The sequence below is a fragment of the Kiloniella sp. EL199 genome, assembly GCF_900313065.1.
In the GTDB taxonomy this organism is placed as follows: domain Bacteria; phylum Pseudomonadota; class Alphaproteobacteria; order Kiloniellales; family Kiloniellaceae; genus Kiloniella.
This window is the reverse complement of the sequence record NZ_OMPU01000006.1, coordinates 1-56,097: the sequence shown is the minus strand read 5'-3', so window position 1 is coordinate 56,097 and position 56,097 is coordinate 1. Positions and strand designations below refer to the sequence as shown.

Genomic DNA, 56,097 nt, shown 5'->3' with positions numbered 1-56,097 from the left:
AATCAAAATTCTCTGGTAAGTTTAGTTCTTTCGAAAGGTCACATACCTTAAAATTCTCTTGGGGAATTGCCAGTTTGTTCTGTGGAACCCAGGGTCCATCAACACCAAATACTCTTTGAACACCAAGTTTGGCAAACTCTTTAAGCCAAAATCCCCTACCGCAGCCAACATCAACGACGGAAGAAGGTTTCAGGATGTTATAGAGCAATGGAACAATGACATTAGCGGAAGGAATTTGTGTTCCTTCAAGATCATCATAAAATTCATTATTGTATTCACCTGACATGAATAAATCTCCAGCCGCCCGAGAATAAAAGGTGAGAATTCATGGCCTAAAGTGCCTTGTACTGCAAGATCTAAATACACAACACAGATATAATATCTATTTACTGTGTGACCACAGCCTTGCTCACTCGCCCCCTATATTTAATCGACAGCTTCAGCCGGATACAAAGATTTGAATGTTAATTCGACAGCTTTTCTGGCACGTTGCTCCCAATCATCACGCCTTGTCCATTGATCTTGAATTGTAATCCCAGGCTTTCTTTTATCCCCGTGGACAATCCTGTTCCTGAGCTTGTTCATCCAGGATAGCTCTTTCGGGTCAAGCCACGATAGTTGCGTACCATGCTCTTTGATTTGGGCTTGAATAATAGAGGCGCAGAGGATAATCGTCGCTGCCCAGGCACCAACACAGAAAGTAGCCTGTAAATCGATCATCAACGCACAGGCTTGCTCACTTGGGGCTTGTGAACCTGATTGACTGTATTCAGATTCCAGATCTTCAAACCAAAACCGACGGTCTGACCAAATCACATCCCTGGGAAGATCAAGTTGATCCATGTTTCATTCCTATAGACACCACGCACCAAACTATTCTATGCCACAGTACCTTATCATTAATAAACTGGAACCTGCACAACAATAAAAAGGACCGTATGAAACGGCCCTTTCCTGATCAAAAATCGAGAAAACGTTTTACTCGAATTCAATAATCACTTGATCCACGACAAGACTTTCGCCAGCCGAGGCAGAAATTTTACTGACCACAAGATCTTTTTCTGCACGAAGAATATTTTCCATCTTCATCGCCTCGATGACAGCAAGTTCTTCTCCAGCCTTCACATTCTGCCCTTCTTCAACAGCGACAGAGACCAGAAGTCCCGGCATTGGTGACAAGAGGAATTTGGACATATCAGGCGGAAGTTTTTCTGGCATGAGTTCATTATAAACTGCCAGACGAGTTTCAATAACCAACGCTTCAACAGTCAAGCCCGACAAGGTTAATTTGAGCGCTGGTCCTCTGCGATCAATCTGAATAACAGTCTCTTTGCCATTCACTTCCCCCACAAAGACAGGCTCATGCGCAAGCCAATCACCCCGGATCAAGGTTTCAAAACCATCACCAGAGACAAGGTATCCATCATCCTGTAAATCAATCAGAACAGGATGCGCTTTGCGATCAACAAATACCGTAAGCTCAACTGGAATATCTACGCCAGCAATACCATTCAAATGTGCGGCTAGCGCCGTTTGCTCTGTAAGATTGGTTTGTAAAACTGCCGCGACAGAAACCAGAGTTTTAATCTGATCATCAGTTGCTTCAAGGCCCAAGAAACCATCGGGAAATTCTTCTGCAATGTAATTTGTCGTCAAACGCCCTTCAACAAAGCGATCCTGGGACATAACAGCAGACAGGAAGCCCATATTATGATTGATACCGCGAATATAGTATGAATCCAGTGCTGTACGCATAGACTCAATAGCTGATAGCCTGTCTGGACCATAAGTACACAGCTTGGCGATCATCGGATCATAGAACATAGAAATCTCTGATCCTTCTTCAACACCTGTATCCACACGGATCACGGGGCGGCCATTGTACTCTTCATCTGATTCCGGTGCCTCATAACGTACGAGACGCCCAATCGAAGGCAAGAAATTCCTTAAGGGATCTTCGGCATATACACGGGATTCAAGCGCCCAACCTTCAAGTTTGACTTCTTCCTGTTTCAATCCGAGCTTCTCGCCCGCGGCAACCCGGATCATCCATTCAACAATATCAATACCAGTGATCAGTTCAGTAACAGGATGCTCGACCTGAATACGCGTATTCATCTCGAGGAAGTAAAAATTCTTGTCTTTATCGACGATGAATTCAACCGTCCCCGCAGAGTGATAATTCACTGCGTGACCAAGAGCGACAGCTTCTGCGCCCATTGCTGCACGTGTTGCTTCATCCAGAAAAGGTGAAGGAGCTTCTTCAATCACCTTTTGATGACGGCGTTGAATGGAACATTCTCGCTCACCAAGGTGAATGATGTTACCGTGTTTATCACCGATCACCTGAATTTCAATGTGACGTGGTTCTTCAATGAATTTTTCAATGAAAATTCTATCATCACCAAAACTGGAACGCGCTTCATTCTGTGCAGAACGATAGCCTTCGCGTGCTTCTTCATCGTTATAGGCAACACGCATCCCCTTACCACCGCCACCGGCAGAGGCTTTGATCATAACGGGATAACCGATATCGCTGGAAATCTTGACCGCTTCTTCTGCGTCTTCGATCAAATCCATGTGCCCGGGAACGGTGCTCACATTTGACTGTTTAGCTAGGTGCTTGGACTCAATCTTGTCCCCCATAGCACCGATTGCATTGGTAGGTGGGCCGATAAAGACAATATCAACCTCGTCCAATGCTTTCACAAATGATGCATTTTCTGAAAGAAATCCAAAACCGGGATGAACAGCTTGCGCACCCGTTTCTTTACAGGCAGCAATAATTTTCTCAATAACGAGATAACTCTCGGCGGATGCTGCCGGACCAATGTGAACAGCTTCATCTGCCATTTCAACATGGAGTGACGCCGCATCAGCATCGGAATAGACAGCAACCGTCTTAATTCCCATTTTTTGGGCTGTACGGATGACGCGGCAAGCAATTTCGCCACGGTTTGCAATAAGTATTTTTTCAAACAAGGCCACGATTTTAAGCCCCCTGATTTATGATGACACGATAAAGTCGAGATCTGTTTTTCATTGGAAACAGCTCCATCATTTGCCCCATCATTTACAGCGGCAAATTGCTGTGTTTTTTCCAAGGATTCTGCTGCTGCTTGTTTTTAAGCATTCGCAGGGCTTTTGAAACGCGACGTCTTGTGCCGTGTGGCATAATCACATCGTCAATAAAACCACGAGAGGCGGCAACAAAGGGGTTCGCAAATTTTTCACGATACTCTTCTGTCCGCTCTTCGATTTTCTCTACATCACCAATATCCTGACGGAAGATAATCTCAACCGCGCCTTTCGGTCCCATCACAGCAATTTCAGAAGTCGGCCATGCATAGTTTAAATCACCTCGCAGATGCTTGGATGACATCACATCATAAGCGCCACCATAAGCTTTACGCGTAATAACCGTTACCTTTGGTACGGTTGCTTCAGCATAGGCATAAAGAAGCTTTGCGCCGTGCTTGATAATACCGTTGTATTCCTGTGACGTACCGGGCAAGAAACCGGGAACATCGACCAAGGTTACAAGCGGAATATTAAAACAATCACAGAAGCGAACAAAGCGCGCAGCCTTGATCGAAGATGCAATATCAAGACATCCAGCAAGAACCATGGGCTGGTTCGCAACAACACCGACGGTCTCACCGTCAACACGCGCCAAACCAACCAGAATATTTCCGGCATAGTCAGATTGAATTTCAAAGAATTCGCCATCATCAACAATTTTGCTAATCAGCTCCTGCATATCATAGGGCTTATTAGGGTTATCGGGAATCAATGTATCCAGCGAAGACTCATCACGATCAGCGGGATCTGCTGATGGCTTCGAAGGTGCTTTTTCTCTGTTGGAAGATGGCAGGAAGCTCATAAAACGGCGAAGCTCTAGCAAGGCTTCAACATCATTTTCAAATGCGAGATCTGCAACACCTGATTTACTGCTATGAGTGATTGCACCACCCAGCTCTTCTGCGGTGACTTCTTCATGGGTCACTGTTTTGACAACATCAGGTCCGGTCACGAACATATAAGAGCTGTCTTTCACCATAAAGATGAAATCAGTCAGAGCCGGAGAATAAACCGCACCACCCGCGCAAGGCCCCATAATCATGGAAATTTGGGGAATAACACCGGAAGCCATTGCATTGCGTTGGAAAATTTCCGCATAACCGGCAAGAGAATCAACCCCTTCCTGAATGCGGGCGCCGCCTGAATCATTAAGACCTATAACCGGGGCACCGACCTCCATGGCTTTATCCATGATTTTTATGATTTTTTGCGCATGGGAAGCGGAAAGAGATCCACCAAAAACAGTAAAGTCCTGGCTATAAACAAAAACCAGCCGTCCGTTGATTGTACCACTTCCAGTGACAACACCGTCACCAGGAACACTCTGTTGTTCCATACCAAAATCGATACAACGATGTTCTACAAACATGTCCCATTCTTCAAAGGAATCTTCGTCGAGTAACACGTCAATACGTTCACGCGCTGTAAGTTTACCCTTACCATGCTGCGCATCAACCCGACGGTCTCCTCCACCGCTTCTGGCAGCCTGTCGCTTTGCTTCCAGTTTTTGTATGATATCCTGCACGTGTTCCCCCACGTTGTTATGTCATCAATTCCGAGGCGCAGTTTTGCACTGCGATATTTAACAGGACGTCATTGATAGCACGTAGGGTCAAGCGATACTAGTACTCTGTAACTCGTCAGTCATGAATTAGACTTAAAAATTTCATTGCAGTGCGAAATTCAGTTAAAATATTTACATGGCGCTGTTCAGCTTCTTCATCGGCACCCCAGCGTTCGATCTGGAATTTCTCGTGTAAAAGCACAGCTTCCATAGCTTTTTCAACATCAATATGTTTTCTCAGTAATGCCAACCCAACGATTAAAGAACCGCCCGTTCTGACGATGGTTGATAAGGCTGCCAACTCCATATTGGGAAAACTGCACACAGCTTTTTTAAGTGCAGATACGGCGCTTTCTGGTTGATCCACACTTAGTAAACCACTGGTCGTTGCCAAAGGCGCATCAAAGGTCAATGCGGCCCAGTCCAGAAGTGGTTGCCATATTTCTTTCTGTAAGTCCTGAAGTTCCGACATGCTGTCATCCCAGTAGCACAATAAATCGTGCCCCGCATACTCACCGATACCTTCTTCAGCCTGCAGTCTTTCTTTTCCAACCCAATCAATCGCCGTACAGGCGAGTGTCATCATTGGCATTGATGCCGCATCGATTTCCTTTTCCTGAGCTTGCCATTCTGCGGCAACAGCTTCGGCCAACTGTAAAGTTGGAAATAACAACGGAAGCTGTTCTGGCGTTTTAACAACACGCCCATCAAGAAGAACAACAAAGCCATCATCCGCAGCTTCGGCTGTTGCCTGTTTATAAAATCGTTTCAAAGCAAGTGTAGAAGACATCAGTTCAGTCTATTCATTAGTTAAGATTAAACAGCTGGAGTTAGGGTTAAACAGCTGATTTTTACAATCTCTATCGTACCAGATTCGTAAATCGTTCGGGAAGTTCTTCGCAGGAATTAACAACTATATGAGCACCGGCCTCAAACAAGTCCTGAGTTTCATGATACCCCCAGGAAACGCCCACGGCAGAAACACCTGCTGCACGTGCCATCTCGACATCATATGTCGTATCACCAATCATTACGGTATCTTCCGGATCAACCCCATTTTCTGCCATTGCCTGATACAGAATTTCAGGATGCGGCTTACTTGGTCCATCATCAGCAGTTTTCAAAGTCACAAAATGATCATTGAAGCCATGATGATCGAGACTCTTTTTCAGGCCTCTCAAATTTTTACCTGTCGCAATAGCCAACAGTGTTTCAGGTTGATCCAAACGTTGCAACATTTCCCGAACACCAGCAAAAACAGGTTCTTCAAAACAAGGTTTTTGTCGAGCTTGAACAAATGCTTCCCGATAAGAGTCAGAAACCTTACAAGCCAGCTCCCAGTCATCATCCTTGGGAAGCATCTCGGCTACAGCATATTCCAATTTTAAACCAACGATCCGGCGAACATCTTCCAGGGTTGGCTCAGGAAGCCCGTTTACCATAAAAGCTTCAATCATGTTTTTATGAATATTGAACTGGCTATCAACAAGCGTGCCATCAAAATCAAAAATAATCAGTTTAAAAGGCTGCCTTGGCACCTACTACCTCACTTGAAATCAACTCAGGGTTAATGCGATAGGGATTAATATTCTTTGGATTTATAGAAATCCCTCAATTCACGTGGCGGACAATGAGCAAGATCTCCGGAATAACCTTCAAGCAGATCAACGGCGTCATCTCCGTGTCCCTGCTTAAACCCTAAAGCTTTCCATGCTTCAACCATATGAGGGGAAAGGCCTGCTTTTATCCGGAGTGTCGTTCCATCTTCGGGATGAGGAACAGCAATCTCCCGGGCATGTAACATCATATCTTTTGAAATTTTATTTCCAAGTGGATAAGCATCTTTTCCACCGTATTTACCATCCCCAAGGATTGGAGCTTCAAGTGCACCACAATGAGCACGAAGCTGGTGTGTACGCCCAGTCAAAGGCATCAAAGCAACCCACGCTGCTTTACGCCCTACCTTATCTATCATGCTATACAGTGTCAGAGATTCTTTTCCGGTATCATAATCGATCACCATCTTTTCGCCCTGTGCACCAGCCTGTTTTTCCAACGGCAGATATATCCAACCCTTCTTTTGTGGCGGTACAGCAGCAACGAGCGCCCAATAGACCTTCTTAGTTGTTTTACCTTTAAAAGCTTTGGTCAAAATACGGGCTGCATTTGCATTTCGGGCAAGTAACAGGACACCACTTGTATCTTTATCCAAACGGTGCACCAAACGCGGCTTTTCCTGCTTGTCATAACAAAGAGCCTCGAGCATGCCATCCAGATGCTTGCTTTGCCCTGTCCCTCCCTGTACAGGCAAGCCAGCGGGTTTATTCAACGCAATCACAGAATCATCTCTGTAAATCACCATATCCCTGACATATTGAATTTCTTCCGGGCTCATTGTTGGTTCATTTCTGCGAGGTCGATCTTCTGCAGAACGATCCGGAACCGGAGGTACTCGAATTTCCTGTCCTGGCTCTAATCGGGATGAGGCTTTTGCACGTTTGCCATCGACACGGATTTGGCCTTTACGCAACATTTTCTCGACCTGAATATAACTAAAAGCCGGGTAATGTTTTTTAAACCAGCGATCAAGACGTACGCCGCCATCATCTGTTCCGACTTTAACCATGGTAACGGCACTCATACGATAAAAGACCTCATTAGATAATATCCAGCAACAAAGGCTGCTATAGAGAGAAAAACAGATAAAAACAAGTACAAGGCAGCCAATCCAACAGCATCGCGCTGGAAAAGAACAACCACATCCATTGAAAAGGTAGAAAAAGTTGTAAATGCACCCAACAAGCCAACAGTCAGAAAAGCTCTTAATTCCTGGGATACAAGATCACCAACACCAATCAAGGGAACAAGTATGCCCATGGCAAACGAGCCAACAATATTCACGCTCAAAGTTCCAACGGGGATCATTGTTCCCACCATAGAACCCATCGTTATAATGACCAGATATCGCCCTATTGCCCCGATAGCACCACCAAGAGCAACCGCTGCCAGCATCTTCATTACATACCTGCCAGAATGATCAAACAAGAATGACCCAAGCCAGAATGATCTCCTCGGCAAGAATCTTTACAAAAGGCGCTTACGCTATCCAACAGCACCAATGTATTCTGTTCTAACTAACAAATATGCCGCAGCTTGGCAAAATAAGAGAAATGACTTTTCTATTCGCGTAACAGCCTAAGCTGCCTTTTCGCTTTCGCCATTTTCACGAGGGTCGCGCAACCAGGACAACAGTTCGTCTGTTTCCATCATATATACGCCCATACGACCGAGTTCGCGAAGACCTTGCTCAGTCGCATTACACAAAGCATCCGGCACAACAATAACCCGGAAATCACGTGCGCTTGCTTCGTAAACTGTTGCCCGTGTTGCCGTAGTGAATGAGAAACCACATAGAACCAGCGTGTTCACACCACGGGCTTTAAGTTCATCTTCCAACGGCGTATCGTGAAATGCGCCCCATCTCGGGCGATAGAAAATTGATTCGTCCGCCCCAATTTCCTGAAACTTGCCATCAAAAAGAAGATCGGGATTAATACGAACTTCTTTGCCTTCAGGCTGGATTTCATCAACCAGTTCCGCACCAAGGCTACCCGGCATAAAGATACGTAAGCCTTCTTCCACTGCTGTACGACGACAGAGGTCGACATTTGACCCGTCAGTTTTATAAAGACGGATCGAATGATAAACAGGGGCTAAGCGGTCACGAAAGCCTTGAACCAGTTTTTCCATTGCAGGAATGGCTCGGGAAAGGCCAGCTGCTCGAATAGGAGAACTTGGGAGGATATAATCCCGCTGCGCAGATAAGGAAATGAGTGCCACATGATCTTTTTGCGGACGAATATAATCTGGCATTGCTGGCTTTACCCTCTTGGAACGTGGTCCGTGTCTTTAAGCACGAGAACTTGTTTTAGGATTTCTGCTTACAAATAACACCAAAATGTCGCACCTTTGCAATCACCAGATATACATGGCAGGCACGCAGTTTTTGCATTCCTTGGTTAGTTCTCAGGTTTTCTGCCGCTCTTGGCGCAACTTGTCCCAATAGAGGAGGCGTTTTTTCACTTCCCGCTCAAAGCCTCTTTCCACGGGTTGGTAGAAATTATGGCGCGGCATATTATCCGGAAAGTAGTTTTGCCCGGAAAAACCATCCTGCGCATCATGGTCATAAGCGTAATTTTTCCCGTAACCAAGATCTTTCATCATTTTGGTCGGCGCATTTAGAATATGCATCGGCGGAGAAAGAGATCCGGTTTCCTTTGCAGATCGAACGCTGCTTTTATAAGCAGTATAAGCGGCATTGGATTTAGGGGCTGTACCTAAATAGATTACGGCTTGAGCCAGAGCCAACTCCCCCTCTGGCGATCCCAGACGCTCGAAAGATTGCCACGCATGCAGCGCTTGTGACATTGCATTGGGATCTGCCAACCCAATATCTTCGACAGCAAATCTTAAAAGTCTTCTTGCGATATAATTGGGGTCTTCACCGCCTGCTAACATCCTTGCCAGCCAATAAAGCGCGGCATCACAGTCAGAACCACGCAACGATTTATGCAAGGCTGATATTAAATTATAATGCCCTTCCTGCCCTTTATCATAAATCGGGGCACGCTTTTGAATAACAGTTGCCAGATCTGCGGTATCCAAAGCATCCCCCGGCGGCAAGGTAAATAGCTCTTCCGCCATATTCAGTAGATAGCGTCCGTCGCCATCAGCCATGGCAATAACCGATTGACGGGCTTCATCTGACAGGGGCAACTCAAACCCCATTTCCTGTTCAGCTCTCACCAAAAGATCATCCATCCCCTTTTCATCAAGACGTTTGAGGACCATGACTTGAGAACGGGATAAAAGCGCCGCATTCAATTCAAAAGAAGGATTTTCAGTTGTCGCACCAACCAAAACAATTGTGCCATCTTCCATATAGGGAAGAAAGCTGTCCTGTTGCGCCCTGTTAAAACGATGAATTTCGTCTATGAAAAGCAAGGTGCCCTGCCCCATTGCCTTTCTTTCACGTGCTTTCTCAAAGATCTTGCGCAAATCCGCAACACCGGAAAAAATGGCTGATAGAAGCTCGAAATGAAGATCTGTTACATTTGCCAACAGTCTTGCAATTGTGGTTTTTCCACACCCCGGCGTTCCCCATAAAATCATCGATGCCAGACGTTGTGCCCGAACCATGCGCCCGATGGGACCATTCTCACCAACAAGATGATCCTGACCGACGACCTGATCCAGTGCTTGCGGACGTAGACGATCGGCCAAAGGTCTTGCTGTTGGATCTTCGAATAAGTCGACCACTTAATATATCCCTTGTGGTATGATCTTCATTCCTAAAACATTCGTAATTAATACTAGCGCTTTAATTCGAGCGTTCGTTTCCGACCTTCTCTGCTGATAACCAACGTCCAGCTTTTTGTTTTTTTATTCAGAGCCTTTTCAACATCGGAAACTCTATTGATTTGAACACCATTTACATTAAGCAAAATATCCCGTGGCTGGAGACTTATTCTGTGTGCAGGGCTTCGCCGTGCAACACTTTTTACGATAACGCCTTCCCACAAGCTCCCCAGATGCAACTCTTCAGCTACAGCAGGAGAAAGGTTGGTAATAATTGAGCCAGCCAAGGGATTAGAGCCGCGAATTTCCTGTTCGTTTCTTTTTGGCGTCTCAGGAGCAGGGCTTGCCAGATAGGTAACAGTTTCAGCTTTACGCCCTCGCCATAGCTCTAATTCCGCCTTTTCTCCAACAGGGATTGTCGCAATACGAAACCGCAAGGATTCTACGTTGATCACTTCTTTCCCCGCAACAGACAAGATCACGTCACCGCCACGAATACCTGCCTTGTCAGCTGGTCCCCCCGGATAGACGTTACTCACGACAACACCACCGGGACGATTCAAGCCAAAACCCAAAGCCAGATCAGCATTCAAGTCCTGTCCGGTAATACCAGGCCAGGCACGAACCAACTCTCTCCCTTCTTCAGCAGAACGCACAACAGTACGCACCATATTGGCCGGGATGGCAAAACCTATACCAATCGATCCTCCATTCCTTGAAGAAGAAAAAATCGCCGTGTTAATGCCCAAAAGCTTACCATCCAATGTAACCAACGCCCCTCCGGAGTTCCCGGGGTTAATAGCTGCATCTGTCTGAATAAAGAACTGGAAGTCCGCAACACCAACCTGAGTTCTCGCTAATGCAGAAACAATTCCGCTGGTAACTGTCTGTCCAACACCAAAAGGATTACCGATGGCAAGAACAAGATCACCAACATCAATTGTGTCAGAATCCATTAACTCAAGAGTAGGCAATTTTTCGCCTTTGGTATCAATTTTCAAGATCGCCAGATCCGTATCTTTATCACTCAATACCAATTCAGCTGAAAATTCTCGGCGATCCGCGAGAACAACCTGAATTTCAGTCGCGGAATCGATGACATGATGATTGGTCACAATCAACCCATTTTCACGAACGATAACACCGGAACCCAAGGATTTCCCCATCCGCTTTCTTTCACGCCCCGGAAGATTGTTGCCAAAAAAACGTCTGAAGAAAGGATCATTGAAAAGGGATGGAACCGCTCGTTCCTTGACCAATGTTTTGGTGAAGATATTCACCACTGCAGGGGACGTCTGCTTCACAACCGGGGAAAAGCTCAGATTTATCTGTGCCTGATTTGTCGGGACTGTTTGCCCATAGGCAGAAGAAACAGACAGATTACTCTGAACCAAAAATAGCGCCATGACTGACAAGAAAATTGGCAATAAATTTGTGTGCAGAATACGCATCGGTATTTTGTTCCCTATGAAATTAAACAGTTCGCAGTTTGTTCCCTTGAGATCTAACACAGTTATCGCCGTGTAAAAATATCTCATTGTGAAAATCTTGACGCTTTGATCCACCGCAAAACAAAAGGCAGCCCATTGGACTGCCTTTTGATAATACTTCGATGTGAAGAAAAAGAGACTTACTCTTCGCCTTCATCCTCGTCACCAACTACAGGGCCAGAATCCTGGCCTTTGGCATCAACGTCACGATCAACGAATTCAATGAAAGCCATTGGCGCCATATCACCATGACGGAAGCCTGCTTTAAGAACGCGAGTGTAACCACCCTGACGGTCTTTGTAACGCTCGGCAAGTACGTCAAAAAGTTTAGCAGTAAGTTTTGTATCACGAAGAACAGCTAGAGCCTGACGACGAGCGTGCAGGTCACCGCGCTTACCAAGTGTAACCAATTTCTCAACGATTGGACGAAGGTCTTTGGCTTTTGGAAGCGTTGTTTTGATCTGTTCGTGTTTGATCAACGCATGCGCCATGTTTGCAAACATAGCCTTACGATGGCTGGAAGTACGATTAAGTTTACGACCACTCATTCCGTGACGCATATCTGTTCTCCAAATATCTAGTGTCTCGCGCACGAGACGGATTAAAATTCCTAACGCCGCCTGATTATAAAATCAGATGAAATCGTCAGGTTTCGGGATGCATTCCCCATTAGTAACTCAGAACCTTCTTAGAAAGGTTCGTCGAGACGCTTAGCCAACTCTTCGATGTTCTCAGGTGGCCATTCGGCAATTTCCATACCGAGGTGGAGGCCCATGCCAGAAAGAACTTCTTTGATCTCGTTAAGAGATTTACGACCGAAGTTAGGTGTACGCAGCATTTCAGCTTCGGTTTTCTGAACCAGATCACCGATGTAAACGATGTTATCGTTTTTGAGGCAGTTAGCTGAACGAACAGAAAGCTCAAGCTCATCAACCTTGCGAAGAAGGTTACGGTTGAACGGTGGTTCGCTTGGACGATCATCAACTTCTTCAACTTTTGGCTCATCGAAGTTAACGAAGAGAGAAAGTTGATCCTGAAGAATGCGTGATGCAACAGCAATCGCATCTTCTGGTGTAATAGAACCATCAGTTTCGATTTCAAGTGTCAGTTTGTCATAGTCAGTTACCTGACCAACACGTGTGTTGTCGACTTTGTAAGACACTTTACGAACTGGTGAGAAGATTGAATCAACCGGCACAAGACCGATTGGTGCATCTTCAACACGGTTCTGAGAAGCTGGAACATAGCCTTTACCAGTATCAACGGTAAGTTCCATGTCCAGATGAGCACCATCATCCAGAGTACAGATCACAAGATCCGGGTTCATCACTTCGATGTCACCAGTTGTTTCGATCTGACCGGCAGTAACAGAACCAGGACCTTCTGCGCGAAGACGCATGCGCTTTGGCTCTTCACCTTCCATACGCAGAGCGATGGTTTTGATGTTAAGAATAACGTCAGTAACGTCTTCACGAACACCAGGAATAGATGAGAACTCGTGCAGTACACCATCGATGTGGATAGATGTAACAGCAGCACCTTGCAAAGATGACAGAAGAACGCGACGCAGCGCGTTACCAAGTGTAAGACCAAAACCACGCTCTAGCGGCTCGGCAACAACTTTAGCAACACGGTTGCTGTCAATGCCTGGCTCAACAACGAGACTTTCAGGCTTAATCAAAGCATTCCAGTTAGTCTGAATCACAGTAAAACCTCTTTTGACGTGCAAGCTATCGATCACGAACGGGACGTAACAATGGTTCTTGCAGTGTCATGTATATGCCAAAAGCCGGAAACAAAATCCGGCTTTAGACGAGTTAGATAGAGGCAGGCTACCCGTTAAACAGCCTGCCCAAAATCCACTTATACGCGACGGCGTTTTGGTGGACGACATCCGTTGTGCGGAATTGGTGTTACATCACGAATACCAGTGATGGTGAAACCAACTGCCTGCAAAGCACGAAGAGCGGACTCACGTCCTGACCCGGGGCCCTTAACGTTAACTTCGAGAGTCTTCATTCCATGATCCTGAGCTTTTTTGCCTGCATCTTCTGCAGCAAGCTGCGCAGCATATGGAGTGGACTTACGAGAACCTTTAAAACCCAGACCACCAGCTGATGCCCAGGAAATAGCATTTCCCTGTACGTCAGTAATCGTGATGATCGTGTTGTTAAAAGTTGCACTGATGTGAGCGATACCAGAAGAAATATTCTTCCGCTCACGACGCTTAACGCGCCCCTGCTGAGCTTTAGCCATTTTCTACTGCCCTCTTATTTCTTCTTACCAGCGATAGCAACAGCAGGACCTTTACGCGTACGTGCGTTAGTCCGAGTACGCTGCCCGCGAACTGGAAGGCGTTTACGATGACGAAGGCCGCGCAGGCAACCTAGATCCATCAGACGTTTGATGTTCATAGCAACATCACGGCGAAGGTCACCTTCAACTGTGAAGTTGTTATCAATAGTTTCACGAATGCGAAGTACTTCATCTTCTGTCAATTCGTTAACACGGCGTTCAGCCGGAATGCCAACTTCTTCACAGATTTTCTTGGAAATCGCAGGACCAATACCATGGATATAGGTCAATGCGATCAGTACCCGCTTTTGCGTCGGGATGTTGACGCCAGCAATACGAGCCACTACGCTCTCCTCACAAACACAGATCGGGCTCCAACTATTTGGAAACCCTTGGTTAAATTAATCCGCGACATTCTCCAGAGGTGAAATGAGAGACGTCGTGTAGTTCTGTTTTCAGGCCGAAACCCGAAATTGTATTGGGTGGTAGATAAAGTCACCCGAAATACCTTTTGTTGAAAATCAGCAAAAAAGCTTAGATTCCCAACAAAAATGTCCATTCGGCGGCGGATTATATGCCAATCCGCCCGCCTGTCAATGGGTAAGTCTTACTTGAGGAAACTAGCGATCTGACTCGCCACTTCCTCAATAGATTGCATACCGTCCACTTTATGCAAATTGCCTTTCTTTTCATAGTAAGGCAGCACAGGGGCTGTTTGCTCGTGATAAACGGCAAGACGCTTTTTAAGCGTTTCTGCATTATCGTCCGCGCGACGTTCTGATTCAGGTGTTTCGCTTGCGCGCTGTTCGATACGGCTGAAAAGAATCTGTTCATCAACAACAATCTCGATCGTGCTGTCGAGCTTCAGACCTTTTTCTTGCAACATTGCATCTAGACCTTCGGCCTGAGCAACTGTCCGTGGGAAACCATCAAGAATGAAACCGTTCTTGCAATCAGCTTCATCAATACGGTCAGAGATAATCCCTATGATCAAATCATCAGCAACCAACTGACCGGCATCCATAACAGATTTGGCTTGTTTACCAAGCTCTGTCCCGGCAGCAACGGCTGCCCTTAGCATGTCCCCTGTTGAGAGCTGCACAATGTTGTGCTGTTCAACCAGAATTGCTGCCTGTGTGCCCTTACCCGCGCCCGGAGGGCCAAACAATACTATGTTCATCCACGCCTACCCTTTAATTTTGATTTTTTAATTAGGCCTTCATACTGATGAGCCACCAGATGAGAATGGATCTGTCCGACCGTATCCATTGTTACGGAAACGACAATCAAAAGACTTGTCCCGCCAAAATAGAATGGAACAGCATATTGAGAGATCAAAATCTCGGGTAGCAAACATACAGCCACAAGATATGCAGCCCCAGCAATTGTCAACCGATTGATGATATAGTCAAGATGTGCAGCTGTGTTTTTTCCGGGACGAATACCTGGAACAAACCCCCCGTTTTTCTTCAGATTGTCAGCCGTATCTTCTGTATTGAAGACAATCGTCTTATAGAAGAAGGCAAAGAAAGCGATCAGCGTACTGAAAAGAAGCATGTATCCTACAGTGCCACGACCAAGGTTTGCAGTTACCCATGTCAGCCACTCGGAACTACCGGCAGAGAACTGAGCTGCGGTAATTGGCATTAGTAGCAAAGAAGATGCAAAGATTGGCGGGATCACACCAGATACATTCAGCTTGATTGGCAGGTGAGAAGAATCGCCACCGAACATTTTATTACCAACCTGACGTTTTGGATACTGGACAATCACTTTACGATGCGCACGCTCAAAACAAACGATACCAGCAATAACAAGTGGAACCATCAAGATGATCAAAGCAACAAAGCCGTTGCTCTGACTTAGCTGGAACGTTTGTGCCAAAGCTGATGGCAGGCCTGCTACGATACCAGAGAAGATAATCAAAGAAATACCATTACCAATGCCGCGTTGTGTAATTTGTTCACCCAGCCACATCAGGAATATTGTACCGCCGGTCAGGGTAATCACTGTCGTTAGCTCAAAGAAAATCCCCGGATTAATAACAGCGGCCCCAAAATCCTGAGCACCCTGTAATCCACGGGCAATACCATAGGCCTGAACAGCGGCTAAAAACACTGTCCCGTAGCGTGTGTATTGATTGATTTTTTTACGACCGGCTTCCCCCTCTTTTTTGAGGGCTTCAATCTGTGGAGAGATCGCGGTCATCAACTGCATAATAATAGATGCAGAAATGTACGGCATAATATTCAAGGCGAAAATTGTCATTCGCTCAAGAGCACCGCCGGCAAAAATATTCATCATTCCAAGCACACCGCCCATCTGAGCATTAAAAGCTTGCTGGAATACCATAGGATCAATTCCGGGAAGGGGAATATAAGTTCCCAGACGATACACAATAAGCGCACCCAGAGTGAACCAGATACGCTTTTTCAAATCTGTGGCTTTAGAAAACGCACTAAGATTAATATTAGCGGCTAATTGTTCAGCAGCAGATGCCATATGCCTGTTCCCAGTAATGTAAAATTGACTAAAGAATACTAAAGGCAGAACCCCCATCAAAAGAAAGGGATTTCTGCCTTTACAAAATTACTTGCTCGCAGGAACGGTGACGGAACCACCTGATTTCTCTACGGCTGCAATAGCAGCGGCGGAAGCGCCAGCAACAGTGATTTCCACTTTTGCTTTCAATTCGCCGTTCGCCAACAGGCGAATGCCGTCACGAGCATTGGTAATGATACCAGAAGTAACAAGAACTTCTTGATTGATTGGCTTTTTAGCATCGATTTTCTTGGCGTCAATCGCTGCCTGAAGACGACCAATGTTCAAAGGAACATAGTTCTTCCGGAAGATGTTGTTAAATCCACGTTTCGGCAGACGACGATGCAATGGCATCTGGCCGCCTTCGAAGCCTTTAATGCTTACGCCGGAACGAGACTTTTGACCCTTGTGTCCGCCACCGGCATTCTTGCCGTAGCCGGAACCGGTACCACGACCGACGCGTTTGCGATCTTTCGTAGCACCCGGGTTATCGGAAAGCTGATTTAGCTTCATCGTAATGGTCCCAGTTTCTCCTTCTTGTCAAGAATAGTGAGAGGCCCTTAGGCCTCTACCACCTTAACAAGATGACTAACCTTGTTGATCATGCCACGTACGGAAGGAGTATCTTCCAGTGTACGGCGGCGGTTCATTTTATTGAGGCCCAGACCAACAAGTGTTGCGCGCTGATCTTTAGTCCGTCCGATTGGACTTCCTACCTGTACCACAGTAATCGTTTTTTTAGCTGCCATGGTATTTATCCTTGAGCTTCTGTGCCTGTAGCACGGTTGCCTAGAATATCAGAAACCTTCTTGCCGCGACGCTGAGCAACCATACGAGGACTACGCGAACGCGTCAGGCCGTCAATAGCAGCTTTAATCAGGTTATGCGGGTTCGAAGTACCTGTGGATTTAGAAACCACATCCTGAACACCAAGAGCTTCAAAAACGGCACGGAGAGGACCACCGGCAATAATACCGGTACCCACTGGCGCACTGCGCATTACAACATGGCCTGCACCGTAATGACCTTTGATGTCATGATGCAAAGTACGGCCCTCACGCAGAGGAACACGAACCATGTTCTGTTTTGCAGCTTCCGTAGCCTTACGAATTGCTTCAGGAACTTCACGGGCTTTACCAGTGCCATGACCTACGCGACCACGACCGTCACCAACGACGACAATAGCAGCGAAGCCAAAACGACGGCCACCTTTGACCACCTTGGCAACACGGTTAATACCAACCAGTTTTTCGATTAGTTCCGGTTCATCGCGGTTGCGATCGTCTCTACGACCGCGATTTTCTTTTTGAGAACGTGCCATAAAACTAGTCCCCTTAGAACTTTAAGCCAGCTTCACGAGCCGCGTCAGCCAAAGCTTTTACACGACCATGATAAATGTATCCACCACGGTCGAAAACGACGTCCGTGATACCGGCGGCGACGGCGCGCTCTGCAACGAGTTTTCCAACTTTAACGGCAGCATCTTTATCTGCACCAGTTTTCAAATCGCTTTTCAGAGCTCCGTCCAGGGTTGACGCAGCGGCAACAGTGACACCCTGCTTGTCATCAATCACTTGAGCATAGATATTTTTGCTCGAACGAAATACTGACAGGCGAGGACGACCATTACCCGTGCGCCGTAGCTGTGTACGAACGCGACTTTTGCGGCGATCGTGCAATGAATTAAGCTTACGCATGGGTTACTTCTTCTTGCCTTCTTTGCGCAGAATGACTTCATCAGAGTACTTAACACCTTTACCTTTGTAAGGCTCTGGTGGGCGGTACCCACGGATGACAGCAGCCACCTGGCCGACTTTCTGCTTGTCGATCCCCGAAACGGCAACAGCCGTTGGCTTTTCACATTTGATAGTAATGCCTTCCGGAATTGGGAAGAGAACATCATGTGAATAGCCAAGCTGCAGGTTCAAAGTACTACCTTGAACAGCCGCGCGATAACCAACACCGTTAATCTCAAGGTTTTTGGTGTAACCTTCGGAAACACCAGTAACCAGATTCTGGACACGACTGCGAGCAGTACCCCACATAGAGCGAGCACGCTTGCTGTCATTAGCTGGAGTGACTATAACTTTACCATCTTCGAGGGTGAAAGTTACATCATCCGTAGCTGCGAAGCTGAGTTCACCCAGCTTCCCTTTTGCAGAGACGACATTGCCGTCAATCTTTAGTTCGACCCCACTTGGTACTTCTACGGGGTTCTTGCCTACACGAGACATATCAAACTCCCTTAGAATACCTGGCAGAGAACCTCACCACCAACATTGGCAGTACGGGCCTCTTGATCGGACATTACACCACTAGGTGTAGAAAGAATGGTGACGCCCAGTCCGTTGTAGTAACGTGGTAGCTCTTTAATTTTAGAGTACACGCGACGACCAGGACGTGACACACGGCTGATTTCAGAAATCGCCGGATCACCATCTGCATATTTCAGTTCGATAGCCAGTTCACTAATACCAGCACGAACGTCAACTTTACTAAAGCCACGAATAAAACCTTCGCGTTTTAGAACTTCTAGTACATTGGCGCGCAGCTTTGAAGCAGGCGCGCGAACGACGCTTTTACCAACCCGTTGTCCGTTACGGATGCGGGTTAGCATATCCCCTAAAGGATCGCTCATCGCCATATCGTCGGTCCTTCCTTACCAGCTCGATTTAACGACACCAGGTGCCTGACCTACAGAGGCCAGATCACGAAGTGCGATACGAGAGAGCTTGAACTTACGATAAAATCCGCGAGGGCGTCCTGTGACGCCACAACGGTTACGTACGCGGATCTTTGCACCGTCACGAGGCAACTGAGCCAATTTGATGCTAGCCTGGAAGACTTCTTCCGGGGAAGCAGAACGGTCTGTTGCAATCGCCTTAAGCGCAGCACGCTTTTCAGCTTGCTTTGCTACCATACGGCGGCGTTTTTCGTTCTTAGCAATGGCACTTTTCTTAGCCATTTTACTATTCCTTTCTGCCCGTTCAGTTAGCGAACGGCATGTCGAACCTGGCAAGGAGAGCTTTCGCTTCCTCATCGGTTTTCGCCGTGGTGCAGATGGTAATATTCATCCCGCGGATTTCGTCTACGCGATCGTATTCGATTTCCGGGAAAACAATCTGCTCCTTGAGACCCATGTTATAGTTACCAAGGCCATCAAATGCATTGCCTTTCACACCGCGAAAATCACGAACACGTGGAAGAGCAATCGTCACAAGACGATCAAGGAATTCATACATGCGATCACCGCGCAGTGTCACCTTACAGCCTAGTGGCATATCTTCACGAACCTTGAAACCCGCAATGGATTTCTTGGCACGAGTGATAACAGGTTTCTGTGCAGCAATTGCTTCTAGTTCAGCTGCTGCATGTTTGACCTTTTTGGTGTCCTGTACGGCTTTACCAACACCGATATTAAGCACGATTTTCTCAAGCTTAGGAATCTGCATTGGGTTAGTGTAGTTAAATTCGCCTTTAAGAGCGTCTCTAACTTCACTGTTGTAATGTGCCTTCAAGCGTGGCTGTGTCATGGTCAACCTCGCCTTATACATCAACTACTTCGCCAGATTTCTTGGCGAAGCGCACTTTGCGATCCCCTTCTGTACGGAAACCAACGCGTGTGGCATCCCCAGATTTAGGGTCAACTAGTGCAATATTAGAAATATGAACGGAAGCTTCTTGCTCGATGATTCCGCCCTGTGATGTCTGGGAAGCAGACTGATGCTTCTTCACGACGTTTACGCCTTGTACAACAACGCGATCCTCGTCGCGAAGTACACGAAGCACTTCGCCTTTCTTACCCTTGTCACGACCGGTTGTAAGAACAACCTGGTCGCCTTTTTTGATCTTAAACTTTTTGCTCATTACAGCACCTCAGGCGCCAATGACACGATTTTCATGAAGCTGCGCGCACGCAGTTCACGGGTAACCGGGCCGAAAATACGAGTACCAATAGGCTCATTTGATTTGTTAATCAAAACAGCCGCATTAGTATCAAAGCGGATCGAGGTGCCGTCTTGACGACGGATTTCTTTTGCCGTGCGTACAATCACGGCACGGTGTACATCACCTTTTTTGACTTTGCCACGTGGAATTGCTTCCTTGACAGAGACTTTGATGACATCACCAACACTGGCGGTTTTACGTTTGGAACCACCAAGCACCTTGATGCACTGTACTCTACGAGCACCGGAGTTGTCAGCTACTTCAAGCTGAGACTGCATCTGGATCATGGCTATATCCTAAATACTATGCTTCGGTAGAAGCGTCACTGACCACTTCCCAAGACTTGGTCTTGGAAATTGGACTGCATTCACGAATCTTGACGACATCTCCCGCTTTTACTGCGTTGGTCTCGTCATGAGCGTGATACTTCTTCGAACGCTTAATGAACTTCTTGTAGATCGGGTGCATAACGCGACGTTCTACAAGAACTGTAATGGTCTTGTCGGTCTTATCGCTAACTACGACACCCTGCAACACACGCCGTGGCATTGTGTAAACTCCTTAAGAAGCTGCCTGCAGAGACTGCAGGACAGTTTTAACTCGTGCAATGTCGCGGCGAACCTGACGACAACGAGCCGTGTTTTCAAGCTGACCGCTGGCTTGTTGGAAGCGGAGGTTAAACTGCTCTTTACGCAACTTTACCATCTCTTCTTTAAGCTCATCAGCCGTTTTAGTACGGAGATCACTTGATTTCATTAGTTCACTCCTTCACCCGGACGAACAATAAATTTCGTCTGAATTGGTAGTTTAGCAGCTGCCAACGAGAAAGCCTCGCGAGCAACGTCCAAAGGAACACCGTCGAGTTCAAAGATGACACGACCAGGTTTAACCCTGGCTGCCCACCATTCGATGTTACCTTTACCTTTACCCTGACGAACTTCTGCTGGTTTAGATGTAACCGGCACGTCTGGGAAGATGCGGATCCATAACTTACCGACACGTTTCATATGACGTGTAACGGTACGACGGGCCGCTTCGATTTGTCGGGCAGATACACGACCAGGGGTTACGGCTTTAAGACCATAGGCACCAAAGTTTAATTGGGTGCCACCCTTAGCATTACCGTGGATCCGGCCTTTATGTGCTTTGCGGAATTTAGTCCGCTTTGGCTGCAACATATTACTATTTCCTCAAGCTAAGCCCGTTACGAACGAGCGGCCTGTGAATCCTGAGATCGCTTATCCATGGCCATTGGGTCATGTTCCATGATCTCGCCCTTGAAGATCCATACCTTCACACCACAGATACCGAAAGTGGTGGATGCACGGGACTCAGCGTAATCAACTTCCGCACGAAGTGTGTGGAGTGGAACACGTCCTTCACGATACCATTCAGTACGAGCAATCTCAGCACCACCCAAGCGGCCAGCACAGTTAATACGAATGCCCTGTGCGCCAAGACGCATAGCTGACTGAACAGATCGTTTCATAGCACGACGGAAAGCCACACGACGTTCTAACTGACTACAGATGTTGTCTGCAACCAATTTCGCATCAATTTCTGGTTTCCGGATTTCTACGATATTCAGATGTACTTCGCTAGAAGTAAGTTTCTGAAGCTCACGACGCAGTTTTTCAATATCGGATCCCTTTTTACCGATCACAACACCCGGACGGGCAGTGTAAATGGTAACACGGGCTTTCTTGGCTGGACGCTCAATGATGATCCGAGAAACACCAGCTTGTTTCAAGCGCTCACGCAGAAACTCACGAATGCCTAGATCTTCGTGAAGCAGATCAGCATAGTCACCATCTGCAAACCAACGAGAATCCCAGGTCCGGATGATACCGACACGTAGGCCGATAGGATTAATCTTCTGACCCATTACGCTGTCTCCTCGCGTTCACGGACAACAACTGTCAATTGGCTCCAAGGCTTGAGCAAACGGCCAACACGACCGCGAGCACGTGCCCGGAAACGCTTCATGACAAAGCTTTTACCGACGAAAGCCTCAGATACAAAGAGACGATCTACATCAAGCTGATGGTTGTTTTCAGCATTAGCAATTGCAGACTGAAGTGCTTTTTTCACTTCAATAGCAATACGGCGCTTGGAGAAAGTCAGTTCTGCCAAAGCAGACTCTGCAGATTTCCCACGAATGCTTGCCGCAACCAGGTTTAGTTTACGCGGCGAAGTGCGAAGGTTAACAGCAATAGCACGAGCTTCGTTGTCAGCTAACGCACGATCACGTTTTGACTTACTCATTTTCTGCCTTTCTTCGCTTTCTTATCCACTGCGTGACCCCAATAGGTACGCGATGGAGCGAATTCACCGAATTTATGGCCAACCATATTCTCAGTTACAAGAACTGGGATGTGCTTACGGCCGTTGTACACACCAAAAGTCAGGCCAACGAACTGTGGCATGATGGTGGAACGACGGGACCATGTCTTAATAATTTCGTTACGACCCGCGCTACGCACGGTCTCAGCCTTCTTTAACAGACAGGCGTCAACAAACGGGCCTTTCCAAACGGAACGAGCCATATGGCCATCCCCTCACTTAGCGTTTCTGATGACGACGACGGATAATCAACCCATCGGTCTTCTTGTTGGAGCGAGTACGAGCACCCTTTGTAGGTTTCCCCCAAGGAGTGACCGGGTGACGACCACCCGAAGTACGACCTTCACCACCACCGTGCGGGTGGTCCACCGGGTTCATAGCAACACCACGGACAGACGGACGCTTGCCAAGCCAACGATTACGGCCAGCTTTACCAAGCTTCTGGTTTGAATTGTCCGGGTTGGACACGGATCCAACCGTCGCCATGCATTCGGCGCGTACCATACGTAACTCGCCAGAGTTCAAGCGAATTTGGGCATATCCTGCATCGCGACCAACCAACTGTACATACGTACCGGCTGAACGAGCAATCTGCCCACCCTTGCCAGCCTTCAGCTCGACATTGTGGACAATCGTACCCACAGGAATCGCGCTAAGTGGCATAGCATTACCAGGTTTAACATCGGTTTTAGCGCCAGAGATGACACTATCACCGACCTGCAGGCGCTGAGGAGCCAAGATATAAGCTTGCTCACCATCTGCATATTCGATTAAGGCGATAAACGCCGTACGGTTCGGATCGTACTCAATGCGTTGTACTGTAGCAGCAACATCAAACTTTGTACGCTTGAAGTCGATGATACGGTAAGAACGCTTATGACCACCGCCACGACGGCGCATGGTGATCCGACCATTATTATTACGTCCACCTGACTTTGTAAGGCCTTCGGTTAATTTCTTAACCGGCTTGCCTTTGTAAAGATCAGAGCGATCGATCAACACCAGGTTTCTTTGACTTGGTGTGACTGGATTAAAAGTTTTCAACGCCATCGGATTAAATTCCCGTCGTCACGTCGATGCTATCCCCGTCAGACAGGGAAATAATAGCCTTCTTAACGTCGGAACGACGACCAGGACGACCTTTGAAACGTTTTGTTTTGCCTTTAACGCGAAGGGTATTAACCGCTTCAACCTTAACGCCAAACAAACCTTCAACTGCCAGACTGATTTCAGGCTTAGAAGCATCAAGCGGAACTTGGAAGGTAACCTGGTTATTTTCTGAACCAAGTGTTGCCTTCTCGGTGATGACCGGACGACGGATGATTTCATACATCCGCTCTTTAGAAATGGTCACCGGCTTGGTGTTACGTGCGCGTGCTCTGCTCATTTTAGACGCGCCTCCAGCGCTTCAACAGCATCCTTGGTCAAAACCAATGTGTCGCGACGCAGAATATCAAATACGTTTGCGCCCTGCTGTGGCAGAACATCAACGCATGGGATATTGCGAGAAGCACGAGCAAAACCTTCGTTCACAGAAGCACCGTCGATAACTAGAGCTGAAGACCAGCCTAGTGCAGACAGCTGCTTAACAAGAGCAGAGGTTTTTGGTTCCTTAACTTCGGCGTTATCAAGAACAACCAACTTACCTTCAGCGGCCTTTGCTGAAAGGGCAGTCTTAAGAGCAAGAAGACGAACTTTCTTTGGAAGATCGTGTGAGTGATCCTGAACGCGAGGTCCATGAACAATACCACCACCACGGAAGATGTTCGCACGAATAGAACCGTGACGAGCGCCGCCACCTTTCTGATTCTTGATCTTACGAGTTGAACCGCGAACTTCGCCGCGTTCCTTAACCTTGTGTGTGCCAGCACGACGCTTGGCTAGCTGATAGTTGACCATACGTGCGAGTAAATCAGCACGAACTGGAAGACCGAACACAGCTTCGTTCAGTTCAACTTCACCAGCTTTTTTATTTTCGAGGGATGTAACCGCGATCTTCATGGTTATTGATCCTTCTCTTCAGCAGCAGGAGCTTCAGCAGCAGCAGCTTTTAGGCCAGCCGGGAAAGGAACACCTTCAGGAAGTGCACGCTTCACAGCATCGCTAATGTAAACCCAACCGCCTTTTGAGCCAGGAATAGCACCCTTAACAAGGATCAAGCCATTGTCACCATCGGTAGCAACGATTTCCAGATTCTGGGTAGTTACACGACGATCACCCATGTGACCAGCCATCTTCTTACCCTTGAACACCTTACCAGGATCCTGACTGTTACCAGTAGAACCGTGACTACGGTGAGAAACGGAAACACCGTGCGAAGCACGTAGACCACCAAAATTATGACGCTTCATCGCACCAGCGAAACCTTTACCGATAGAAGTACCGGTAACGTCTACATACTGACCTGCAACAAAGTGACCCGCATCCAACTCAGCGCCGACATCCAATAGGGCGTCTGCTGATACACGAAATTCTGCTGTATGTTTCTTCGGAGTAACCTTAGCTTTGGCATAATGGCCACGCTCAGCTTTACTCACATTCTTCACCTTGGCTACACCAGAGCCAAGCTGAACCGCATTATAGCCGTCCGTTTCTTGATTACGGACCGCAACAACCTGACAGCTCTCTAGCTTCAAAACAGTTACTGGAACATGATTTCCAGCTTCCGTGAAGACGCGAGACATACCAAGTTTCTGCGCAATAAGACCCGTACGCATTGCTTAGCCTTTCAGTTTAATCTCAACATCAACACCAGCCGCAAGATCAAGCTTCATAAGCGCGTCTACGGTTTGTGGTGTTGGCTCAACGATGTCAATAAGACGCTTGTGAGTTCTGATTTCGAACTGCTCACGACTTTTCTTATCGATGTGAGGACCACGAAGGACTGTGAATTTCTCAATGCGAGTCGGTAGAGGAATAGGACCTTGAACCTGCGCACCTGTGCGCTTGGCAGTCCCTACGATCTCAGATGTAGATTGGTCCAGGACCCTGTGATCGTACGCCTTTAGGCGAATTCTAATATTCTGGCTGGACATTCTCAGCCACCCTTTGATTAACCCGTTCGTACCATTCACGGCATTGGAACGCAGTTAACCCCTTTCAGAGTTAATATAAACAATTTCGTCGCAGAAAGAAGCGACGGTGCGTTCTTTACCAAAACGCACCGTCGCTATCAACAACTATTTTACTTTTTTTATTTTGAGATGCTTGAAACGACACCAGCACCAACGGTACGGCCGCCTTCACGGATCGCAAAACGCAGACCATCGCTCATCGCGATTGGCGCAATAAGCTCAACATCCATAGCAATGTTATCACCTGGCATTACCATCTCTGTACCCTCTGGCAGAGAAACAACACCCGTAACATCTGTGGTACGGAAGTAAAACTGTGGACGATAGTTAGAGAAGAATGGTGTGTGACGACCACCCTCTTCTTTCGTCAGAATATAAGCTTCTGCCTTGAAGTTTGTRTGAGGYGTAATCGAACCTGGCTTCGCAAGAACCTGACCACGCTCAACATCTTCACGACCAACGCCACGTAGAAGTGCACCAACGTTATCACCCGCTTCACCCTGATCGAGAAGCTTGCGGAACATTTCAACACCAGTACAAGTCGTTTTCTGAGTATCACGGATACCAACGATCTCGATCTCTTCACCAACTTTAAGAACACCTGTCTCAACACGACCGGTAACAACTGTACCACGGCCTGAGATAGAGAACACGTCTTCGATTGGCATCAGGAAGTCCTGATCAACCGGACGATCTGGCTGTGGGATGTAATCATCAACAGCTTTCATCAGCTCAAGAATCTTCTCTTTACCGATGTTGTCGTCACGACCTTCCAGAGCAGCAAGAGCTGAACCAGCTACGATCGGAATATCGTCGCCCGGGAAGTCATAAGAAGAAAGAAGCTCACGGATTTCCATCTCAACAAGCTCTAAAAGCTCTTCATCGTCAACCTGGTCAACCTTGTTCATGAAAACAACTAGAGCAGGAACACCAACCTGACGAGCAAGAAGAATGTGCTCACGGGTCTGTGGCATTGGACCATCAGCTGCGTTAACAACCAAAATAGCACCATCCATCTGAGCAGCACCAGTGATCATGTTCTTCACATAGTCAGCGTGACCCGGGCAGTCAACGTGAGCATAGTGACGACCTTCTGTCTCATACTCAACGTGTGCCGTAGAAATGGTGATACCACGTGCACGCTCTTCAGGTGCCTTATCAATATCTTCAAACGCTGTCGCGTCCTGGCCGTTCTGCTCAGCCAATACTTTTGTGATCGCAGCAGTAAGAGTTGTCTTACCATGGTCAACGTGACCAATTGTGCCTACGTTACAGTGCGGTTTCGTCCGCTCAAACTTTTCCTTAGCCATCTCGCCTAATTCCAGTTCTGATGGACGACCACGCGTCCTCAAGCTCAAATACATTAAAAGCCCGCACTTCAAAGCATGCGAGCTTCAGGGATAAATTTTGGAGCGGGTGGGGGGAATCGAACCCCCATAACTAGCTTGGAAGGCTAGGGCTTTACCACTAAGCTACACCCGCATACATCACACAACCTAACTTGAAATACTGAAAATGTGGATGGTGGAGGGAGTTGGATTCGAACCAACGTAGGCAGACGCCAGCGGATTTACAGTCCGCCCCCTTTAGCCACTCGGGCATCCCTCCATGTTATCCACGCAACCTCTAGGGTGAGGCTTCAGCTACCGAGTATTTCGGTGTGCGTTGATGATGCGAAATATGTTCATTTCCAGACGCATGTCAACTGGAAGATCTATAAAAATATCATCATTCCTGTTTTTTTCTTCGCGATGAACTGCCATATAGACGATGAAACTAAAACTCCGGAGCAAACGACTGTCATGGCAAAGCCCAAAAAACTGCGAAAAAAGAACTCTTCACAACGCTCAGGCAAAAGAGAAAATCCCGGAGCAGGAAATTTATGGCTCTATGGAATTCATGCGGTACTTGCAGCACTTGGGAATCCAGATCGTCAGATAAAACGATTCGCAATCACGCCAGATACAAAATCCAAACTGGAATCGGAGCTGACTGAAGTTGAATATGAAACGGAACGAAAACTTGTTCCCGACCATGTCGCAAATAACGATCTGAACGAACTTCTTCCCCCCGGTGCTGTACATCAGGGTATCGCCTGCCTCGCATCAGCTTTGGAAGAGACTTATATAGAAGACATTCTGACCGAAATTAAACTTGCAGAACGTGCTGCTGGTAAAAAAGGCGATGAGGACTGGGAATTTCAGGCAGAAGGCAGAACCGTTCTGTTAATCCTTGACCAGGTTACCGATCCGCAGAACGTCGGGGCAATTTTACGTTCTGCGGCTGCATTTGGTGCCAAGGCCGTCATTACCACCGACAGAAACTCAGCCCAACCAACAGGATCATTAGCCAAAGCCGCTTCCGGGGCACTTGAACACATCCCCTATGTTGGCGTTACAAATCTTGTGCGCGCTTTGGAACAAATCAAGGAAGCTGGCTTTTGGTGTTATGGGCTTGCAAGTGAAGGGGAAAAACTACTGTCAGATGCCCTGCCTGCTAACGGCAAAATCGCTCTTATCATGGGCGCCGAAGGTGTCGGCCTCAGACGCCTCACCCGCGAACACTGCGATATGCTGGTTAACCTGCCAACCTCTGATACTTTTGGGGTTCTTAATGTTTCCAGTGCCGCTGCAGTTGCTCTATATGAAACAGCCCGCAGCAATTAAATCTGAAGAACATTCCCAGTTAGCCTGACGGTGCCGACAATAACGCCGTCAGGTAAGGTTGTTGCGATTTACCTATTTGTTTTTTCGCCTAAGACTGCCTGCCGTAATCAATTTACGTGAACGTTTGTCCAGTTTGCAAAAAACACCTAACTAAGTTAGGATAAACAATAACGAGCGAAAAATCTCGCTACTCAAAACAATAAAAATGCACCATAAATGAAGTGCAGAAAAATATGACCTTCAATAATAGCACCAGCAGAACCAGACAATGCCTCCACCAAAACGTAATAGATACCTCTCCAGTTCTTTAAGCACACGTGACCTGATTGTCGATGTCGCAGAGCAACTCATCGCCCAGCACGGTGTAGAGGGCCTCAAGCTGAAAGACATCACAAAAGAGATCGGCATTCAACTCCCTTCTCTTTACGCACATTTTGCGGGTCGAAGCGCAGTGCTCATTGAAATTGGGAAACGTATACTGGAAGGTATCATCGAAGATTTTGATGAAATCGAAAATCTTCCACCTCGAGAGGCCCTGAGAGAACATACACGCCTGATGGTACGCCGCTACACAACAAACAGAGCACATGTACTTGTCTTGCTCGCAGATCTCGCTGCCCCACAGGGCATTGATGCATTCAATGCTAATGAAGCTATTCTTTACCCCTATTACGAACGCCTCACCGCCGTTCTCGAAAAGGGTCGAGAAGAAGGACTGTTCAATAAAGTTGAAACTGAAGAGTTCATTGCCAATCGACTTGGCATTGTGCTGGTCAATATCGCTTTTGCGTCCCTCAAAACCGGTGTTTTCACAGAAGAACAAGCTGCTCGTCTGGAAGTTAACGCACTCGCACAGATTGACTCGATGCTAACGGACGGTGAAAGTCTGTCAGATAGGTAATGTCCATATATAGCAGTACATTTCTAATCTTAATAATAGATTTCATTCGGAATTCAAGTGTGCTGTGCTTCTTGAGCCAAAACAGGTCTGGGTATATTGGTATCTAAAAGGCTCCCTGCCCATAGACGATCTGAGAGCATTCCATGAACATACCAATTCTGAAAAATTTGTCAGAAGTTGCCGACGATTATGACCTCTTCATCATTGACCTTTGGGGCGTACTACATAATGGCATCATAGCTTATCCAGATGCCATAGAGTGCCTGAATCATTTGCGTAAGCGAAAGAACAGCCAGGTTATCCTCTTATCCAATGCTGCGAGATTGAGCCCTTCTATTGCTGCTCACCTCGCAAAGATTGGTATAGAGGAATATATGTATGACAAATTGTTAACCTCTGGTGATGTCACTGCAAACATAATGTCCAGTAGAGCAAGGGAACAAAACAATCCCATCGAGCCAAGATATTTTCATATTGGCCCTGAACGAGCGCAACCAACCTTGAATGCCTGTGGCGGGCAAGAGGTTGCTCTGAAAGATGCAGAGTTAATTATTTGTACCGGCTTCTTTCAAGAAGAGGCAGAACAAGTTGAAGATTACACAGGGTTATTGAAATCTGCGCTCGCACTCAACCTGCCAATGATCTGTGCAAACCCGGACATGATCATAAATCGTGGCGGCAGAATTATACCTTGTCCGGGGACCATAGCTGCTCTTTATGAAAAGTTGGGCGGAACGGTTGAACGCTTTGGCAAACCCGACCCCGCAATCTACAACTGTGTATTTGCCCAACACACACAAATCTCCAGATCCCGCAGCGTTATGATCGGTGATAGTTTGAGCACAGATATCCGTGGGGCCAGACAGGCGGGTATCGACAGTATATGGATTGGTGGGGGCATTCACGCCAAAGATCTAATGATGAAACCAGATGGCCAGTTAGAACCTGATAAGGTACAGGAAGTTGCAAAACACGCAGGTGAAAGCCCACGGGCCATCATGCCCAAGTTAAATTGGTAACTTTTATCCCTGACAATACCCTCTTCTTTCAACACCGACACAATCATATACGCTGATCATTCACGCAAACTGCCCACTTTAAAATGCCAGAGGTTTAAAATGTTGGTGGCGTGCAGGCTGAAATAATAACGGCTTCCTTTGTCCCCGGATTTCGCCATCGATGCGGAATACGACTGTCAAAGTAGAAAGCATCCCCTGCCTTGAGGATTTTTCTCTGATCACCGACAGTCAGTTCAATCTCTCCACTTACAATAATTCCGGATTCTTCAGATTCATGACGCAAGAGCGTCTCGCCCGTATCTGCGCCGGGTTGAAGCCTCTCGTGTAGAATCTGTAGTGCTCTGTCACTCAGATCACGACCAACCTGCCGGTAAGAGATATTTCCACTCCCGATTTCAGTTAGGTCTTCTGACCGGTAAAAAACCTTTTGCCTTGGTGTCAAATCTTCCGAAAAAAAAGCAGAAACCGATATAGGAATTCCTGCCAGAACCTTTTTCAAAACTCCAACCGAGGGACTGCTCTTATTTTGTTCAATCAGCGAAATAACAGCGTTAGAGACTCCGGCTCTTTTTGCTAACTCGCGTTGCGATAAACCATTCAACTGTCGCAATGCCCTCAGACGCAGACCAAGGTCAAAATCATCATCTTCCATCATTTTCACTTTCATGCTTATTATTATTAACACTATTAACAAAAAAACCACTATATGGGTATAAAAAAGGGGGTGTTGCCTATTTTTTTAATCATGTATGGTTATTTTAATAAGCGATGCCAAAAACGATCACGCGCCGAAAAAACGCAACGACAGAGCATCAAACCGAAACACTGAACCCTAAACACCGAGCATGGGAGGCAGGTATAATGAGTGACCTACCCGAATTCGATAGATCACCAAACAATCTTGATGCGTTCTGGATGCCTTTTACCTGGAACAGAAAATACAAGAAAGAGCCTTTGATGCTAACAAGCGCCAAAGGCATGCATTACACAACAATTGAAGGCAATCAGGTTCTTGATGGCACTGCCGGCCTTTGGTGCTGTAATGCAGGACATGCTTGTGACCGTATTACGACGGCTGTACAGGAAACCATTGCCAAGCTCGACTTTGCACCCACATTTCAACTTGGTCACCCCCTTGCTTTCGAGCTGGCTTCCCGCGTTACAGCAATGCTGGATGGTTATGACCACATGTTCTTCTGCAACTCTGGCTCAGAAGCAGTGGACTCTGCCCTAAAAATAGCCCTCGCCTACCACAGAGCACGTGGTGAAGGACAGCGCACACGCCTTATTGGAAGAGAACGTGGTTATCACGGAACCGGCTTTGGCGGTATTTCTGTCGGCGGGATCGTAAAAAATCGCAATGTTTTTGGTACCTTGCTCGCCGGCGTTGACCATTTATCCCATACACACAATCTCGAAAAACAGGCCTATACAAAGGGTCAACCAGAATGGGGTGCCCATTTGGCCGATGACCTGGAACGTATCTGCGCCCTGCACGACCCCTCAACTATTGCAGCGGTCATCGTTGAACCAATGGCTGGATCGACAGGTGTGCTAATGCCACCAAAAGGCTATCTGGAAAAGCTGCGTGCGATCTGTGACAAGCACGGTATCCTTTTGATCTTTGATGAAGTTATTACCGGTTTTGGCCGTCTCGGAACTCCATTTGCCGTTGATAAATTTGGCGTAAAGCCTGATATGATCACATGCGCCAAAGGCCTGACCAATGGCACAATCCCGATGGGTGGCGTTATTTGTCGCGAGGGTATCTACAAGGCCTTTGAAGAAGCTGCCGATAATGACCCGAGCAGCTCAATCGAACTGTTCCACGGATATACCTATTCCGGTCATCCTGTGGCTGCGGCTGCCGGACTTGCCACTCTTGAAACTTACAAAGAAGAAGGGCTATTCCAACGTGCTCAGGAGCTTGAAGATTATTGGGGCAATGCTGCACACAATCTGAAAGGTACTCGCCACGTTATTGACATTCGCAATCTAGGTCTGATCGGCGCTATCGAATTGGAATCACGCCCCGGTGAAGTCGGTAAACGTGCCTATGAAGCCTTTAGAAAATGTTTTGAAAAAGGCGTCCTCATTCGTGTCACAGGTGACATCATCGCCCTGTCGCCACCACTGATTATCGAAAAAGGGCAGATTGATCAGATATTTGAAACAATCCAGACCGTTCTGAACGATTTGGGCTAAACCGTCTGTAAAAACAGAACGGGTAACCGGTGTGGACCCATCAAAAAGATTGGTCTGCACCCTTTTAAGAACCTGCTGCTAAAATAAACTAAGAGCACAATTAGAAAAATAGCAGTTTGTGCGACATATTAAGGAAAGAGAAAAACATGTTGATTGGTGTTCCAAAGGAAATCAAGAACCACGAGTATCGTGTCGGCTTGGTTCCAAGCTCTGTCAGAGAGCTCGTTCACAACGGTCATCAAGTTATTATTGAAACCAATGCCGGGGGTGGTATTGGCTTTACAGATGCTGATTATGAAGCCGCTGGTGCGTCAATCGTAGCTACCGCTGCAGAAGTTTTCGCCAAAGCTGAAATGGTTGTGAAAGTGAAAGAACCTCAGGAAGTTGAATACAAACAACTTCGTGAAGGGCAATTGCTCTTCACTTATTTGCATCTGGCACCCGATGCACCACAAACACATGGCCTGCTTGAATCAGGCTGTGTTGCTGTCGCATACGAAACTGTTACCGATACAAAAGGCGCCCTCCCTCTATTACGCCCGATGTCAGAAGTAGCAGGTCGCATGTCAGTTCACGTTGGCGCCAATTGCCTGCACAAAGCTGCAAATGGTTCCGGCGTTCTTCTGGGCGGTGTTCCCGGTGTTGCACCGGGTAAAGTCGTTATCATCGGAGGTGGTGTTTCTGGAACGCACGCCGCACGCATGGCAATGGGACTTGAAGCAGAGGTCACAATTCTTGACCGTTCCCTACCGCGTATCGATGAGTTGAACAGTCTCTATGGCAACAAGCTAAAAGTTGTTTATTCCACAGTTGACGCCATTGAAAAATACGTATCCGAAGCTGATCTGGTTATCGGCGCTGTTCTTGTTCCCGGAGCTTCAGCACCTAAACTTGTCAGCCGTGAATTGTTGGGCAAGATGCGCCCGGGTTCTGTTCTGGTCGATATCGCGATTGACCAGGGCGGTTGCTTTGAAACATCACACGCCACAACGCATCAGGATCCAACCTATGAAGTTGACGGCATTATCCACTATTGCGTTGCCAACATGCCAGGCGCTGTTGCCCGCACATCAACTATTGCCCTGAACAACGCCACCCTGCCATTCGCTCTTGCACTGGCAAATAAAGGCTACAAAAAAGCACTTGCAGACGATCCACACCTGATGGAAGGCCTGAACGTTGCCTTTGGTAAAGTTACCTGTGAACCTGTTGCGGAAGCACACGGCCTAGAATATGTAGCAGGCGCAAAAGTACTCGGTCTGTAAAGTAGGCGCTTTTAAGATCGTACATTTGATCCAGAGGAATGATTGAACGAGGTAAGGCGAGATCTTGCTATGAGGCTCGCCTTATTCTTTGGGTAATGCCCAATAAAAAGCCTTCTCAAGTTGACAACCAAGAAGGCTTTTATAAAACAGATGCGGTTATGTCAGCGATTGTTAATCATATTTCGTCAGGATGCCAGAAGCGAGAGATCTCCACTCAGCATATCGCTCAAACCTGTCGCGTCCAGAACGGGAACAGAACACAAATCATTATCCAGCAGATCTCCAGGAGCCAAACGAGCAAGATCCACCTGATCAGATGATACTCTTCGTGCAGCCGTCGACAAATCTACCTTCTCAGAAGAAACCACAGCTTCGAAGTCAGTAACCTTGAAATCAAAATTCCGAGTATCATAATCCATTGCAAGCATCCTTAACTGTCGCACCAATCATTAAAGACAGTATAGAAAACCTTGCGTAAAAGGGGTGTAGCATGCCCGGGGCAAAGCTAAGGCATTCCTGTGACAAAAAAATTCACAAAAAATTAACCATACAGTAAGAATAACAAATATTTCAGTATAACCAATTACATAGATTGTTATCCTCTGAATAGATAAAGGTTAACATCGGGACTTCATTTTTGTTTAAAGCCAGTTAAAACAAAAATGAACCACTGCGCGCGCTCTGTTATAAATCATCACAAAGTTCAGAAAAAAATCAGAGTCCTTAATATCCCGAGACACCGACCTTGCCGAGGGGAAAACAAAGCGTAAAAATAATCCTTTAATATCAAAGATCTATACAAAAAATAAAAAAAATATTTTTTTTGTCATTTTCCTCTTGAGTAATTTAAACGAATCACCTAAATTCCGCCTCGTCGTCACGATAGCTTCCTAACGAAGTCGAAAAAAAGAGTGACTGGCCACAGTGCCTCTATAGCTCAACTGGTAGAGCACCTGATTTGTAATCAGGGGGTTCCGGGTTCAAGTCCTGGTGGAGGCACCACTTCTTTTCAAGCACTTAGTTAAATCATCAATTCGATAATAATGCTCTGGCTAGCAAATGGGCTAGCAATTTAGCCTCTTATACCACATCTCAAAACACATCCTGTATATCATGTATTTTGTGACACCATCTCCTTTACCGCTATTTTTAAGGATTTGAGAGCAATTATTTCTAGACATCCAGAGCCTCTTATTCGAGAGTTCCCTTATCAAGGGGAATTTGGCTTATGAAATTTATAATTAAAACGTTCTTTGTTATCAATTTGTGCATGTCCACCAATATTGCCTTTGCAGATAATACTTTGAAAGAGGGAGCTAATTTCACTGAGTTTGAGAACACCTTTGAAGAAACAATGCAAAAACTCAACTTGGAATATGAAATTACAGGTAAGAAATGCGAAACTGGCCCGATATCCTATTGTAGCTATCATGTGGGCAACGACAGTATTTTAATGACTAAAGGTCAAAAATTCTCAAAACTCACAGCCTCTGTTTCTGTAGTTAACGGAGATAGAAGTAAATTTCTTCTGCTTGCCATCAGCGCAGCATTAATTGTTGACCCTTCCTTGGACACTGACGAAGTGACACAAATCATTAAAGACACTGTCACCCCTGTTCTTACTACGCAAAACAAAAGAGCAGAAGTAACAGCCAATGGATTTAAATATTGGGCGACGAGGCAATACGAAAAGATGTTTTTTTATAATATTATTCGCAATGAATAACGCCACCTCTTCCTTAGGCTGAATAAACCATATAAAACACACAAAATACTATGTATGTTCCATTCTCAAACCTCACAAAATTATTTAACCAATGATCTACAAAAAATTACTCTTAACGTTTTTCAGTCTGCTGTTAGTTGCGTGTGCATCAAATAGCAAAGACACTACATTCACGGCCCAATCCCTGAAAAATACGCCCGAAGAAAACCTAAAAAATAAGGGGCTTGTAGCATTATCCGGAGAAGAAATTACTCATCTAATACTAAACAAAACAGTAACCGGTGAATACGTCAGCACACCATCAATTCCGCTCAACAATTACCGCTCCTACTGGATGGAGTTTTATAATGAGGATGGATATTCGATTTATCGCTATTGCGATACAGCTAATGTTCCCAACCAATGGAGTTGCTCAAAAAAGATAACTGGGCAGTGGAAAATTTTTGATAACAGGTTGTGCCTCAAATACAGAGAATCAAAAAAATTCACGCATTGTTTTCGTGCATATTTTGATAAAGAAAATTACATGGTCGTAGCAACAACAGGGAAATCAGCTGGTTATGTTCGTGGAATAGCGACGCAAGCAACTGAAGGTTTTTCAGAAGCACGCCCCTTTATCAACAACTAGCACATCGCACCACATAGCTCCCAACAACAATCAGCATAAAGAAATGGGTCCCTTATGGCATTACGGGCGCTTAACTGCTTCGTTTATATTGGGTATTAACGCGAAATAGTCAGTACTTTCGTTCTGAACTATCGTGGCTGTTTTTTGCGACAATTCATCTGCGAGTATGAACACCCCTGCAACATCACCGTCGCTTTCCAGTTTAAATTTTTGGATCTTTGCTTCAACGACCAAGGCCTCTATTTGAAATTGGGCGATGCGATGTGTTTCCCACGCCCCCTTCCACCCAAAGAAACCGGACAAGGAAACACAAAGCGCACTTAAGATAGCCAGGATTGTTATGAGTTTCTTCTTTGAAAAGTTGAAGAATGTTAACTTATTATCGTCAAACGTCGCAGAAAAATATGCGATAAAAATAGCACAAACAATTGATAGAACCCCGGTTATCCTAAACAAAATCAACTTGGTGATGCCAAAAAGACTATACCAGTCAATTTGTTTTTGGGCATATTCCTGTGCCACCAAAAAAGCCTGACTTGCTTCCTCCACAACCTAATCTCCCCCTATAAATCGGGTACTTTAAAGGTACGAACAAACGGCGATGATTGTTTAATAGTATGTAAATAGGGGACAACCTCAATAAATTAAAACAGCTAGGTTCCCTCGCATTATACGCACCTTGGTACAGTTATCTACTGTACGTCTTCGTCCTTTAAGCTTTTTTCATACTCTTCCCAGTAATGAGGAACGCTTTTCAGGCGTTCTTTTTTATTCGGGCCCTGGACATGTTTATTCAAATAGGTTTTGAGTTCATTAAAATTTGAAATTTCGGGGACATTAAGGTCAGCGAGGAAGAGATCAATCCATCCCGCAGCGTCTTTTGGTAAAACTGTTTTTTCTTTCAGGAACGTTTTGAAGTCACCCGCACTCATACCGAACTCTCCTAATCTATATTTCAGTGTACCCACATTCGGTTGGTGCCTGTCTCATAAATCATATCGTATGATTAAACGTTTGAAACTCAACTTATTACCCAACTTCAAGGTCCAAATTTTTGACTATCATCTTCCCTCTTCTAACATAACTTCTTTTACATTAGCTTAAAAACCAAACTCTGGGCCTGTTTTTGTGTCAGATCAGCCAAAGATTGTGGCATTTCAAATCCCATAGCCTTGGCTTGAGCAGAAAGAGCAGCAGGGCCAATCTGCCTTAAGTACTCCATAGGGTATTCAAGCATATCTTTAACTTTGGCTTCCTCGAGCTTTTTGGCAACATCAGAACTGCTATCAACCGTCGCAGCCTTCGCAGCATCCATCCAGTTCAGCCCGCCTGTCATGGATTTAACGCTACTTGGCATAAAACGAACGAGATCAGCAGCCTTTTGTCGATCTGTTCGGGGATTATCCAACTGCTGTTGATAAATCAACCTTTGTGCTTCCGGCGATATGGAAATCTGATCCTTATTCTTTGCTGCCTCAGTTTGCGCATCACCTACATTGTTTTTGGCTTTGTTGGCCAAAAGTGCCTGTTCACGCGCCTGCTGAACATATGGATTGTTCGAAGAATTGGCCGCTGTATTGCGATCAAACCAGGAAGAGTTCAGAAGATTGATCATGTTTTCTTTTCCATCATTAGTTTAGAAAACATGAAGCAAGATAGGTGCCAGTTTTTACGACAAGAAACAGGGGATACTTTTCGCCTAATTAGCGAGAAAATAAACACAAATAATCTGCAAAAATTTTCTCTGGGCAAGTTTTACCCGCATTAACAGTCCCAGAGCGGAAGCTTTTGCTCGGTTGATAATTTTATCCCATAGCGTGTAAACGCCCAAACAATGCACTCGTTCATCTCACAACGGGCAGATCGTTCCACCGTGTGGTATAGCGCGGAGAAATCATCTTCTGTCTCATTTTCCAATCATCATTTATACCCGATGCGGCGAACCGAACAGTGTCCCGCCCATGGGAACGATTAAGATCATCCAGAACGCTCATCAGAGCCTTTGACTTTTTCACATCGCCTTTGGCAAAGATATTCTGCTGTACACCTTGAGCATCAACCAGTCCGCCAAGGAAAACCCCGGCCTTCTGGTACAGCAATCCTTCCCGATAAACTTTCTTGAGGCAATGTTCTGCCGCCTTGATCAATAAGGCAGTTTCATCGGTCGCTTCGGCAAAAGTGACACTAAAGGATTTTTTGTAATAGGCCTGATCTTTACCATGCGGGCTGGTACGCAAAGAAATACTCAACTTATTTGCCGCAAGCTGTTGTCTCCGCAGCTTTTCTCCGGCTCGGGTCGCGTGCGCCGCAACAGCCTGTTGAATAAGAGAAAGATTACTCAGATAGCGACCAAACCCACGGGAAACGATAATACTTTTCCGGGGCGGTACCACTTCTTCGACCGCAAGACATGAAATGCCATTAAGTTCATGCACCATACGTTCGAGTACAACATTGAAGCCAGATCGAATACGCTTGGGATCAGCAGAGGCAAGATCAAGCGCGCTATAGATACCCAGCGCCTGTAATTTTGGTGTTAACCGACGTGAAATCCCCCAGACATCGCCGATAGATATCTGTTGAAGCTGCGCCTTATTATCCGGTTTAAATACAAACACACCATCATACTGACTATTCTTCTTGGCAATGCGGTTCGCAACCTTGGCCAGGGTTTTTGTTGTCGAAATCCCGACACAGACTGGCAACCCGGTATACTGACACACCGCTTTACGAATATCGTGACCCAGTTCAGTCAAAGCCTCCAAATTATCAACAGCACCGCCCCCCGCGAAACGCAGAAAGCTCTCATCAATCGAATAAACTTCTATACTTGGCGTAAAACGCTGATAGATCTCGTTGACCCTGTCAGACATATTTCCATTTATGTGGAATAGGAATGTTTCCAGATATTCTTATATACCTTAAGAGGTTGTAGTTTTCTAAGATATTAAGCAAAACTCAAGATATAACTGCCTGCACATAAGAAGTGAAGCTCTCTCTAACTGATCTGTCAGTGGCTTTATCAGGTAGCTCAGAGCTGAACGCTCGCCGGTTTGGATATAGACTTCAGCGGGCATACCAGGAACGAGTTTGGCAGTGTTCAGACGCGCCATTTCTTCTTCGGGGATTTCAATGATGCCTTGATAATAAGGTATGCCACTTTGTGGGTCCTGTAGTCGGTCCGGAGAGACTTTGAGGACATAGCCGTTGAGTTCCGGTGTGACCTTTTGGTTAAAGGCAGGAAACTTAACCACCGCCGGTTGGCCGCTGTAGACTTGATCGACATTCTGCGGATCAACCTGTGCTTCGACGGTCAAGCGTTCATCAAAGGGCACGATCTGCATCAGAGGTTCTGCCGGAGAAACCACGCCACCTACCGTAAAGATACTGGAGCCATGGATAATACCATCAACCGGGGCCTTGATTTCCACCCGTGCCAACTGTTCCTGATAGGCTATTTTCTGTTCTTCCAACTCGGATATGGAGGAATTGGTTTCCTTAAGCTCCGTCAAAGCCCGTTCACGGTAATCCTGTTCGACCTGCAGGATTTGTAACTCGGCCTCCCCGATCTGGTTTTCAACACGGGCAATGTTGGCAAYAAGTTCGGATATTTCTCCATCCAGTCTGGCTGCTTCCCGCTCCAGTGTCAGCAAGCGCGGGAGTGTTGCATGACCTTTTTCATAGAGCTTGCGCAGACCCGTAAGCTCTTGAGAGATGAAGTCTCCCTGTTGCTTCTTGGATTTCCGCAAGCCCTTGAGGCCAGAGATTTCATTGCCGGATTGGGTAATACGTTTCCTCAGCTGACTGACCTGACCTTTACGGGTACTTTCCCGAGCCTGAAAGAGATTGATGTGATCTCGATGGATCTGCCATTCTTCAGCGTCTTTGGGCAGAGCTTCAAACTGAGATGGAATCTCGACTGTCTCTTTACCATCCCGTTCGGCAATCAAACGTTCTCGCTGTGCATAGGCTTCATAGAGACGGTTCTCGGTAATCACAAAGTTGGTCTGTACCATGGTCTCATCCAGACGCACCAGTACATCCCCTGCTTTAACGCTATCGCCATCCTTGGCAAGGATCTCGCCAACCAACCCCCCATCCAGATGCTGAATRGTTTTGGGCTTGCCTTCAACAATAACCACCCCTGTGGCAATCACGGCGCCAGAGATTGAGGCCATCACAGACCAACCGCCGAGCCCAATGACAAGGGTCGCCACAGTCAACACCCCCGTCAGCACATAGCGACTTGATCCCGCCCACAGCTTTTCCGACCAAAGCTCTTGTGTTTCTTCTTGTTGCATTATCTAACCAACCGTTCCCAGAGGTGTTGTTTGTCCAGCTTGTTGTGGGTTTTCTTGAACAGACGACTGTCTGTTTGGGACTTGTTGGGTCACTTCCTTGAGAACCTGTTCTTTCGGGCCAAAGGCTGTTTGCTGACCATCGTTCAGCATCAACAGCATATCAACGGCCACAATGGCAGAGGGACGATGGGCCATTACAATAACGGTCTTGCCTCGGGCGCGTATGCCCTTGATCGCTTCGGTCAAAGAAGCATCGCCTTCGGAATCAAGGTTGGAATTGGGCTCATCCAGAATAACCAATGCTGGGTCGAGATAAAGCGCACGGGCCAGAGCAACACGCTGTTTCTGTCCACCGGACAGTCCGGCACCATCAGTCCCGATTTCAGTTTCATAGCCATTGGCCAGCCGCAGGATCATCTCGTGCACGCCAGCACGTTGCGCAGCTTCGATAACATCGGCATCCTGAGCCTCTGGATTAAAGCGGGCAATATTCTCTTTGATGGTCCCGCTAAAGAGTTCCACTTGTTGTGGCAGATAACCAATATGCTTGCCAAGCGAGGTCCGTTTCCATTGATCCAGTGTTGCCCCGTCCAAGCGCACCGTTCCCTGCATGGGCAACCAGGCACCGATTAAAAGGCGCGCAAGGGTGGATTTACCCGAAGCAGACGTCCCAATGACGCCCAAGCCCTGTCCAGGTTCCAGTGTGAAATTTACGCCTTTAAGTGCGGGCTTTGATCCTCCGGGAGGTGTGACAAAGACCTTCTCTACAGAAAGCTTGCCTTCCGGGTCTGGTAGGTCAGTTTTATCTTTTTCTTTGGGAATGGAATTCAACAAGGCTTTCAGGCGTTGATAGGCCTGTCTGGCAGTAATTACGCCTTTCCATTGCGCCAATGTTTGATCTACGGGCGCAAGCGCACGACCTGTAAGAATAGAAGCTGCAATCATCACGCCTGGGGTAATCAATTGTTCAACAGCCAGAGCTGCACCAACGGCGAGGATGATGGATTGTAAAAACATCCGAAAGGTTTTTGATGTTGCTGTCAGAGTTCCGGCACGGTCACTGGCGGTGATGTTGTTCTTGATGCCTTCCTGATGGCTTTGCTGCCAGCGCTTTTGGACGTTTTCTCCCATACCCATAGCAAGAACAGTTTCTGCATTGCGATGACTTTGATCGGCATAGGACCCTGCTGCAGCCGTATGGGCCGCACCTTTTTTCAAGTGATTGCGGGTTGAGAGTTCATTGGTCAGGGCCAGAACAAAAACAATCAAGGCGCCAACCACAGCAACCAGACCAAGGGTCCAGTGCAAAAGAAAGACAAGCGCGAGATAGAAAGGCACCCACGGCAAATCAAAGAGTGCAACCGGCGCATTGCCAGAGAGAAACTGGCGAACAGTACCAAGATCAGACAGGGGGTTAGCTTTCTGTCCCTCTCTCTTAAGCAGACCCTGTAAAAGCCATATACTAAAGATCCGCTCGGTCAAACAGCTATCCAGCTTGAGGCCAATACGAACCAGAACTTTTGACCTGATAATCTCGAGTAGGCCCATAAAACCAAAGAGCCCGGCGATCAGAACTGTCAGGGCAATGAGCGTGGGAATGGACCGACTTGTCAGAACCCGGTCATAGACTTGCAGCATAAAGAGTGGCCCTGTGAGCATCAGCATGTTAATAACAAAGCTGAACAAGCCTATAGAGATCAGAGCCTTGCGGCAATAGCCCAGGGCTTGTTTGATCTCGTTATCCGAACTATCGGGATTTGACTGCTGCGCCGAAGGCACAGCAGTCCTAGAAGTATTATCTGACATCAGAGGTTACACAAACTGGAAATCATTAGTACGAAGGGATACTTTCTGAACATCTTTCAGGGTAATGGAATTATCATCATCAATATTGATGACAGTGTCATCCCCAACCTGTTCTGACAGTTGACGAACCGCATCAAAGGTCGAGATATTCAAATCAGATCCCAAAAAACCGTCAAAGGTTTCATCAAACATCATCATAAATCCAATGCCACCAAATATCATGCCTGAAATGATGAGATCAGCAAGAGCATCTTTTGTTGAAAGGTAAATCATTAAAGTGATGATAAAAACAAGCAATGTCGTTTTGCAGACGATATTTTGTTGCTTTATTTTACCCGCTTTCATGGAAAATTACTCCTTTAAACATAAGCATTGGTTTTATTTTTTGAGTTCAATGATCATATTTTTGAGATGTTAATTAATTGATAATATATCTCTAGGTTCAAGATCTGTTAATTTTATGAATTCGGATTTATTTCACGGCGTTCTTGAAATATCAGATTTTACCCGACGTATGGGAATAGATGATTCGATGGAAGCCACGCCATGGATTTTGACGAGCCTTTCAATCATCAGTGCTTCAAACTCTTTCAAGCCAGTGATGGCGACACGTAACAAATAGTCTCTGTGCCCGGTCATCAACCAGCAATCCACAACCTCTGGAAACTTCAACATTTCAGTTTCGAAATTTTCTATGGCTGTATCTATTTGCTTGTCCAGCTTGACGGATACAAAAACGGACATTTCATAGCCAAGGGCAACTTCGTCTATTAAAGCGACATAGCCCGTAATGATACCCGTATTTTCAAGATGTTTAAGACGCCTGATAACTGGTGTTACACTTAGGCCCACACGTTGGCTGAGCTCTGCAGCAGTGATCCGTCCATCACTTCTGAGTTCGCGTAAGATTCGAATGTCTATTTCGTCTAGGTTAGGCGAAGCCACTAAAAAATCCTCAAAAATATTAAATTCATCTAATATCTAAATCAAAATGGGTGTAAATAGCAAGATATCGCTTTTTGTTAGATGGTACCGTCTATAGTTGAACAGTGTTTTGTTTCCGTAACATTTAAGAGACTTTTCTATTGTTCCCTGAGACATGGGTTTTGGGAGTTTTGAGTTTGGGAGGAGAGCGTCGTGTCTGATAAAGCGAGCCAAATAAAAATAAACCATCTAAAAACGATTGAACAAAGATTGCTATGGCTCTCGCATTGGATGATCCATAACGCCAACCATCTGCGTCCCAAGGAAGATGGTATTAAAGTCGGTGGGCATCAGGCATCTTCGGCCTCTATGGTGTCTATTATGACCGCGCTTTATTTCTCTGCCCTGAAACCTGAAGACCGTGTGGCTGTAAAGCCTCATGCATCACCTATTTTCCATGCGATGCAATATCTGATGGGGAATCAAACTCTGGAAAAAATGCAAAATTTCAGAGGGTACAAAGGCGTACAATCTTATCCGTCGCGGACAAAAGACATTGATGATGTTGATTTTTCAACGGGATCGGTTGGTTTGGGAGTTGCGATAACATCTTTCGCGTCTTTGGTTCAGGATTACATTCAGGCGAAATCATGGGGCCAAGACCTTCCACTTGGACGCATGGTTGCGCTTGTTGGCGATGCAGAACTAGATGAAGGCAATATTTACGAAACCCTGCAAGAAGGGTGGAAAAATGATCTTCGCAATACCTGGTGGATCATTGATTACAATCGTCAATCCCTTGATGGCATTGTGCGCGAAGGTTTGTTTCAGCGTATAGAGCAGATTTTTGATGCCTTTGGCTGGGATGTTGTTCGGGTGAAGTATGGCTACCTTCAACGTGCTGCCTTTGAAGAACCGGGCGGTGAGAAGTTAAAAGACTGGATTGATAACTGTCCGAACCAGCTTTACTCTGCCCTGACTTATATGGGGGGAACAGTTTGGCGTGAACGCCTGATGGATGCTTTGGGTGATCAGGGTGATGTGACTGCTTTGATTAACAAGCGCAGCGATGATGAACTTGCCAAGTTGATGGAAAATCTGGGTGGCAACTGCGTTCAAACCATGGCAGAGACGTTCGATGCTATTGATCATGATAGGCCTGTTTGTTTCTTGGCCTATACCATCAAGGGATGGGGTACCCCGATTGCCGGTCATAAGGACAATCACGGTGGATTGATGAACAAACCCCAAATGGCCGAGTGGCAAGCTCACATGGGCGTGCCGGAAGGGCAGGAATGGGAGAAGTTCGCTGCTGTTTCAGATGTCGAGAGCCTACAGAAATTTCTTGATAAAACGCCTTTCTTTGTCAAGGGGATGCGCCGTTATTCTGATGCGATTGTTGAGATTCCAAAAATTGAGTTGGCAAGTGATCGCGAAATATCGACCCAGATGGGCTTTGGTAAAGTCCTGGATGATCTTTCCAAGGGGAGTTCAGAGCTTGCGCAGCGTATTGTAACGACATCGCCAGACGTAACGGGAACAACAAACCTTGGTCCTTGGGTAAACCGCCGGAAACTCTTCGCTCGTAGTGAACAGAGCGATACCTTTATCAACGAAAAAATCCCTTCAACAGCGAAATGGGAATTCACACCTGAAGGTCAGCACATTGAGCTTGGTATTGCAGAAATGAATCTTTTCCTGCTTCTTGGTGCCGCCGGTCTGTCACATTCTCTTTATGGTAAGCGTCTATTACCAATTGGAACCGTTTATGATCCCTTTGTTGCCAGAGGTTTAGATGCTCTTAACTATGCATGTTATCAGGATGCGCGCTTCATGATTGTCGGTACGCCATCCGGTATCACATTGGCCCCCGAAGGTGGGGCACATCAATCTATTGGATCTCCTTTGATTGGCATGTCGCAGGATGGTTTGGCTGCCTTTGAACCGGCCTTTGTGGATGAGTTGGCCATCATCATGGAATGGGCTTTTGATTATATGCAACGTGATGGCGAAGGTGAGCCGGATGAGCGAACCTGGCTACGGGATGAAACAGGGGGATCCGTTTATCTTCGTTTGACAACAAACCCGCTGGAACAGCCGGGACAAAGATCAAATGCTGATTTTGAACAGGGCGTTATTGATGGAGCTTACTGGATGCGTAAACCAGGCCCCAACTGTGAACTGGTTATTGTTTATCAAGGTGCCGTTGCAAATGAAGCCATTGATGCCGCTGGTAAGTTATCACAACATAATCGTGACGTTGGTGTTCTTGCGGTGACGTCTGCTGATCGATTGAACGCGGGATGGACTGCAGCTCAACGGGATCGTAGTCGAGGTAATCGTCAGGCGACAAGCTATGTTGAGCAATTATTTTCTCGTTTGCCGAAGCACTGTGTTGTTCTGACCGTCATTGATGCTCATCCGGCGACCTTGTTGTGGCTTGGTGCTGTTGGGGGACATCGAACAATTCCCCTTGGTGTTGAGCATTTTGGCCAAACCGGAACTATTGGCGATCTTTATCGTCACTTTGGTCTGGATTCAGAATCAATTGCCAAATCTGCAAATAACGCTTTGCAAACACCTTATGAAATAGCATCGTAGAGAGGTACTTGCTCAGTTTTTGATAAGAAATTTCACTTCTTCTGTCATTTGAGCCGATGAGTGCTTCTGTTTGTCGGCTCAAATGGTTTCGCGATTTGTAATTGGCAGACTTGGATTTGCGTTTCCTTCGAGAAGAAAGTGCAGCCTGGAAAATAAATTTCAGGGTAATGATTGGGGCATTTAGGTGACAGAAAAACAAGTAATGCTTCTAATATCTGGACGTGTTCAAGGCGTCTGGTATCGTGGGTGGACTGTTGATAGGGCAAAAGGTTTAGGGCTTGTCGGGTGGGTTCGAAATTTGCCAGCCGGGCAGGTAGAAGCTGTGGTCAAAGGGGATACCGAGAAGGTCGATATCTTAATCAAGCTATGTCATGAAGGGCCGGAGCATGCCAATGTCACTTCGGTAACCGAGATTATTGATACATCGGTTCTGGACAACGAGTTGGATTTTGTTCAAATCTGATAGTTCAGGTTTTATTCAGATCATTAAATCTTCGGGTTTGAAAACCTCGTAAAAAGCTTTTTTCATCGCGACATCCAGATCTTCCATTGAGACGCAAAGCCCAAGGTCAACGAGTGATGTTACCCCGTGCTGGTTAATGCCACAGGGCACAATACCTTCAAAGTGGGATAAGTCTGGGTCTAGATTAATCGCAATACCGTGAAAGGTGATCCATTTACGAACTCTGACACCGATCGCAGCGATTTTGTCTTCACGACCATTTCCTCTATCAATCCAGATCCCTACACGACCTTCGCGTCGTTCGCCTTTGACATTGAATTTTGCCAGCGTACGTATGATCCATTCTTCCAGATTGTACACAAACTTACGAACATCTTTATTGTAAAGATTGAGATCTATCATGACATAGGCAACACGTTGTCCCGGACCGTGATAGGTATATTGACCGCCACGACCAGCTGCATAAACGGGAAAACGATCGGGATCGATCAGATCTTCTTTGTCAGCCGATGTTCCAGCTGTATAGAGAGGTGGATGTTCCAAGAGCCAGACAGTTTGTGGAGATTCTTTCGTGAAAATCTTCCCCACACGGTCCTCCATGAAATTCAAAGCATCTGGATAAGTGATGTGATTTGCTGTGTTGCGCCACTCGATTCCCAATTCTTCTTGCGAGATTTGTAACCCATCATCAACTTTACCCTCTGGCCCGTGCTTCGGGAGTATCGGGGAATTTTTCACGGTTTTACTCATCCTATCTATGGCATCACATGGATTGCTATGTTTTAATCGCGTCAGGGTGTCGCTTTTATGCGCCACACTGTCAAGACCGTCATTGGCAGGAACGAGCCGTTCCCAACTTATATATAAGGCATCGACTGCCCTAAGGAGCAATAAACTTTATGACGCAAGACCTGCGCGACGCTGCATTATTCTATCATCGCTATCCTACACCTGGAAAACTCGAAATTTCCGCAACCAAGCCACTTGGTAACCAACGTGATCTGGCCTTGGCTTATTCACCAGGGGTTGCTGCTGCTTGTGAAGTCATTGTTGATGACCCAGCCGAAGCTTCTACCGTGACCTCACGCGGTAACCTTGTCGGCGTGATATCCAATGGCACAGCAGTTCTTGGCTTGGGGGCTATTGGCCCGCTAGCATCGAAACCTGTTATGGAAGGAAAAGCGGTTCTTTTTAAAAAATTTGCAGGTATTGATGTTTTTGATATCGAAATTGATGAAACCGACCCAAACAAACTAATCAATGTTATTTCTGCTTTAGAGCCAACATTTGGTGGAATTAATCTCGAAGATATAAAAGCGCCGGAATGTTTCATTGTCGAAGATGCTCTTCGCGAGAAAATGAACATTCCGGTTTTTCACGATGACCAACATGGTACAGCCATTATTGTTGCTGCAGCCATTTATAACGCGTTGCGTCTTGTTAAAAAGGACAAAAGGGAAGTTAAAGTCGTTGCTTCCGGTGCAGGTGCGGCTTCGCTTGCCTGCCTAAATCTTCTGGTTTCCTTGGGGATTGATCGTAAAAATATCTGGGTTACAGATATTGAGGGCGTTGTTTATGATGGCCGGAGCGAGCTTATGGATCGCTGGAAGTCTGTTTTTGCCCAGAAGACAGATGCGAGAACCTTGTCTGACGTTATTGACGGGGCTGATATTTTCTTAGGTCTTTCTGCGCCAGGTGTCCTGAAGCCTGATTATGTGAAGCGTATGGCCAAAGACCCGATTATTATGGCCTTGGCGAACCCGACACCTGAAATTATGCCAGAGGAAGTCAAGGCTATTCGTGATGATGCCATTATGGCAACGGGGCGTTCCGACTATCCAAATCAGGTCAATAACGTTTTATGTTTCCCCTATATCTTCCGGGGAGCGCTGGATGTCGGGGCGACGGCAATCAACGAAGAGATGAAAGTCGCCTGTGTAAAGGCGATTGCTGATCTTGCGATGCAAGAACAGGATGAAATTGTTATCAAGGCGATGGGTGGGGAAGCCAAGAATTTTGGCCCCGAATATATTATCCCAAGTCCTTTTGACCCGCGCTTGATTTCTATTATTGCCCCGGCTGTTGCCAAGGCCGCAATGGAAACAGGCGTAGCCAGTCGCCCGATTAAAGATTTTGATGCTTATTGCGAAAAACTGAAACGCTTTGTCTACCGTTCCGGTATGGTGATGAAGCCTCTCTTTGAACGTGCGAAAAAAGACCCCAAACGTGTTATCTATGCCGAGGGAGAGGATGAGCGTGTTTTACGCGCGGTTCAGGTTGCAATAGATGAAAAAATGGCAGTGCCGATTGTTGTCGGTCGTCCGGATGTTGTGCAGATGCGTATGGACAAGGTGGGAATTAAGCTTAGAGTTGGAAAAGACTTTGAGATTATTAACCCGCAGGATGATCCGCGTTATAACGATTACTGGACAACCTATCATCGACGTATGGAACGCAAAGGGATTTCCCCGGAAACAGCCAAGGTCATTGTGCGAACACGTAATACGGTCATTGCTGCCCTTGCTGTTTATCGGGGGGATGCAGATGCCATGATTTGTGGGGTGACAGGTGGTTACCACCGTCATCTAAAGCATGTTCGAGGTGTTCTTGGACTTCAAGAAGGTGTGTCCGATTTCTCGTCAATCAATTTGATGTTAATGCCAAGTGGTACTTACTTCATGGCAGATACTTATGTAACGCAAGAACCAACATCCCAACAGTTGGCTGAGACGACAATCCTTGCGGCAAAACACGTAAGTCGTTTTGGTCTCAAACCTCGGGTCGCTCTACTTTCTCATTCAAATTTTGGTAGTTCTGATAGTGAATCTTCCTGTCGAGTTCGAAAAGCATTGTCGTTGATCGAAGAAATGGATCCTGAGTTGGAAGTTGATGGCGAAATGCATGCTGATGCTGCGCTTGATACTGAACTAAGGGATCGGGTGTTCCCGAACTCGAACCTGACTGGGCCTGCAAACCTTTTGATTTTCCCTAATCTTGATGCTGCAAATATAGCCTTTAATTTAATGAAGACTGTCGAAGACGGCTTGCCAGTCGGACCTATTTTGGTAGGGGCGGCGCAACCAGCACATATTTTAACACCTTCTGTAACCGGAAGGGGGGTTGTGAACATGACTGCAATTGCTGTAGTTGATGCCCAGAACAGAGAAAGGCGGATTCAGAAATAATCGCCTGAGAGATTATGTGATCAGAAAATAAAGTTTTGTGATCTATAAAGTACCAGGAGGATTGTTGCATAAAAAGGTAACTTTCCTCCTGTAGTACAAATTAGAATAGAAGTGCACAGAACAAGCATTAGGGGATGAGGTTATGGAAGATACGAAAAGCAGTAGTGATCTTCAGAATCTCACAGAAGATGAAAATTTTGGTATTTCATCAGATCTTATTCATGCTGTTGAAGATGCGCTTGAAGAAAGCAGGGATGCTGAAGTTGGAGATTTGGTCGAAAGCCTTCATGAGGCTGATACAGCAGATCTTCTTGAAACTCTGGGGCGTGAAGAACGCTATCGCTTGATGGAAGTGATGGGGGCGGGGTTTGACCCTGAAATTCTTCCCTATCTCGATGAAACAATCCGTGAAGAAATTGTTGAATGGTTAGGTCCGCAAGGCATTGCCAAGCTGGTTCAGGAACTGGACAGTGATGATGCGGTTGAACTGGTTCAGGATCTTGATGAAGATCATCGTATTCATATTCTTGCCGCTCTGCCGCAAGCTTATCGCCGTGTCATAGAAGAAAGTCTAAGTTACCCGGAAGATTCCGCGGGTCGGTTGATGCAGAGAGAAATCGTCGCGGTTCCGTCTGTATGGACCATTGGCGAGACGATTGATTACATGCGGGTGAGCGATAATTTACCTGATGATTTTTATGATATTTTTGTCGTTGATCCACGCCATCACCCTGTAGGCTTTATTCCTGCCAGCCGAGTAATGAGAACACGCCGCCATGTCCGCCTTGATGAGGTAATGGACGATGATATGCGTACTATTCCTCTGGAGCTTGATCAGGAAGACGTGGCACATATGTTCCGTCAATATGGGTTGATATCTGCACCGGTGGTTGAAGCCAGCGGACGTCTGGTCGGTGTGATTACAGTTGATGATGTTGTCGATGTCATTGATGAAGAGGCTGGCGACGATCTTATGAAAATGGGTGGTGTAAGTGAACCGGATCTCTACGAAGATGTGGCTGATACGACCAGAGCCCGCTTTACATGGCTTGGGGTCAATCTTTTAACGGCTGTTCTGGCATCTATTGTCATCAGCTGTTTTGATGCAACTATTGAACAGGTTGTTGCTTTGGCTGTTTTGATGCCAATTGTGGCCTCTATGGGGGGGAATGCGGGTACTCAAACCCTTACCGTAGCAGTGCGATCATTAGCTATGAAGGATCTTTCAGAGGCAAATGCTGCCCGCTTTGTCGGAAAAGAACTTATCATTGGCGTCATTAACGGATTTCTTTTTGCGATATTGACTGGCGTTGTGACATGGTTCTGGTTTGATCAGGCTGCTTTGGCCTTGGTTATTGGCGCGGCGATGATTATTAATATGGTTGTTGCTGGGCTGTGTGGAACACTTATTCCTTTGGGATTAGAGAAATTTGAAATTGATCCGGCTGTTGCTTCCAGTGTGTTTTTAACCACAGTTACTGATGTAATTGGCTTTTTTGCCTTTTTAGGATTAGCGGCAATATTCTTGCTCTGATCCTTTTGAGTGCAGATTTTCTGTATCTGGCGTTTATATAAAAATAATCATTTGTTTTATTTAAATACAATTGGTTATCGGGAGTATCTCACAAATTCATTCTGAATATTTAAATCTTGATATGATAGATAATTCCAAAATTTATACTAACTACGCAGTTTGATTAGGCTTCTGTCTGTTGACTGGAAATGGGAAAGGCGTAAGGTGCGCGAAGGACAAAATATGTCCATCGGGATAACAGATTATGGGGTGGCCACGTGCCAAGTGTCTTGATCACAGGTGCCAATAAAGGTATCGGACTTGCTTTTGCACAATCATTTGCTGTTGATGGCTGGAAGGTTCACGCCTGTTGCCGTCAGCCAGATAAAGCAAAAGGACTTCAGGGGATCGAAGGGGATATCAGCCTTCATAAACTGGATGTAACCGATGGTCTTCACGTTGCAAGCCTTGCCCGTGGAATGCTTGATGAGAAAATTGATATCCTGATCAACAATGCTGGCTATTATGGGCCGCGGCTTGGTTTTGGGGAAATCGATTATGAAGACTGGGCCCATACTTTTCAGGTTAATACCATGGCACCTTTGCGCATGGTTGAAAATTTCATTGAACATGTTGCTGGAAGTGATCGGAAGCTTATTGTTAATGTTTCCAGTAAAATGGGGTCTGTCGCTGAAAATGAAAGTGGCGGAGCTTATGTCTATCGTTCCTCCAAATCAGCGTTGAATGTTGTGACTAAAAGCTTATCAGTTGACCTTAAAGAACAGGGGGTCACCGTTATTTGTGTTCATCCGGGCCATGTACAAACTGATATGGGCGGGGAGCAGGCTCCCCTGACAATCGCAAAATCGGTTTCCGGACTTCGTAAACTCATTGGCAAGGTAACCCATGAGCAAACAGGACAATTCTTCAATTATGATGGGACTGTAATTCCCTGGTAGAGAGGTGTTTCTATGTCATCACGCTTTAGCGAAGAGCAAACTTTAATTCGCGAGACGGCGCAATCATTTGCACGTGAGCAGCTCGCGCCCTTTGCGGCAGAGTGGGACAAAGAAGCAATTTTCCCCCGAAATGCAATTGATGCACTCGGGGAACTCGGGTTTATGGGAATGCTGGTGCCACCTGAGTATGGTGGTGCAGGTACAGATCATATTTCTTATGTTTTGGCTTTGATAGAAATTGCGGCTGGAGATGGCTCCTGCTCGACGATTATGTCTGTCCAGAATTCACTGGTTTGTTCTCCTATTTTGAACTATGGCACGGAAAAACAAAAAGAAACCTACCTTAAGCCCCTTGCTTCCGGTGAGTTACTTGGTTGTTTCTGTCTAACAGAACCTGGGGCCGGTTCTGATGCATCAGCACTGGAGATGAGGGCCAAAAAAGAGGGTGGTCACTATATCCTCAATGGGTCGAAACAGTTTATCTCAACCGGTAAAAACGCTGACATCGCTGTTGTCTTTGCTGTTACAGATCCTGATGCGGGCAAGAAGGGAATTTCTACCTTTATCGTGCCAACAAAAACACCGGGTTTTTCTTGTGCGAATATCGAAGATAAGCTGGGGCAACACGCTTCTGATACGGGACATCTGGTTTTTGAAGACTGTAAAATCTCAGAGGATAACCTGCTGGGGGCAGAAGGCGAGGGATATAAGATCGCGCTTTCCAATCTGGAAGGTGGTCGTCTTGGTATTGCTTCACAATCCATTGGTATGGCGCGCACTGCCTACAGATTAGCCAAAAGTTATGCCAAAGAGCGTAAAGCCTTTGGTCAGGAAATTGCCAAGCATCAAGCGGTTGCCTTTCGTTTGGCTGACATGGCAACATCTCTACAGGCAGCGGAGTTAATGTTATTGGAGGCTGCAAGGTTACGCGATAGTGGCCAGCCTTGCTTGAAAGAAGCCTCTATGGCCAAGCTCTTTGCCTCTGAAATGGCAGAACGTGTATGTTCGGATGCAATCCAAATTCACGGGGGGTATGGGTATCTTCGTGATTACGAAGTTGAGCGTATTTACCGTGATGTCCGAGTGTGCCAGATATATGAAGGTACCTCAGATATACAGCGTTTGGTTATCAGTCGACAAATCTTGCAGGAAGATGACGCATGAATAGGGAGCTGGATTTTTATTTTGATTTTTCCAGTCCCTATGCATATTTCGCGGCGATGGATGTCGATAAGCTGGCTGAGCGGTATGATTTAGCTCTTCACTGGCATCCTATTTTGCTCGGGGCAATTTTTAAGAAAACCGGGGCGCAACCACTCCTTTCGATGCCGTTAAAACAGGACTATGCACAACATGACCTAGAGCGCACGGCGCGTTTGAAAAAGCTACCCTTTATAATACCGCCGAAAATGCCCTTTATGTCTCTTGCTGCCTGTCGCGCGTTTTACTGGCTGAAGCAGAAAGATAAGGCTCTGGCCCATACCTTCGCCAAGAATATCTTTAAAGCCGGATATCAAATGGGACTTGATATCTCTGATAAAGGGATCGTTACGGATCTTGTCGTAACACTTGGTTTTAAAACAGATGAGATTCTGACGGGATTAAAGGATCAGAATATTAAAGATCAATTGCGCTCTTCTGTAGACACTGCTCAAGATCTAGGTGTCTTTGGCAGCCCTTATTTTATCTTTAATAATGAACCTTTCTGGGGCTATGATCGCATGTCGTTGCTAGAGGAATGGATAACGAAAGAGGGCTGGTGATCTGGCATTCTTGGCGATGTGAAAAAGGGGGGGAGGGTGTCTATGTCGGCTGTTAAAAGCGGAAGTTGGAAAGCGGCAGGCTTTACAGCGTTTATTTTTCTCCTCGTGGCTTTGGCTATAGGCTCTGTGAATTTTGTTCAGTTTATCGTCTATTTTTTTGCTGTCGTATTTAATGTTGTTTATCTCTATAGCGTCTTTCCGGGTAGTCGTTTCTTTTCTATATCTGTTGCCAATTTCATTGCCCTCTACACCTGCCTGTTCAGTTTCTTTGTGACTGCAAATTTCAGTTTTGTAAGGGGTGAACTGCTGGGCATGGGATATTTTATGCCTATTCTGGGTTTTTTTGCCGGAACCTGGATTAATCGGGAAAATATAAAGTCTGTGGTGGTTGAGCACCGTGAAAGCGCCAAGGGGTTAACTGTTAAATCTGTCAAATGGCTATTTCCCATAAGCCTTATTGGTATTGCGACCTTCTTTATTCCTGAAAATTCAATTCCGCTTCTTTGGGGGGATGTTATCTTCTTTGCTGCAATGGGGGGCATAACACTTGTTGTTAGTGTTGTTAGTAAAGACGTTGCGACTTTTTTGTTAGAAGCCGGGCTTTTGTTCGAGGCATTTTTTCTGCGAATAGAAATGCTTGTGATGCCTGCTTTTGCATTTCTGACCTTTTATTCCATGAATGTTATGGTCTTTGGCTTTCTCTATCGCATTATTGACCATTATAGCGTGGTGACGCATTTTTCCATTCAGGGGGAAATCCGTGCAATATCTTTTCTTGAGAGTTTGTATTTTTCTATTATTACCCTCAGCACCGTCGGATATGGAGACATTGTTCCTGTAACTGATGCAATCAAGGCGGTTGTCTCTATTCAAATTGTTGTTAGCGTTATGCTCTTGTTATTTGGATTTTCTGAAATTATGTCTTATTCAAGAAGCAAGCCTGAAAAAAGAGATCCGAGGTGAGCCCGATAATTTGGGGCTTCAGAAGCTTTTACATGTTTTCGTGTTGAATGTTTCTTTTCTCTCTTTTGGGGCTGGTTTGGCTGGTTTTGTCTGTTGCAAATTGTTTGTCGAGTAAGTTCTCAATGCCCCTTCATTTGATTAAACTGTCTGTAGGTTCTGAAAGCCCGGATACCCTCGAAGAGTTTCAAGCACTTCGCTTGGCCCAGTATGGGGAAATTTTCCATCAAACGCGGATGTTTCCAAAAAGGCGTGAAGAAATTATTGCCGGGGGATCTATCTATTGGGTTATCAAGGGGCAAGTGCGAGCAAGGCAATTGGTAAAGGATATTGTTCGAGTTGAGGATAGTGAGGGAAAATCCATGACTCGATTTATTCTTGATCAGAAGCTTGTTCGGGTGAGGAGCCGTAAACATCGTCCTTTTCAGGGATGGCGTTATTTAAGGGCAGAGGATTCCCCGAAAGATGTGGTTGATTACGAATCGCTTGGGGATGGTGAATCAGAAAAAATGCCGGAAAAAATGGTTGAAGAACTAGAGAAACTGGGACTTTTGTAATTGAACACAAAAAAAAATCATTTTATTTGTTTTTTTCTATAGACAAGACCTCACTCCCCCCTTATAACCCGGCTTCACCAGCGCAGACGACGGTGTCACACTGAAAGAAACGCTGGGACGGTTAGAAAAAAGTTCAAACAATACTTGCTCTTATTTTTAATCGACTTATAATAGCCAGCCTTGGATTTGTGATTTTCATCGCAATTTTTTCCAGGCAGTATATTTTAAGAAAATATAAAACGAAAAAGAGCTTATAGCTCTCTATCGTTGTGCTTTCGAGCTTGATTGTTTGGAAGTTTGGTTGTTTGACATTGTTGATATGAATTGGAAGGGATGCGTGGACGGCGGTTTGTTGTTTATGGCGATGAGCTAGCTAGTTTCATGTATCTTATTCGAAATAAGTTACACAAAACCTAGTCAGTAATAGAATTTGAGTTCTGTTTTAAGACAGAAGTCAGGTCAACTTGAGAGTTTGATCCTGGCTCAGAACGAACGCTGGCGGCAGGCTTAACACATGCAAGTCGAACGAGAAGGTTCTTTCGGGAACTGGACAGTGGCGCACGGGTGAGTAACGCGTGGGAATCTACCATGGAGTGGGGGATAACAGTTGGAAACGACTGCTAATACCGCATACGCCCTGAGGGGGAAAGATTTATTGCTCTATGATGAGCCCGCGTTAGATTAGGTAGTTGGTGGGGTAATGGCCTACCAAGCCTACGATCTATAGCTGGTCTGAGAGGATGATCAGCCACACTGGGACTGAGACACGGCCCAGACTCCTACGGGAGGCAGCAGTGGGGAATATTGGACAATGGGGGCAACCCTGATCCAGCCATGCCGCGTGAGTGAAGAAGGCCTTAGGGTTGTAAAACTCTTTCAACTGTGAGGATGATGACAGTAGCAGTAGAAGAAGCACCGGCTAACTTCGTGCYAGCAGCCGCGGTAATACGAAGGGTGCGAG

66 protein-coding genes, 3 tRNA genes and 1 rRNA gene (1 of these 70 only partly in view) are annotated in these 56,097 nt (G+C 46.2%); 18 read left to right on the top strand and 52 right to left on the bottom strand.

What is annotated here, in order from left to right; genetic code table 11:
• The 41 genes from D9A03_RS03650 to D9A03_RS03450 all read right to left on the bottom strand — a co-directional run.
• Window positions 1–286, bottom strand: the start of a protein-coding gene (locus D9A03_RS03650; protein ID WP_120495874.1) for a bifunctional 2-polyprenyl-6-hydroxyphenol methylase/3-demethylubiquinol 3-O-methyltransferase UbiG. It extends 449 nt beyond the left edge of the window; 286 of the gene's 735 nt are visible here — the first part of the coding sequence; it begins with the start codon at window positions 284–286; its stop codon lies off the left edge, out of view.
• A gap of 140 nt (window positions 287–426) precedes the next feature.
• Entirely contained in the window at window positions 427–843 is a 417-nt protein-coding gene (locus tag D9A03_RS03645) for a hypothetical protein (RefSeq protein WP_120495873.1), read from the bottom strand.
• A gap of 135 nt (window positions 844–978) precedes the next feature.
• Window positions 979–2,982, bottom strand: coding sequence for an acetyl/propionyl/methylcrotonyl-CoA carboxylase subunit alpha (locus tag D9A03_RS03640; protein ID WP_120496366.1), 2,004 nt, complete (start codon window positions 2,980–2,982; stop codon window positions 979–981).
• Window positions 2,983–3,073: 91 nt separating this feature from the next.
• Complete coding sequence (locus D9A03_RS03635) at window positions 3,074–4,606, bottom strand: acyl-CoA carboxylase subunit beta (RefSeq protein ID WP_120495872.1); 1,533 nt, start codon at window positions 4,604–4,606, stop codon at window positions 3,074–3,076.
• Window positions 4,607–4,721: 115 nt separating this feature from the next.
• Complete coding sequence (locus D9A03_RS03630) at window positions 4,722–5,435, bottom strand: ATP12 family chaperone protein (protein ID WP_120495871.1); 714 nt, start codon at window positions 5,433–5,435, stop codon at window positions 4,722–4,724.
• Between the two features lie 70 nt (window positions 5,436–5,505).
• Window positions 5,506–6,183, bottom strand: coding sequence for an HAD-IA family hydrolase (locus D9A03_RS03625; RefSeq protein ID WP_120495870.1), 678 nt, complete (start codon window positions 6,181–6,183; stop codon window positions 5,506–5,508).
• Window positions 6,184–6,227: 44 nt separating this feature from the next.
• Complete coding sequence (locus D9A03_RS03620; RefSeq protein ID WP_120495869.1) at window positions 6,228–7,286, bottom strand: RluA family pseudouridine synthase; 1,059 nt, start codon at window positions 7,284–7,286, stop codon at window positions 6,228–6,230.
• A complete protein-coding gene (gene crcB / locus D9A03_RS03615; protein ID WP_120495868.1) occupies window positions 7,283–7,663 on the bottom strand; it encodes a fluoride efflux transporter CrcB in 381 nt (126 codons plus the stop codon). Before crcB ends, D9A03_RS03620 begins: the two co-directional genes overlap by 4 nt.
• Before the next feature lie 177 nt (window positions 7,664–7,840).
• Window positions 7,841–8,518 (bottom strand): cysteine hydrolase family protein, encoded by a 678-nt coding sequence (locus D9A03_RS03610; RefSeq protein WP_120495867.1) that lies wholly within the window; start codon window positions 8,516–8,518, stop codon window positions 7,841–7,843.
• Between the two features lie 153 nt (window positions 8,519–8,671).
• Window positions 8,672–9,964 carry a replication-associated recombination protein A gene (locus D9A03_RS03605; protein ID WP_120495866.1) on the bottom strand — a complete coding sequence of 431 codons (1,293 nt, stop codon included), beginning with the start codon at window positions 9,962–9,964 and terminating at the stop codon, window positions 8,672–8,674.
• Window positions 9,965–10,017: 53 nt separating this feature from the next.
• A complete protein-coding gene (locus tag D9A03_RS03600; protein WP_254054966.1) occupies window positions 10,018–11,454 on the bottom strand; it encodes a DegQ family serine endoprotease in 1,437 nt (478 codons plus the stop codon).
• Window positions 11,455–11,633: 179 nt separating this feature from the next.
• Entirely contained in the window at window positions 11,634–12,053 is a 420-nt protein-coding gene (gene rplQ / locus D9A03_RS03595; RefSeq protein ID WP_046510043.1) for a 50S ribosomal protein L17, read from the bottom strand.
• Window positions 12,054–12,181: 128 nt separating this feature from the next.
• Entirely contained in the window at window positions 12,182–13,198 is a 1,017-nt protein-coding gene (locus D9A03_RS03590) for a DNA-directed RNA polymerase subunit alpha (RefSeq protein ID WP_120495865.1), read from the bottom strand.
• A 158-nt stretch (window positions 13,199–13,356) separates the two neighbouring features.
• Entirely contained in the window at window positions 13,357–13,749 is a 393-nt protein-coding gene (gene rpsK, locus D9A03_RS03585) for a 30S ribosomal protein S11 (protein WP_047763782.1), read from the bottom strand.
• A gap of 14 nt (window positions 13,750–13,763) precedes the next feature.
• Complete coding sequence (gene rpsM / locus D9A03_RS03580; RefSeq protein ID WP_120495864.1) at window positions 13,764–14,132, bottom strand: 30S ribosomal protein S13; 369 nt, start codon at window positions 14,130–14,132, stop codon at window positions 13,764–13,766.
• 263 nt (window positions 14,133–14,395) lie between these two features.
• On the bottom strand, window positions 14,396–14,968 hold the full coding sequence (locus tag D9A03_RS03575) for an adenylate kinase (protein WP_120495863.1): 573 nt from the start codon (window positions 14,966–14,968) through the stop codon (window positions 14,396–14,398).
• Window positions 14,965–16,290, bottom strand: coding sequence for a preprotein translocase subunit SecY (secY, locus tag D9A03_RS03570; RefSeq protein ID WP_120495862.1), 1,326 nt, complete (start codon window positions 16,288–16,290; stop codon window positions 14,965–14,967). Before secY ends, D9A03_RS03575 begins: the two co-directional genes overlap by 4 nt.
• A gap of 87 nt (window positions 16,291–16,377) precedes the next feature.
• A complete protein-coding gene (rplO, locus tag D9A03_RS03565) occupies window positions 16,378–16,842 on the bottom strand; it encodes a 50S ribosomal protein L15 (protein ID WP_120495861.1) in 465 nt (154 codons plus the stop codon).
• Between the two features lie 47 nt (window positions 16,843–16,889).
• Window positions 16,890–17,078, bottom strand: coding sequence for a 50S ribosomal protein L30 (gene rpmD / locus D9A03_RS03560; RefSeq protein ID WP_046510036.1), 189 nt, complete (start codon window positions 17,076–17,078; stop codon window positions 16,890–16,892).
• Between the two features lie 5 nt (window positions 17,079–17,083).
• On the bottom strand, window positions 17,084–17,650 hold the full coding sequence (rpsE, locus tag D9A03_RS03555; protein WP_120495860.1) for a 30S ribosomal protein S5: 567 nt from the start codon (window positions 17,648–17,650) through the stop codon (window positions 17,084–17,086).
• A gap of 13 nt (window positions 17,651–17,663) precedes the next feature.
• The gene (gene rplR / locus D9A03_RS03550) at window positions 17,664–18,026 is read right to left on the bottom strand and encodes a 50S ribosomal protein L18 (protein ID WP_120495859.1); all 363 of its coding nucleotides are present in this window, start codon (window positions 18,024–18,026) and stop codon (window positions 17,664–17,666) included.
• Window positions 18,027–18,029: 3 nt separating this feature from the next.
• Entirely contained in the window at window positions 18,030–18,563 is a 534-nt protein-coding gene (gene rplF / locus D9A03_RS03545) for a 50S ribosomal protein L6 (protein ID WP_120495858.1), read from the bottom strand.
• A gap of 11 nt (window positions 18,564–18,574) precedes the next feature.
• Complete coding sequence (rpsH, locus tag D9A03_RS03540; protein WP_047763789.1) at window positions 18,575–18,973, bottom strand: 30S ribosomal protein S8; 399 nt, start codon at window positions 18,971–18,973, stop codon at window positions 18,575–18,577.
• Window positions 18,974–18,988: 15 nt separating this feature from the next.
• Entirely contained in the window at window positions 18,989–19,294 is a 306-nt protein-coding gene (gene rpsN / locus D9A03_RS03535; protein WP_120495857.1) for a 30S ribosomal protein S14, read from the bottom strand.
• 22 nt (window positions 19,295–19,316) lie between these two features.
• Entirely contained in the window at window positions 19,317–19,862 is a 546-nt protein-coding gene (rplE, locus tag D9A03_RS03530) for a 50S ribosomal protein L5 (protein ID WP_046510059.1), read from the bottom strand.
• A gap of 13 nt (window positions 19,863–19,875) precedes the next feature.
• A complete protein-coding gene (gene rplX / locus D9A03_RS03525) occupies window positions 19,876–20,196 on the bottom strand; it encodes a 50S ribosomal protein L24 (RefSeq protein WP_046510030.1) in 321 nt (106 codons plus the stop codon).
• Window positions 20,196–20,564, bottom strand: coding sequence for a 50S ribosomal protein L14 (gene rplN, locus D9A03_RS03520; protein ID WP_046510029.1), 369 nt, complete (start codon window positions 20,562–20,564; stop codon window positions 20,196–20,198). The genes rplX and rplN overlap by 1 nt, the downstream gene beginning before the upstream one ends.
• 16 nt (window positions 20,565–20,580) lie before the next feature.
• Window positions 20,581–20,826 carry a 30S ribosomal protein S17 gene (rpsQ, locus tag D9A03_RS03515; RefSeq protein WP_046510028.1) on the bottom strand — a complete coding sequence of 82 codons (246 nt, stop codon included), beginning with the start codon at window positions 20,824–20,826 and terminating at the stop codon, window positions 20,581–20,583.
• 12 nt (window positions 20,827–20,838) lie between these two features.
• Window positions 20,839–21,033, bottom strand: coding sequence for a 50S ribosomal protein L29 (gene rpmC / locus D9A03_RS03510; protein ID WP_046510027.1), 195 nt, complete (start codon window positions 21,031–21,033; stop codon window positions 20,839–20,841).
• On the bottom strand, window positions 21,033–21,455 hold the full coding sequence (gene rplP, locus D9A03_RS03505) for a 50S ribosomal protein L16 (RefSeq protein ID WP_085900476.1): 423 nt from the start codon (window positions 21,453–21,455) through the stop codon (window positions 21,033–21,035). Before rplP ends, rpmC begins: the two co-directional genes overlap by 1 nt.
• Before the next feature lie 26 nt (window positions 21,456–21,481).
• Entirely contained in the window at window positions 21,482–22,162 is a 681-nt protein-coding gene (gene rpsC / locus D9A03_RS03500; protein ID WP_046510025.1) for a 30S ribosomal protein S3, read from the bottom strand.
• On the bottom strand, window positions 22,162–22,542 hold the full coding sequence (gene rplV / locus D9A03_RS03495) for a 50S ribosomal protein L22 (protein WP_046510024.1): 381 nt from the start codon (window positions 22,540–22,542) through the stop codon (window positions 22,162–22,164). The genes rpsC and rplV overlap by 1 nt, the downstream gene beginning before the upstream one ends.
• Window positions 22,539–22,823: a 30S ribosomal protein S19 gene (gene rpsS, locus D9A03_RS03490; RefSeq protein ID WP_046510023.1), complete on the bottom strand. Its 285-nt coding sequence runs from the start codon at window positions 22,821–22,823 to the stop codon at window positions 22,539–22,541. Before rpsS ends, rplV begins: the two co-directional genes overlap by 4 nt.
• Before the next feature lie 16 nt (window positions 22,824–22,839).
• Window positions 22,840–23,670: a 50S ribosomal protein L2 gene (rplB, locus tag D9A03_RS03485; RefSeq protein ID WP_046510022.1), complete on the bottom strand. Its 831-nt coding sequence runs from the start codon at window positions 23,668–23,670 to the stop codon at window positions 22,840–22,842.
• Between the two features lie 4 nt (window positions 23,671–23,674).
• On the bottom strand, window positions 23,675–24,007 hold the full coding sequence (locus tag D9A03_RS03480) for a 50S ribosomal protein L23 (protein ID WP_120495856.1): 333 nt from the start codon (window positions 24,005–24,007) through the stop codon (window positions 23,675–23,677).
• Complete coding sequence (rplD, locus tag D9A03_RS03475; RefSeq protein WP_120495855.1) at window positions 24,004–24,621, bottom strand: 50S ribosomal protein L4; 618 nt, start codon at window positions 24,619–24,621, stop codon at window positions 24,004–24,006. The genes D9A03_RS03480 and rplD overlap by 4 nt, the downstream gene beginning before the upstream one ends.
• Window positions 24,622–24,623: 2 nt before the next feature.
• A complete protein-coding gene (rplC, locus tag D9A03_RS03470) occupies window positions 24,624–25,337 on the bottom strand; it encodes a 50S ribosomal protein L3 (protein WP_120495854.1) in 714 nt (237 codons plus the stop codon).
• A gap of 3 nt (window positions 25,338–25,340) precedes the next feature.
• A complete protein-coding gene (gene rpsJ / locus D9A03_RS03465) occupies window positions 25,341–25,655 on the bottom strand; it encodes a 30S ribosomal protein S10 (protein ID WP_046510018.1) in 315 nt (104 codons plus the stop codon).
• 158 nt (window positions 25,656–25,813) lie between these two features.
• A complete protein-coding gene (gene tuf / locus D9A03_RS03460) occupies window positions 25,814–27,004 on the bottom strand; it encodes an elongation factor Tu (protein WP_120495853.1) in 1,191 nt (396 codons plus the stop codon).
• Window positions 27,005–27,102: 98 nt separating this feature from the next.
• Window positions 27,103–27,176: transfer RNA gene (locus D9A03_RS03455), tRNA-Gly, on the bottom strand.
• A 40-nt stretch (window positions 27,177–27,216) separates the two neighbouring features.
• A tRNA-Tyr gene (locus D9A03_RS03450) sits at window positions 27,217–27,302 on the bottom strand.
• Window positions 27,303–27,496: 194 nt separating this feature from the next.
• On the opposite strand from D9A03_RS03450, the gene rlmB reads away from it, so the two are divergent.
• The 3 genes from rlmB (at window position 27,497) to D9A03_RS03435 (ending at window position 30,280) form a co-directional block, all read left to right on the top strand.
• Window positions 27,497–28,360 carry a 23S rRNA (guanosine(2251)-2'-O)-methyltransferase RlmB gene (rlmB, locus tag D9A03_RS03445; protein ID WP_162937957.1) on the top strand — a complete coding sequence of 288 codons (864 nt, stop codon included), beginning with the start codon at window positions 27,497–27,499 and terminating at the stop codon, window positions 28,358–28,360.
• Window positions 28,361–28,628: 268 nt separating this feature from the next.
• Window positions 28,629–29,261, top strand: coding sequence for a TetR/AcrR family transcriptional regulator (locus D9A03_RS03440; protein ID WP_120495851.1), 633 nt, complete (start codon window positions 28,629–28,631; stop codon window positions 29,259–29,261).
• Between the two features lie 143 nt (window positions 29,262–29,404).
• On the top strand, window positions 29,405–30,280 hold the full coding sequence (locus tag D9A03_RS03435) for a TIGR01459 family HAD-type hydrolase (RefSeq protein WP_120495850.1): 876 nt from the start codon (window positions 29,405–29,407) through the stop codon (window positions 30,278–30,280).
• Between the two features lie 94 nt (window positions 30,281–30,374).
• Here the strand turns inward: D9A03_RS03435 and D9A03_RS03430 are convergent, their stop codons facing one another.
• On the bottom strand, window positions 30,375–30,935 hold the full coding sequence (locus D9A03_RS03430) for a cupin domain-containing protein (RefSeq protein WP_120495849.1): 561 nt from the start codon (window positions 30,933–30,935) through the stop codon (window positions 30,375–30,377).
• Between the two features lie 206 nt (window positions 30,936–31,141).
• Between D9A03_RS03430 and D9A03_RS03425 the strand changes: the two genes are divergently transcribed.
• Together D9A03_RS03425 and ald are read left to right on the top strand one after the other, a co-directional pair.
• The gene (locus D9A03_RS03425) at window positions 31,142–32,485 is read left to right on the top strand and encodes an aspartate aminotransferase family protein (protein WP_120495848.1); all 1,344 of its coding nucleotides are present in this window, start codon (window positions 31,142–31,144) and stop codon (window positions 32,483–32,485) included.
• A 146-nt stretch (window positions 32,486–32,631) separates the two neighbouring features.
• Window positions 32,632–33,750: an alanine dehydrogenase gene (gene ald / locus D9A03_RS03420; protein WP_120495847.1), complete on the top strand. Its 1,119-nt coding sequence runs from the start codon at window positions 32,632–32,634 to the stop codon at window positions 33,748–33,750.
• Between the two features lie 185 nt (window positions 33,751–33,935).
• Here the strand turns inward: ald and D9A03_RS03415 are convergent, their stop codons facing one another.
• A complete protein-coding gene (locus tag D9A03_RS03415) occupies window positions 33,936–34,169 on the bottom strand; it encodes a hypothetical protein (protein ID WP_120495846.1) in 234 nt (77 codons plus the stop codon).
• Between the two features lie 507 nt (window positions 34,170–34,676).
• Here D9A03_RS03415 and D9A03_RS03410 point away from each other — a divergent pair.
• The 3 genes from D9A03_RS03410 to D9A03_RS03400 all read left to right on the top strand — a co-directional run bounded on the left by D9A03_RS03410 (window position 34,677) and on the right by D9A03_RS03400 (window position 36,104).
• A tRNA-Thr gene (locus tag D9A03_RS03410) sits at window positions 34,677–34,752 on the top strand.
• Window positions 34,753–34,978: 226 nt separating this feature from the next.
• A complete protein-coding gene (locus D9A03_RS03405; protein WP_120495845.1) occupies window positions 34,979–35,476 on the top strand; it encodes a hypothetical protein in 498 nt (165 codons plus the stop codon).
• Window positions 35,477–35,567: 91 nt separating this feature from the next.
• On the top strand, window positions 35,568–36,104 hold the full coding sequence (locus tag D9A03_RS03400; RefSeq protein ID WP_120495844.1) for a hypothetical protein: 537 nt from the start codon (window positions 35,568–35,570) through the stop codon (window positions 36,102–36,104).
• Window positions 36,105–36,164: 60 nt separating this feature from the next.
• Here the strand turns inward: D9A03_RS03400 and D9A03_RS03395 are convergent, their stop codons facing one another.
• The 8 genes from D9A03_RS03395 to D9A03_RS03360 all read right to left on the bottom strand — a co-directional run bounded on the left by D9A03_RS03395 (window position 36,165) and on the right by D9A03_RS03360 (window position 43,156).
• Window positions 36,165–36,653, bottom strand: coding sequence for a hypothetical protein (locus tag D9A03_RS03395; protein WP_120495843.1), 489 nt, complete (start codon window positions 36,651–36,653; stop codon window positions 36,165–36,167).
• A 143-nt stretch (window positions 36,654–36,796) separates the two neighbouring features.
• Entirely contained in the window at window positions 36,797–37,036 is a 240-nt protein-coding gene (locus D9A03_RS03390) for a hypothetical protein (RefSeq protein ID WP_120495842.1), read from the bottom strand.
• A 158-nt stretch (window positions 37,037–37,194) separates the two neighbouring features.
• Complete coding sequence (locus D9A03_RS03385; protein WP_120495841.1) at window positions 37,195–37,719, bottom strand: hypothetical protein; 525 nt, start codon at window positions 37,717–37,719, stop codon at window positions 37,195–37,197.
• A 229-nt stretch (window positions 37,720–37,948) separates the two neighbouring features.
• Window positions 37,949–38,977, bottom strand: coding sequence for a Y-family DNA polymerase (locus D9A03_RS03380; protein ID WP_120495840.1), 1,029 nt, complete (start codon window positions 38,975–38,977; stop codon window positions 37,949–37,951).
• A 66-nt stretch (window positions 38,978–39,043) separates the two neighbouring features.
• Complete coding sequence (locus D9A03_RS03375) at window positions 39,044–40,405, bottom strand: HlyD family type I secretion periplasmic adaptor subunit (protein WP_120495839.1); 1,362 nt, start codon at window positions 40,403–40,405, stop codon at window positions 39,044–39,046.
• A gap of 3 nt (window positions 40,406–40,408) precedes the next feature.
• Window positions 40,409–42,211 carry a type I secretion system permease/ATPase gene (locus D9A03_RS03370; RefSeq protein WP_120495838.1) on the bottom strand — a complete coding sequence of 601 codons (1,803 nt, stop codon included), beginning with the start codon at window positions 42,209–42,211 and terminating at the stop codon, window positions 40,409–40,411.
• Between the two features lie 6 nt (window positions 42,212–42,217).
• On the bottom strand, window positions 42,218–42,556 hold the full coding sequence (locus D9A03_RS03365; protein WP_120495837.1) for a hypothetical protein: 339 nt from the start codon (window positions 42,554–42,556) through the stop codon (window positions 42,218–42,220).
• A gap of 132 nt (window positions 42,557–42,688) precedes the next feature.
• A complete protein-coding gene (locus tag D9A03_RS03360) occupies window positions 42,689–43,156 on the bottom strand; it encodes an Lrp/AsnC family transcriptional regulator (RefSeq protein ID WP_120495836.1) in 468 nt (155 codons plus the stop codon).
• 270 nt (window positions 43,157–43,426) lie between these two features.
• On the opposite strand from D9A03_RS03360, the gene D9A03_RS03355 reads away from it, so the two are divergent.
• Together D9A03_RS03355 and D9A03_RS20030 are read left to right on the top strand one after the other, a co-directional pair.
• A complete protein-coding gene (locus D9A03_RS03355; protein WP_120496364.1) occupies window positions 43,427–45,736 on the top strand; it encodes a transketolase in 2,310 nt (769 codons plus the stop codon).
• A 184-nt stretch (window positions 45,737–45,920) separates the two neighbouring features.
• Window positions 45,921–46,199, top strand: coding sequence for an acylphosphatase (locus D9A03_RS20030; protein WP_216825370.1), 279 nt, complete (start codon window positions 45,921–45,923; stop codon window positions 46,197–46,199).
• A 15-nt stretch (window positions 46,200–46,214) separates the two neighbouring features.
• Here the strand turns inward: D9A03_RS20030 and lipB are convergent, their stop codons facing one another.
• Window positions 46,215–46,859 (bottom strand): lipoyl(octanoyl) transferase LipB, encoded by a 645-nt coding sequence (gene lipB / locus D9A03_RS03345; protein ID WP_256386288.1) that lies wholly within the window; start codon window positions 46,857–46,859, stop codon window positions 46,215–46,217.
• A 239-nt stretch (window positions 46,860–47,098) separates the two neighbouring features.
• On the opposite strand from lipB, the gene D9A03_RS03340 reads away from it, so the two are divergent.
• The 8 genes from D9A03_RS03340 to D9A03_RS03305 form a co-directional block, all read left to right on the top strand.
• Complete coding sequence (locus tag D9A03_RS03340) at window positions 47,099–49,384, top strand: NADP-dependent malic enzyme (protein ID WP_120495833.1); 2,286 nt, start codon at window positions 47,099–47,101, stop codon at window positions 49,382–49,384.
• Window positions 49,385–49,526: 142 nt separating this feature from the next.
• Complete coding sequence (gene mgtE / locus D9A03_RS03335) at window positions 49,527–50,918, top strand: magnesium transporter (RefSeq protein WP_120495832.1); 1,392 nt, start codon at window positions 49,527–49,529, stop codon at window positions 50,916–50,918.
• 257 nt (window positions 50,919–51,175) lie between these two features.
• The gene (locus D9A03_RS03330; RefSeq protein WP_120495831.1) at window positions 51,176–51,856 is read left to right on the top strand and encodes an SDR family oxidoreductase; all 681 of its coding nucleotides are present in this window, start codon (window positions 51,176–51,178) and stop codon (window positions 51,854–51,856) included.
• A 12-nt stretch (window positions 51,857–51,868) separates the two neighbouring features.
• Window positions 51,869–53,020 (top strand): acyl-CoA dehydrogenase family protein, encoded by a 1,152-nt coding sequence (locus tag D9A03_RS03325; protein ID WP_120495830.1) that lies wholly within the window; start codon window positions 51,869–51,871, stop codon window positions 53,018–53,020.
• Window positions 53,017–53,619 carry a 2-hydroxychromene-2-carboxylate isomerase gene (locus tag D9A03_RS03320; protein ID WP_120495829.1) on the top strand — a complete coding sequence of 201 codons (603 nt, stop codon included), beginning with the start codon at window positions 53,017–53,019 and terminating at the stop codon, window positions 53,617–53,619. The genes D9A03_RS03325 and D9A03_RS03320 overlap by 4 nt, the downstream gene beginning before the upstream one ends.
• Window positions 53,620–53,661: 42 nt before the next feature.
• Complete coding sequence (locus tag D9A03_RS03315) at window positions 53,662–54,582, top strand: ion channel (RefSeq protein WP_120495828.1); 921 nt, start codon at window positions 53,662–53,664, stop codon at window positions 54,580–54,582.
• A gap of 122 nt (window positions 54,583–54,704) precedes the next feature.
• Window positions 54,705–55,136 carry a DUF1489 family protein gene (locus D9A03_RS03310; protein ID WP_120496363.1) on the top strand — a complete coding sequence of 144 codons (432 nt, stop codon included), beginning with the start codon at window positions 54,705–54,707 and terminating at the stop codon, window positions 55,134–55,136.
• Window positions 55,137–55,596: 460 nt separating this feature from the next.
• Window positions 55,597–56,097, top strand: a 16S ribosomal RNA gene (locus D9A03_RS03305); the annotation flags it as partial.

What these genes read in the sequence shown, in the direction of transcription:
- D9A03_RS03645 (WP_120495873.1), bottom strand. Translation starts at nt 843, where the DNA reads ATGGATCAACTTGATCTTCCCAGGGATGTGATTTGGTCAGACCGTCGG.
- D9A03_RS03630 (WP_120495871.1), bottom strand. Translation starts at nt 5,435, where the DNA reads ATGTCTTCTACACTTGCTTTGAAACGATTTTATAAACAGGCAACAGCC.
- D9A03_RS03620 (WP_120495869.1), bottom strand. Translation starts at nt 7,286, where the DNA reads ATGAGTGCCGTTACCATGGTTAAAGTCGGAACAGATGATGGCGGCGTA.
- crcB (WP_120495868.1), bottom strand. Translation starts at nt 7,663, where the DNA reads ATGAAGATGCTGGCAGCGGTTGCTCTTGGTGGTGCTATCGGGGCAATA.
- D9A03_RS03610 (WP_120495867.1), bottom strand. Translation starts at nt 8,518, where the DNA reads ATGCCAGATTATATTCGTCCGCAAAAAGATCATGTGGCACTCATTTCC.
- D9A03_RS03600 (WP_254054966.1), bottom strand. Translation starts at nt 11,454, where the DNA reads ATGCGTATTCTGCACACAAATTTATTGCCAATTTTCTTGTCAGTCATG.
- rplQ (WP_046510043.1), bottom strand. Translation starts at nt 12,053, where the DNA reads ATGCGTCACGGAATGAGTGGTCGTAAACTTAATCGTACTTCCAGCCAT.
- rpsK (WP_047763782.1), bottom strand. Translation starts at nt 13,749, where the DNA reads ATGGCTAAAGCTCAGCAGGGGCGCGTTAAGCGTCGTGAGCGGAAGAAT.
- D9A03_RS03575 (WP_120495863.1), bottom strand. Translation starts at nt 14,968, where the DNA reads ATGAACATAGTATTGTTTGGCCCTCCGGGCGCGGGTAAGGGCACACAG.
- secY (WP_120495862.1), bottom strand. Translation starts at nt 16,290, where the DNA reads ATGGCATCTGCTGCTGAACAATTAGCCGCTAATATTAATCTTAGTGCG.
- rplO (WP_120495861.1), bottom strand. Translation starts at nt 16,842, where the DNA reads ATGAAGCTAAATCAGCTTTCCGATAACCCGGGTGCTACGAAAGATCGC.
- rpmD (WP_046510036.1), bottom strand. Translation starts at nt 17,078, where the DNA reads ATGGCAGCTAAAAAAACGATTACTGTGGTACAGGTAGGAAGTCCAATC.
- rpsE (WP_120495860.1), bottom strand. Translation starts at nt 17,650, where the DNA reads ATGGCACGTTCTCAAAAAGAAAATCGCGGTCGTAGAGACGATCGCAAC.
- rplR (WP_120495859.1), bottom strand. Translation starts at nt 18,026, where the DNA reads ATGCGTAAGCTTAATTCATTGCACGATCGCCGCAAAAGTCGCGTTCGT.
- rplF (WP_120495858.1), bottom strand. Translation starts at nt 18,563, where the DNA reads ATGTCTCGTGTAGGCAAGAACCCCGTAGAAGTACCAAGTGGGGTCGAA.
- rpsH (WP_047763789.1), bottom strand. Translation starts at nt 18,973, where the DNA reads ATGGCGATGAGCGATCCTTTAGGGGATATGCTAACCCGCATCCGTAAC.
- rpsN (WP_120495857.1), bottom strand. Translation starts at nt 19,294, where the DNA reads ATGGCTAAGAAAAGTGCCATTGCTAAGAACGAAAAACGCCGCCGTATG.
- rplE (WP_046510059.1), bottom strand. Translation starts at nt 19,862, where the DNA reads ATGACACAGCCACGCTTGAAGGCACATTACAACAGTGAAGTTAGAGAC.
- rplX (WP_046510030.1), bottom strand. Translation starts at nt 20,196, where the DNA reads ATGAGCAAAAAGTTTAAGATCAAAAAAGGCGACCAGGTTGTTCTTACA.
- rplN (WP_046510029.1), bottom strand. Translation starts at nt 20,564, where the DNA reads ATGATCCAGATGCAGTCTCAGCTTGAAGTAGCTGACAACTCCGGTGCT.
- rpsQ (WP_046510028.1), bottom strand. Translation starts at nt 20,826, where the DNA reads ATGCCACGGCGTGTGTTGCAGGGTGTCGTAGTTAGCGATAAGACCGAC.
- rpmC (WP_046510027.1), bottom strand. Translation starts at nt 21,033, where the DNA reads ATGAAATCAAGTGATCTCCGTACTAAAACGGCTGATGAGCTTAAAGAA.
- rplP (WP_085900476.1), bottom strand. Translation starts at nt 21,455, where the DNA reads ATGTTGCAGCCAAAGCGGACTAAATTCCGCAAAGCACATAAAGGCCGG.
- rpsC (WP_046510025.1), bottom strand. Translation starts at nt 22,162, where the DNA reads ATGGGTCAGAAGATTAATCCTATCGGCCTACGTGTCGGTATCATCCGG.
- rplV (WP_046510024.1), bottom strand. Translation starts at nt 22,542, where the DNA reads ATGAGTAAGTCAAAACGTGATCGTGCGTTAGCTGACAACGAAGCTCGT.
- rpsS (WP_046510023.1), bottom strand. Translation starts at nt 22,823, where the DNA reads ATGGCTCGTTCCGTTTGGAAAGGCCCGTTTGTTGACGCCTGTCTGTTA.
- rplB (WP_046510022.1), bottom strand. Translation starts at nt 23,670, where the DNA reads ATGGCGTTGAAAACTTTTAATCCAGTCACACCAAGTCAAAGAAACCTG.
- D9A03_RS03480 (WP_120495856.1), bottom strand. Translation starts at nt 24,007, where the DNA reads ATGAGCAGAGCACGCGCACGTAACACCAAGCCGGTGACCATTTCTAAA.
- rplD (WP_120495855.1), bottom strand. Translation starts at nt 24,621, where the DNA reads ATGAAGATCGCGGTTACATCCCTCGAAAATAAAAAAGCTGGTGAAGTT.
- rplC (WP_120495854.1), bottom strand. Translation starts at nt 25,337, where the DNA reads ATGCGTACGGGTCTTATTGCGCAGAAACTTGGTATGTCTCGCGTCTTC.
- rpsJ (WP_046510018.1), bottom strand. Translation starts at nt 25,655, where the DNA reads ATGTCCAGCCAGAATATTAGAATTCGCCTAAAGGCGTACGATCACAGG.
- rlmB (WP_162937957.1), top strand. Translation starts at nt 27,497, where the DNA reads ATGGCAAAGCCCAAAAAACTGCGAAAAAAGAACTCTTCACAACGCTCA.
- D9A03_RS03440 (WP_120495851.1), top strand. Translation starts at nt 28,629, where the DNA reads ATGCCTCCACCAAAACGTAATAGATACCTCTCCAGTTCTTTAAGCACA.
- D9A03_RS03435 (WP_120495850.1), top strand. Translation starts at nt 29,405, where the DNA reads ATGAACATACCAATTCTGAAAAATTTGTCAGAAGTTGCCGACGATTAT.
- D9A03_RS03430 (WP_120495849.1), bottom strand. Translation starts at nt 30,935, where the DNA reads ATGATGGAAGATGATGATTTTGACCTTGGTCTGCGTCTGAGGGCATTG.
- D9A03_RS03425 (WP_120495848.1), top strand. Translation starts at nt 31,142, where the DNA reads ATGAGTGACCTACCCGAATTCGATAGATCACCAAACAATCTTGATGCG.
- ald (WP_120495847.1), top strand. Translation starts at nt 32,632, where the DNA reads ATGTTGATTGGTGTTCCAAAGGAAATCAAGAACCACGAGTATCGTGTC.
- D9A03_RS03415 (WP_120495846.1), bottom strand. Translation starts at nt 34,169, where the DNA reads ATGGATTATGATACTCGGAATTTTGATTTCAAGGTTACTGACTTCGAA.
- D9A03_RS03405 (WP_120495845.1), top strand. Translation starts at nt 34,979, where the DNA reads ATGAAATTTATAATTAAAACGTTCTTTGTTATCAATTTGTGCATGTCC.
- D9A03_RS03400 (WP_120495844.1), top strand. Translation starts at nt 35,568, where the DNA reads ATGATCTACAAAAAATTACTCTTAACGTTTTTCAGTCTGCTGTTAGTT.
- D9A03_RS03390 (WP_120495842.1), bottom strand. Translation starts at nt 37,036, where the DNA reads ATGAGTGCGGGTGACTTCAAAACGTTCCTGAAAGAAAAAACAGTTTTA.
- D9A03_RS03385 (WP_120495841.1), bottom strand. Translation starts at nt 37,719, where the DNA reads ATGATCAATCTTCTGAACTCTTCCTGGTTTGATCGCAATACAGCGGCC.
- D9A03_RS03380 (WP_120495840.1), bottom strand. Translation starts at nt 38,977, where the DNA reads ATGTCTGACAGGGTCAACGAGATCTATCAGCGTTTTACGCCAAGTATA.
- D9A03_RS03370 (WP_120495838.1), bottom strand. Translation starts at nt 42,211, where the DNA reads ATGTCAGATAATACTTCTAGGACTGCTGTGCCTTCGGCGCAGCAGTCA.
- D9A03_RS03365 (WP_120495837.1), bottom strand. Translation starts at nt 42,556, where the DNA reads ATGAAAGCGGGTAAAATAAAGCAACAAAATATCGTCTGCAAAACGACA.
- D9A03_RS03355 (WP_120496364.1), top strand. Translation starts at nt 43,427, where the DNA reads ATGATCCATAACGCCAACCATCTGCGTCCCAAGGAAGATGGTATTAAA.
- D9A03_RS03340 (WP_120495833.1), top strand. Translation starts at nt 47,099, where the DNA reads ATGACGCAAGACCTGCGCGACGCTGCATTATTCTATCATCGCTATCCT.
- mgtE (WP_120495832.1), top strand. Translation starts at nt 49,527, where the DNA reads ATGGAAGATACGAAAAGCAGTAGTGATCTTCAGAATCTCACAGAAGAT.
- D9A03_RS03325 (WP_120495830.1), top strand. Translation starts at nt 51,869, where the DNA reads ATGTCATCACGCTTTAGCGAAGAGCAAACTTTAATTCGCGAGACGGCG.
- D9A03_RS03320 (WP_120495829.1), top strand. Translation starts at nt 53,017, where the DNA reads ATGAATAGGGAGCTGGATTTTTATTTTGATTTTTCCAGTCCCTATGCA.
- D9A03_RS03315 (WP_120495828.1), top strand. Translation starts at nt 53,662, where the DNA reads ATGTCGGCTGTTAAAAGCGGAAGTTGGAAAGCGGCAGGCTTTACAGCG.
- D9A03_RS03310 (WP_120496363.1), top strand. Translation starts at nt 54,705, where the DNA reads ATGCCCCTTCATTTGATTAAACTGTCTGTAGGTTCTGAAAGCCCGGAT.